This window comes from Kiloniellales bacterium (assembly GCA_030066685.1).
GTDB lineage: Bacteria > Pseudomonadota > Alphaproteobacteria > Kiloniellales > JAKSBE01 > JAKSBE01.
Map to the genome: position 1 here is coordinate 1 of JASJBF010000002.1, position 57,091 is coordinate 57,091.

Here is a 57,091-nt window from a genome sequence, read left to right on the forward strand (position 1 = left end):
CCCGCGTGGGCTGAAACATTCGGCTCGCTATGCGATTTCGGTGGCGGCAACAGCCTAGCGCACTTCCCGATCAGACGCGTTCGCGTCTGGCCGGGAGTAGTGCGCTAATACCTTGAAGTTCGGGCATTATCCGACCAGATGGATCGCAGAGCGATTCCATCTGATCGGATAATGCCCTAGATCGCCGGATCCCCACGTGACGACTTGAGAGCCATGCCCGATTTGCGCCAGCTGGCGGACCGGATCCCCCACCCGGGTTGGGGTCACTTGACCAAATGCGCTTTCACGCTAGACTGCATTCTATCTTTTCATATTGATAAGAAACTTATCAGTGCCTACGGAACACACAGTTCTGCTCATATCGACGGACGAGGATCTGCAGGCCCGGACCGCGGAGGCCTTGGGCGTCGACCCGGACTATCGGCTGATCATTTGTCGCGGCGAGCAGGAGGCGATGGCACGTCTCAACGAGTTGCAAGCGCATCTTGTCTTTTGCGATGCCGACTTGATTTCGGACGAGACGTCGAATGTGCTGGTCAATGCCCGTATTTCGCATCCTCACGTGGCCCGCGTGCTGCTGGGTTCGCCGGAAGCGGCCGGGAAATGCGCCGAGATTGCCCGGCGAGCCGCAACCTACCTTTACGTGTTGAATCCGGTGTCCCAGGACCAGATTCGGCTCCTGGCCAAGCGCGCTCTCGAGCTCAGCGAGCTTTCTCGACGCCACCGCGTCTTGTCGCGCGAGCTGAAGATCTCGATGGACGATGACATCTTCGTCGAGAGCGAGGAGTTCTCCGTCAAGGGCGGCTGGTCGCAGTTCGAGAAGCTGGTCTATGTCAGCGCCAAGATGGCGGAGCTTTGTGCGGAGGCAAAGCAGGCCGCCCAGACCGAGTTGCCGGTGCTGATCCAGGGCGAGACCGGTACGGGCAAGGAGCTGCTGGCGCGTGCGATCCACTTCAATTCGACCCGCCTGAACTCGCCGATGCACGTGCAGAACTGCGGTGGCATGTCCGACGACACCCTGCACTCGGAGCTCTTCGGCCATGTTCGCGGCGCCTTTACCGGCGCGGTCGCCGACCGCCTCGGCCTGTTCCGCGCGGCGGACGGCGGCACGGTGTTTCTCGACGAGATCTCTGAGATCTCGCCCAGCTTCCAGGTCAGCCTGTTGCGCTTCCTTCAAGAAGGCGAGGTCAAGCCCCTCGGTTCGGACCGGCTGTACCACGCCGATGTCCGTGTGATCGTCGCCAGCAACCGGCCCCTATATCAATTGGTCGAGCGCGGTGAGTTCCGCCGCGATCTCTACTATCGTCTGAAGGGCTTCGAGCTGCACATTCCGGCGTTGCGCGAGCGGCCCGAGGACGTGCCGCCGCTGACCCAGTTCTTCATCGAAAAGTACGCAGGCGTCGTGGGCCGGCGAGTCGTCGGCATCACCAAGGAGGCCTTGGAGAAGCTCGAGGCCTACGACTATCCGGGCAACGTGCGTGAGCTGGAGACCGAGATCCGCCGCATGGTGGCGATCGCAGAGCAGGGTGGCTACATCGCCGCGCGCCACCTTTCGCCGGTCTTCGAGAGGGTCGACACCCGCAAGGACGCCCAGCCGGGCTTCGTGACCGAGGGCGCCAGCCTGAAGGCGATGGTCGAGAACCTCGAAAAACAGGTCGTCGCCTCCTCACTGCAGCGCAACCACTGGAACCAGAGCAAGGCGGCGGACGAGCTGGGGCTGTCCCGGGTCGGCCTGGCCAACAAGATCAAGCGCTATGGCCTTCAGGACGCTTGAGCCGCCCCGCACCGGAGCGCCGGGGTGAGCGACGACTCCGGCCGCGTGATGCGCTTCCCGCAGTCCCGGGTGCCGGGCAGCGGCAAGCGACGTTCGGTCAAGGACCTGGGCCTGACCAAGCTCGCCCGCCTGATCGATCCGACCGGACGCGGGGCCAGCGGGCACTGGTGCAGCCGCTGCGAAGGCGTCTGGTACGGCTACGTCTCGGAGGCCGAATGCCCGGTCTGCGGCAATCGCCAAGGGTGACCGCCGGTAGCCGCAAAGTAGGTTTACAGGGCTGCAAGCAAACTTACTTTACAGATGACCTGCGCCGGCCGCGTTCTCTCCAGGTGGCCGCACCGTAATCGACTGTTCCGATTGCGAAGTTTTTTTCCAGAGTGATTGGCACACCGCTTGCTTAAGAGGCGCGGAAGGACCCGCGACGGTCTCGGGGCCGCGATCCGCGCGCTGGTGCCGGAGGCGGCGAAGCAAGGGAGGTAACGAATGGCCAATCTGTTATGGCTCCAGGGCGGCGCCTGTTCCGGCAACACCATGTCATTCCTCAACGCCGAGGAACCCAGCGCCTGCGACCTGGTGACCGACTTCGGCATCAACGTCCTGTGGCAGCCCTCGCTTGGGCTCGAGCTTGGCGACAACGTCAAGGCGATCCTGGAGAAGTGCATCTCGGGGGAGATCCAGCTCGACATCTTCGTCTTCGAGGGCACGGTGGTGAACGCGCCGGACGGCACCGGCGAATGGAACCGCTTCTGCGGCCGGCCGATGAAGGAGTGGGTCAAGGAGCTTTCCACGGCGGCGCAGTTCGTCGTGGCGATCGGCGACTGCGCGACCTGGGGCGGCATCCCGGCGACCGCGCCGAACCCCTCGGAAAGCCAGGGCCTGCAGTTCCTCAAGCGCAACCACGGTGGCGCGCTGGGTGCCGGCTTCACCTCCAAGGCCGGGCTGCCGGTGATCAACATCCCGGGCTGCCCGGCGCATCCGGACTGGGTCACCCAGATTCTCGTGGCGGTGGCCACGGGCCGCGCCGGCGACTTGGAGCTCGACGATTTCCAGCGGCCCAAGACCTTCTTCTCCAGCTTCACCCAGACCGGCTGCACCCGGAACATGCACTTCGCCTACAAGGTCTCGGCGACCGCCTTCGGCCAGCGCAAGGGCTGCCTGTTCTACGACCTGGGCTGCCGCGGTCCCATGACCCATAGCCCCTGCAACCGCATCCTCTGGAACCGGGTGTCGTCCAAGACGCGGGCCGGCATGCCCTGCCTCGGCTGCACCGAACCGGAGTTTCCCTTCTTCGACCTCGCGCCCGGCACGGTCTTCAAGACCCAGACCATGATGGGCGTGCCCAAGGACCTGCCCGAGGGCGTCGACAAGAAGGGCTACGTGAAGCTCACCGCCGCCGCCAAGGGCGCCGCCCCGGCCTGGGCGGAAGAAGACATCTTCGTCGTCTGATCACGGCGAAAAAGGGAGGACAACAGCCATGTCAGCCGTTCAAACGCTCGACATCTCGCCGGTTGGCCGCGTCGAGGGCGACCTCGACGTTCGCGTCGACATCCAGGACGGCGTGGTCACCAATGCCTGGACCCACGCCGAGCTCTTCCGGGGCTTCGAGGTCATCCTGCGCGACAAGGACCCGCAGGCCGGCCTCGTCGTCACGCCGCGCGCGTGCGGCATCTGCGGCGCCTCGCACCTGACCTGTGCGGCCTGGGCGCTGGACACTGCCTGGGGCACGACGGTGCCGCGCAACGCGATCCTGGCGCGCAACCTGGGGCAGATCGTCGAATCGATCCAGTCGCTGCCGCGCCACCACTACGGCCTCTTCATGATCGACTTCACCAACAAGAACTATGCCGCCAGCCAGTTCTTCGAGGACGCCGTCAAGCGCTATGCGCCCTTCACCGGGACCTCCTACGAGGCCGGAGTCACCATCTCGGGCCGGCCGGTGGAGATCTATGCCTTGCTCGGTGGGCAGTGGCCGCATTCCTCTTACATGGTGCCCGGCGGGGTGATGTGTGCCCCGACGCTGACCGACGTGACCCGCGCCTGGTCAATCCTGGAGCACTTCCGGCGCAACTGGGTCGAGCCGCTCTGGCTCGGCTGCGCCATGGAGCGCTACGAGGAGATCCAGTCCTACGACGACTTCATGAGCTGGCTCGACGAGCGCCCCGAGCACGCCAACTCGGATCTCGGTCTCTACTGGCGCATGGGCATGGACATCGGCCTTCAGAACTTCGGCCGCGGCCATGGCAAGTTCATCTCCTGGGGCTACCTGCCACACGAGGACAAGTATCAGAACCCGACCATCGAGGGCCGTCAGGCCGCGGTGATCATGAAGTCGGGCGTCTATGACGGCGCCAGCGACAGCCACAAGCTGATGGACCAGGCCTTCGCCCGCGAGGACATGACCCACGCCTGGTACGACGAGACCGGCGAAAGCCATCCCTTCGACCGGGTGACCAACCCGGTCGGCAAGAACCCGGTCGACGTCGACGGCAAGTACTCCTGGTGCACCGCCGTGCGCCACGCCGAGAACGGCCGCCTCGAGGCCGGCCCGCTGGCCCGGCAGCTGGTCGCCGGCGGCGCCCACGGCGAGGACTGGCAGCACAGCGATCCGCTGGTCCTCGACATGTACCGCAAGATGGGCGGCCCCTCGATCCTGCTCCGTCACTTCGCCCGCATGCACGAGCTCTGCAAGCTCTACCGCCAGGCCGAGCGCATCCTGCGCGAGTTCAAGCTCGCCGACGAGTGGTACATCAAGCCGACCGAGAAGGACGGCCAGGGCTGGGGCGCCACCGAGGCGATCCGCGGCGCGCTCTGCCACTGGATCGACGTGCGGGACGGCAAGATCAAGAACTACCAAATCATCGCGCCGACCACCTGGAACGTCGGCCCCCGCGCGTCGGACGGCGAACGCGGGCCGATCGAGGAAGCCCTGATCGGCACCCCGATCAAGGATTCCAGCGATCCGGTCGAGGTCGGTCACGTCTGCCGCTCTTACGACTCCTGCCTGGTCTGCACGGTCCACGCTCACGATGCCAAGTCGGGCAAGGAACTGGCCCGTTTCCGCACGGCGTGATGAAATCGGTTTGACGGGGGGTGGTCCGCCACCCCCCGTTTGCCGAAGAAAACGATAAGAAGAAACGTCCTGGGGAGAGAGCGATGGCCGAGGTTGCCGACAAGGATCCCGTGGTCGCCGAGCGGGAGGACTACGTCACGCGCTACGGCGTGGCGCCCTCGGAGGCCGATCACGCGACCTTGCTACGGATGATCGAAGACCTCATGACCGAAGGGCTGAAGACCGAGGTCGAGCCCTTTCCCGAGACCGACAGGGAATTCGCCGGAATCCTGGACGAGCTCCGCCACCTCGACGCGGATCAGCTGCGTGCCAAACTTGTGGTCAGCGGCTGGCTGCTCCAGCCCTACGGCGAGGACGAGATGCGCTGCCAGGAATGCATGTACTTCCTGGTCCACAAGCGCTGGTGCGACCTGCCCGAGCTGAGCCTGCCGGCCGAGCCGGATTGGTGGTGCCGGCTCTGGCGGATCTGAGGACGCCGAGATGACCGAGGCCGGCACCACTGCCGAAGACGAGGCCCTGCGGGACGAGATCGCGGCCAAGCTGAAATCCGGGCTCGAGACGGAAGTCTGGCCGCGGGCCGAGACCTCAGAGATGGTCAATGAGGTCGTGGCGCGCCTGCGCAGGGAGGCCGGCGAGGACCTGACCGCCAAGCTTGTGATCGCCGGCGTCACCGGCCACCCAATCGAGGCGGACGACATCGAGCAGCCCTGTGAGACCTGCATGTACTACCTGGTGCACCGCGGTTTCTGCGAGCTGCCGGAGCTGATGATCCCGGTGGCGCCGGAGTGGTCCTGCCGGCTCTGGCGGATATGACCCTGGCGGTCATCGGCTGCGGCAATCCCAACCGCCGGGACGACGGGGTCGGTCCGGAGGTCATCGCCCGGCTGCGGCGCCAGGCCTTGCCGGAGGGCGTCGCGCTCTACGACGCCGGAACCGACGGCATGGGGGTGATGTACCGGGCCCGCGGCGCCTCGCATCTGATCATCGTCGACGCCCGGTCTCCCGAGAGCGCGCCCGGGGCGATCTACGACGTTCCGGGCGAGATCCTCGAGGCCCCGCCGCCCCGGAGCCTGAACCTCCACGACTTCCGCTGGGACCACGCGCTCTTCGCCGGGCGCAAGATCTACGGCGAGGCTTTCCCGGCGCAGGTGAAGGTCTTCCTGGTCGAGGCCGGCTCCCTGGACCTCGGACTGGGGTTGACCGAGGCCGTCGAGGCCGCTGCCGAGGCGGTCGCCGCCCGGATCGCGGCCTTGTCGAAGGCCTACGCCGCGGGAGACTGGACCGGAGGTCCTTCGGCATGACCGCCCGGGTCGACGTGCGCCAAGGCTCGGTCTACCTCTCGGCCGAGGTCTACGAGACCTACTTCGCCGGTGTCCGCGCGGTGATCGTTCTGATCCGGGACGGCAGCCTGCAGGTTCTCCCCGTGCGCCAGATGGCGGCCGGCGGCTGCCTGCTGAAGATCCGCAATGCGGCCGGGGACCGGGTCGCCGCGGCGCCCGATGTCTTCCAGGCCAAGGGTCTCGCCGAATGGTGTGGGGTAGGCCTGAACGCCCGCTGGTCCTCGGAGCAGAGCGCCCTGGTGATCGATCTGCCAGCCGAAACAACTGCAAACTAACTTTGCATCTTGAAAAATTAGTAGACAGGTTTCTGTAAGCAGGCTTTACTAACTGCAAAGAAACTTGCGTGGCGTGAATTGACTCGCCCGCGTCTTTGGGAGAGATCACGCATGGCCGCGCGCAGCCGAACCGAGGATCAGGTCAAGGCCGCCCTCCGGGCCGTCGAGGAGGCCGAGGCCTCGGCCCAGGAAAAGGCGGAGATGCTGATGGAGATCGCCATGGGGCTGCAGACCAGGCCTCGGGCGGTCGAGGACCTCGAGGCGGCCGTCGGGCTTTACCGGACCGCGCTCGATCTCTGCCCCGCCGATCTCGGCCTGCTCGCCGCCCGAATCCGTGCCCGCCTGGGCACGGCCTTGATGGCAATCCCCGCCGAGGATCCGGGGACGCTGGAGCAGGCGCGCGACACCTTCCAAGCCGCGCTCGAAGTCCTGGACACCGAGGGGCTGGGCGAAGAGATCGCCGAGGCCGAGATGAACCTCGGCCTGGCGATCCAGAACCTGGCGGGTCTCGGCCGGGCCCGGATCCAGGACGCGATCTCCGCCTATCAGCGGGCGCTCAGGACTTTCGACAAAGGGCGCCATCCCAAGGAGTTCGCGATCCTGCAGAACAACCTCGCGACCGCCTTCCTCTCGATCCCCTTCACCGACGAGGCCTCCAAACTGCGCGAGGCCCTGGCGGTGCAGGCCTTCGAGGAGGGCCTGTCGGTGGTCAATCTGGTCGACCATCCCTCGGAGTACGCGATGCTCCAGAACAACCTGGGCAACGCGCTGCAGTACGTCTCTTCCAGCCACCGGATCGAGAACGGCTTTCGCGCGCTCGATGCCTACGACGAGGCGCTCAAGGTGCGGACCTGCCGCGACACGCCGGGGGCCTACGCCAACACGGTGGCGAACAAGGCCAACTGCCTGGCGAACCTGCCGGACGACCCGGCCCGGCCGGAGGCCGGAAACCTGGCGAATTCAGCCGCGGCGCTCGCGCTCTATCGCGAGGCCACGGCGATTTTCGAGTCCCTGGGCGAGCGCGACAAGGTCGCCAACGTCACGGCCGCCATCGCAGAGATCGAGGCGGCCTTCGGGCCGAAAGCGGGCCAGATCAACGGCTCCGCCTGAACCCACGGCCAATTCAACAAGAGGGTGAACATGGGAATCCTGCTTTTCGTCATCAGTCTCATCGTCGGCATCGCCGCGGCCATGGCGGCGGGCGCCGGCTCCGGCATGCGCATCGGCGGCGAGGCGCTCGGCAACGAGCTCGCGGCCTACATGGGCTCGCTCTATGGCCTGCTCGCCGGTGGGACCGGGGTTGCGCTGGGTCTCGTCGTACTCCTGCTGATCTGAGGAGGCTCGCATGCTCAGCACAGCCGTCGACTCCGCGAAGCTCCTCTTCGCCGGAAAGCTCTTCAAGGACAACGTCAAGGCCCTGCGGCAGCTCGCCATCGGCGCCGGTGCCGGCGCGGTGACGGTGGTCGTTGTCGGACTGTTTGCCCCGATTTGGGTCGCCGCCATCGTCGGGGGCGCGGTCAGCGGCGGTCTGCAGCCGATCCTGTTCAAAGACCTCAAGTACGCCTGACGCCATGCCGGAGGGGACCCGCAATCCCGGGACCGTTGTCGAAGAGGAGCGCGGTCTCGCGGCGCTCCTGAACGACCTCGCGGCCCTGGAAGCCCTGGCGGAGGGCTGGCCAGCGGAGCAGCGCAACGCTGCGGCCGCCCGCGCCGAGGCGGTCGAGGCCCTGAACGCGGCGGCCTTTCGGCGCCTGATCCGCAGCCTCAAGACGGTGCCCGGCATGGCCGAGGCGCTGCGCGAAGCCGCGGCGGACGAGCTGGTCTATGCCGTGCTGCGTCGGCATGGAATCCTCAAGCCCTCGCTCTTCGAGCGGGTCGAGGCGGCCCTCAATACGATCCGCCCGATGCTCGCCGGCCACGGCGGCGATGTCGAACTGGTCGCCGTGGAGCCGCCGGTCGCCGAGGTCCGCTTCCTCGGCGCTTGCGACGGCTGCCCGGCGTCGGCGCTGACTTTTTACGGCGGCGTCAAGCAGGCGATCCAAGACCAGGTGCCCGAGATCCGAGAGGTCAGGCAGGTCAAGGGGCTCGAGGGCGGCGGCGCGGAGGCCGTCCATTTCTCCTCGCCCTTCGCCGACTACCTCGCGGGCGACTGGATCCGGGCCGGTGAGCTTGCGGAGCTGCCCGAGGGCGAGACCCGTGTCCTGGAGCTCGGCGGCCATTCGGTCCTGCTGTCGCGCTTCGGCGACCGGGTGACGTGCTTCGAGAACGCCTGCGCCCACATGGGCATGGCGATGGACGGCGGCGAGATCCAGGCCGGGCTGATCACCTGTCCCTACCACGGCTTCCAGTACTCCCTGGAAAGCGGCGAATGCCTGACCGCGCCGGAGGTCCAGCTCCAGCCTCACGGCGTGCGCGTCGTCGGTGACCGCATCGACGTGCGACTGACGAGGTGAGGTGATGCGGGTTGCGCTTTCGCCGGCTTTCGAAGCGGTCAAGGCGCCCGGGACCGCGACCCCCGGCGCAGCCTTGCTCGACCCGTCCGGTCCCGGCGCGATTCTCGGCTGGACGGCGGACGCGCTCGCCGCGCCGATTGCGCCCGCGCAGAGCACGCTCTTCGGCCCGCGCGGCCTCTGCCTGCATCCCGACGGCTCCTTCTGGGTGGCGGACAGCGGACACCACCGCCTGCTCGGCTGGCGCCGGGTGCCAGAGGCCGACAACGCGCCTGCCGAGATCGTGATCGGCCAGCCCGACTTCACCCGTGAGGGGCGCAACGCCAAGGGCTCGGCGGGGCCGGCGACCCTCAACGTCCCGACGGGGGTCTGCGCCTGGGGCAGGGGCCTGGCCCTGGCCGACGCCTGGAACCACCGCGTGCTCCTGTGGCGCGAGACGCCCGCCGAGTCCGGTCAGCCGGCCGACATCGTCCTGGGCCAGGCCGAGCCGACGGCCGTCCGGGCGAACCGCGGCGCAGATCGGCCGACCGCGGCCACCTTGCACTGGCCCTACGGTCTCGCCGAGATCGATGGCCGGCTGGTCGTGGCCGACACCGGCAACCGCCGCGTCCTGGTCTGGGAGAACCCGGAGCGCAACGCGCAGCCGGCGGACCGCGTCCTGGGCCAGCTTGACTTCGAGACCCGCGACGAGAACGCCGGCAGCGAGGTCGGGCCGGTCGGCATGCGCTGGCCCCACGGCATCGCATCGTGGCAGGGTCGACTTGCGATCTCGGATGCCGGCAACAACCGGATCATGCTGTGGGACGGCCTCCCGTCGCGTCCGGGCGCAGCCTGCGATCAAGTCCTGGGCCAGGCCAACTTCGCCGCCTGCGATCACAACATGGCCGCCTACTACCCCTGCGCCGCGGCCCTCAACATGCCCTATGCGGTCGCGGCCGCGGGCGACCTCCTGATCGCCGCCGACACCGCTAACTCGCGGCTTCTCGGCTGGTCCGAGCTCGCCACGGCGGCGCCGGCCGAGCGGCTGACCGGCCAGCCGGACTTCGCCTCCAAGGGCGACAACGGCTGGGGCCTGCCCGCGCGCGATACCCTCTGCTGGCCCTACGGACTTTCGGTCAAGGGACGCCGCGTCGCCGTCGCCGACAGCGGCAACAACCGCGTCCTGCTCTGGGATCTGGCGCATGAAGGGTGAAGCCATCACGGTGCGCGGCCAGGTCCAGGGCGTCGGCTTCCGCCCGACTGTCTGGCGCATCGCGACCGAGCTGGGCCTCGCCGGCGACGTGCGCAACACCGGCGACGGGGTCGAGATCCGGCTCTGGGGGGCGGGGCTGGAGCGCTTCGCCGAGCGCCTCAAGTCGGAGGTTCCCGTCCTGGCGCGGATCGACCGGATCGAACGGGCGCCCCTCGACGATCCGCCGCCGCAGGGCTTCGAGATCGCCGCCTCGGTCGGCGGCCCCATGCGCGCCTCGGTCGCCCCGGACGTGACGGTTTGTGCCGACTGCCTGGCCGAGGTCCGCGATCCCTTCGCTCGGCGTTATCGCTATCCCTTCGCGAACTGCACCAACTGCGGGCCGCGGTTTTCCATCGTCGAGGCCGCCCCCTATGACCGCGATCAGACCACGATGCGGGGCTTTGCGCTCTGCCCGGGGTGTCGCGGCGAGTACGAGGACCCGGCCGACCGCCGCTTCCACGCCCAACCGATCGCCTGCCACGCCTGCGGGCCGCGCGCCTGGATCGAGCATCTCGGCGGCGGCGTGGTGAACCACGAGGCCTTCTCCATGCTCGACGACGTCGATGCCGCCGGCGGCATGCTGATGATGGGCCACATCGTCGCGATCAAGGGCATCGGCGGCTTCCACCTGGCCTGCGACGCGACCAGGGCCGAGGTGGTGGCCCGCCTGCGCGCCCGCAAGCGCCGGCGCGGCAAGGCCTTCGCGCTGATGGCCCGGGATGTCGCGGTGATCCGGCGCTACTGTGCGGTCTCCGAGGAAGAGGAAGCCTTGCTGCGCAGCCCGGCGGCGCCAATCGTCCTTCTGGAGGCCTCGGGCGCGCCCTTGCCCGGGGCCGTGGCGCCCGGCCTCGATCGCCTCGGCTTCATGCTGCCCTACACGCCGCTGCATCACCTGATGCTGCGCCGCATGACCCGGCCGGTGGTCATGACCAGCGGCAACATTTCCGGCCGGCCGCAATGCGTCACCAACGCGCAGGCCCGGGATCAGCTCGGCGAGGTGGCCGACTTCGCCCTGATGCACGACCGCGAGATCGCCAACCGGATCGACGACTCGGTCCTGCGCTTCGACCTCGGCCGGCCGCGGCTCCTGCGCCGGGCCCGGGGCTATGCGCCGACGCCCATTCCGCTGCCGGAGGGTTTCGACGATGACGCGCAGGTCCTGGCCCTCGGCGGCGAGCTGAAGAACACCTTTTGCCTGATCAAGGAGGGCCAAGCGGTCCTGAGCCAGCACATGGGCGACCTGGAGGACGCGACGACGGCCGAAGACGTCGCCCACAACCTCGCGCTCTACCGCCAGGTCTACGAGCATGCGCCGGATCTGATCGCGGTCGATCGACATCCCGACTACCTCTCGACCAAGCGCGGGCAGGAGATGGCGGCGCAGGCCGGTCTGCCGCTGGTCGAGGTGCAGCATCACCATGCCCACGCCGCGGCCTGCCTGGCCGAGAACGGCCGGCCGCTGGACGCGGCACCGGTGCTCGGCGTCGTTCTCGACGGCCTCGGCTTCGGTGCCGACGGGACGGTCTGGGGCGGCGAGTTCCTGGCCTGCGACTACCGCGGTTTTCGGCGCCTGGCCTGCCTCAAGCCGGTGGCGCTTCCGGGCGGGGCCGCCGCTGTCCGCGAGCCCTGGCGCAACGCCTACGCCCACCTCATGGCCGAGATGGGCTGGGCCGAGTTTGCGATGAACTTCGGCCACCTCGAAGTTTTTGCCCGGCTCGAAGCGGCGCCGCGCAAGGCCCTCGACGCGATGATCGCCAAGGGCTTGAACTCGCCACTGTCCTCCTCCTGCGGCCGGCTCTTCGACGCCGCGGCCGCGCTCTGCGGTCTCGCCTGGGAGACCCAGGCCTACGAAGGCGAAGCCGCGATGCGCCTGGAGGCGGCGCTGGATCCCGACGCCCTCGGCGAGTCGGAGGAGATGGCCTATCCCTTCGCGATCCCGCTGCTCGGCGGCAAAGGTTTGCCTTACATCGAGCCTCTGGCGGTCTGGCGCGCTTTGCTCGGCGACCTGCACCTCGGGACGCCGCTCGGCGTGATCTCGGCCCGTTTTCACCGCGGCCTGGCCAAGGCGATCGTGGCCATGGCGCTGCGCGTGGGGGGCGAGGATCGCAGCTTTTCGACCGTTGCCCTCAGCGGCGGCTGCTTCCAGAACGCGACGCTTTTCGCCCTGGTCCACGAGGGCCTCGTGGCCCAGGGCTTCGAGGTGCTGAGTCACGAGAAGGTGCCGGCGAACGACGGCGGCCTGGCGCTCGGCCAGGCGGTGGTCGCGCTGGCAACCGAACAAAGAACTTCAGGAGAGAGCCATGTGCCTGGGGATCCCGGGGCGGGTCGTCGAGATCAGTGACCCCGAAAAGAAGCTCGGCCTGGTCGAGGTCGGCGGCGTCCGGCGCCAGGTCAACCTGGCCTGCATCGTGACCGAAGACCATCCCGTCGAGGCCTGCGTCGGCGACTGGGTGCTGGTGCACGTCGGCTTCGCCATGAGCCGGATCGACGAGGCGCAGGCGGCCGAGACCCTGGAGATCCTGACCCAGCTCGGCGAAGTGCAAGAGGAGCTCGCGGCCATGCGGGCCTCCGGAAAGGCATGAGACCATGACCGGAACCTTGGAGAGCCTCTATCCCTTCCTGCACGGCCGGAAGCAGGACCAAGCGGCCGTCCGGGCCGGCCTGCTGGAGTCCCTGCGGCAGAAGGCCGAGCACTCGGTCGAGACCAAGCGCCGCTTTTTCGACGACAACGCCGAATCGCTGGTCGCGGTCGCCCGCGCCGTCGCCACGGTCTACAGCAAGCAGGGCCGCCTCTTCACCATGGGCAACGGCGGCTCCTCCTGCGACGCCGCACACATCGCGGTCGAGTTCCAGCATCCGGTGACCGCCGGCCGTCCGGCGCTGCCAGCCGTGAACCTGACCGCCGACGCGGCGGTCATGACGGCGCTCGGCAACGACCTGGGCTTCGAGCACGTCTACCTGCGCCAGATCGTCGCCCACGGCCGGCCAGGCGACGGCCTGATCGGGGTCTCGACCAGCGGCAACTCCGGCAACCTCATGGCCGCCTTCGACAAGGCCAAGGAGATCGGTCTGACGACCATCGGCCTGGCCGGCATGGAGGGTGGCGAGATGGCGCGCAGCCCGAGCCTGGACCATTGCCTGGTGGTGCGCACGGACAGCATCCACCGCATCCAGGAATGCCACGTCGCGATCTATCACATCCTCTGGGACCTCGTGCACACCCTGCTGGCCGACGATCGCGGCGGCCTCGCGTCAGAGGCGGAGGAGACGAGCCGATGAAGTACGTCGACGAGTTCCGCGATCCGGCCAAGGCCAGGGTTCTGTTCCGCGAGATCGAGGACCTGGTCGGCCGGATCGAGCTCTGCCAGAGCCGGCCTCTGCGGATCATGGAGGTCTGCGGCGGGCACACCCATTCGATCTTCCGCTACGGCCTCGAGGCCATGCTGCCGAAGCAGATCGAGCTGATCCACGGACCGGGCTGCCCGGTCTGCGTCCTGCCCATGGGCCGGGTCGACGATTGCGTCGCACTGGCCGAGCAACCGGACGTGATCTTCACCACCTTCGGTGATGCCATGCGGGTGCCGGGCTCGAAGAAGAGCCTGATGCAGGCCAAGGCCGAAGGGGCCGACGTCCGCATGGTCTACTCGCCCCTCGACGCCCTGCAGCTCGCCCGCGACAACCCGGATCGCGAAGTGGTCTTTTTCGGCCTGGGCTTCGAGACGACCATGCCAAGCACGGCCCTGACGGTGCTCCAGGCCGAGGCCGAGGGCATCGCGAACTTCTCGCTTTTCTGCAACCACATCACCATCATCCCGACGATCAAGGCGATCCTCGATTCGCCGGACCTGCGGATCGACGGCTTCCTCGGGCCCGGACACGTCTCCATGGTGATCGGCAACCGTCCCTACGCCTTCATCGCCGAGCGCTACCGGCGGCCGGTGGTCATCGCCGGCTTCGAGCCGCTCGACATCCTGCAGTCGATCTGGATGGTGCTGAAGCAGTTCGACGAGGGCCGCTGCGAGATCGAGAACCAGTACGACCGGATCGTGCCCGGCGCGGGCAACGACCAGGCCCTGGCGGCGGTCGGCGAGGTCTTCGAGCTGCGCGAGTACTTCGAATGGCGCGGCCTGGGCTCGATCGACCATTCCGGCGTGCGCATCCGCGAGGCCTATGCGCGCTTCGATGCCGAGCGCAGATTCGCGGTGCCGCAGCTCAAGATCGCCGATCCCAAGTCCTGCCAGTGCGGCGAGGTCCTGAAGGGTGTGATCAAGCCCTGGCAGTGCAAGGTCTTCGGCAAGGCCTGCACGCCGGAAACCCCGATGGGCGCCCTGATGGTCTCGAGCGAGGGCGCCTGCGCCGCCTACTACAATTACGGCCGCCTCGACCTCGCCGCGCTGGCCGCGCAAAAGGAAGAGGCGCTGCCGCGATGAACATGCCCCTCTCCAAGGGCGACGTGCCCGGGTCGCCGCGCCGCCGCGCCCGGGTCAGCCTGCCGAAGGTCACCCTGGCCCATGGCAGCGGCGGCAAGGCCATGCGCGATTTGATCGACGACGTCTTCCTCGGCGCCTTCGACAACCCGGCGCTGGCGCCGCTGGAGGACCAGGCCCGCTTCGACCTGGCATCCCTGCAGGCCCAGGGCGACCGCCTAGCCTTCACGACCGACGGCTACGTCGTCGATCCCTTGACCTTTCCCGGCGGCGACATCGGCAAGCTGGCGGTCTGCGGCACGGTCAACGACCTGGCGGTCAGCGGCGCCCGACCGCTCTACCTCAGCTGCGGCATGATTATCGAAGAGGGCTTTCCGGTCGAGGACCTGCGGCGCATCGCCGCCTCGATGCGCGCCGCCGCCGATGAGGCCGGCGTCGCCATCGTGACCGGCGATACCAAGGTCGTTCACAAGGGCGCGGCGGACAAGCTCTTCATCAATACGGCCGGGGTCGGCGTGATTCCCGCCGGCTGCGAGATCGCCGCCGAGCGGGCCCGGCCCGGCGACCTCGTCCTGGTCAACGGCCTGCTGGGGGACCACGGCGCGGCCATCCTCGACGCCCGCGGCGACTTGGCGCTGGACTCGTCGATCGAGAGCGACTGCGCGCCGCTGAACGGCCTGATCGACGCGATCCTGGCCGCCTGTTCGGAGGTGCACTGCCTGCGTGATGCGACCCGCGGCGGCGTGGCGACCGTGCTCAACGAGTTCGCCCAGGCCGCCGCTGTCGCGATCGAGATCGAGGAGGCCGCCCTGCCGTTGCGCGAGGAGGTCAAGGGCTTCTGCGAGATCCTCGGCCTCGATCCGCTCTATCTGGCGAATGAAGGCAAGCTGGTCATGGTCCTGCCGGAGGACCAGGCGGCGGCGGCACTTGCCGCGATGCGCGCCCACCCGGCCGGACGGCAGGCGGCCGTGATCGGCCGCGTGCTTTCGGAACCTGAAGGAGCCGTCGTCATGAAGACGCTATTCGGCGGTGCGCGGGTGGTCGACATGCTGGTCGGCGACCAGCTGCCGCGAATCTGCTGAAGGGGTGAGGGTGTGGAAGGATTTCTGGCGCTCGGACTTCTGATCGGCATGCAGCACGCGCTTGAAGCCGACCACCTCGCGGCGGTCGGCACCATGGCGGCCGGCCAAGACGGAAGCAAAGGCCGCCTTGCCTTGCGCGGCGCGGTCTGGGGGCTGGGCCATACCGTCACGCTCTTCGCAATCTGCACGGCCGTGATCCTCTTGGGGATGAGCCTGACCGAACGGATGGCCGCGACGCTCGAGTTCGGGGTTGGCGTGATGCTGGTGTTTCTCGGTCTCGATGTCCTGCGCCGGATGCGTTCGCAGCGGATTCATTTTCACGCTCACGAACACGACGGCGGCCGCCCGCATATCCATGCCCACAGCCATCTGGGCGCAACCGCCCCCCACGGCCAGGACCCGCACGAGCACCGCCATCCCGAAGGTTTCCTGCTGCGGGCTCTGGTGATCGGCCTCGTCCATGGCGCTGCCGGCTCGGCCGGGCTGCTGGCGCTGGCCGTCGCCGCGACCCGGGACCCCTGGTCGGCCCTCGGCTACGTTGCAGTCTTCGGCCTCGGCTCGATTCTTGGCATGGCGGCGCTCTCTTTCGTCGCCGCCTGGCCCCTTAGGGCTGCGGAGCGCCACGCCAAGTGGCTGCACGGCGGCCTGTCGCTCGGCGCCGCGATGCTCGCCGTCGGTATCGGCTTCGACGTCATGGCTGAAACGGCGGCCAGGGCCTGGGGAGGCATTTGATGCACGAGCTCGGCCTGACTCGGAACGTCGTTGCGATCGTCGCGGAGCACGCCGCTGGGCGAAAGGTGCGACGCGTCCGGCTCGCCATCGGGCCGCTGGCCTGCGTCGAGCGACGGGCCTTGAGCTTCTGCTTCGACATCGTGGCCGAAGGGACGCCGCTGGCAGGCGCCGCGCTCGAGTTCCTCGATGCCGAGGGCGATACCTTTCTGATCAAGGATTTCGAACTGGAGGAGGCGGCCTGATGTGCGGAACCTGCGGATGCTCCGATCCGTCCAATGTCGTGACGCTGACCGATCCGGAGAGCGGCGCGCAATCCCAGTTGCGCCAGAACGCAATCGTCGGAAAGGATGGGGGCGACCCTCACCATCATCATGACCATGGTCACGATCATGGTCACGATCATGGCCATGGGCAGGCACACCATGACCACGACAAACCCCACGTGCACGGCCCGAACGGCGAGGTAATCTCGCTGGAACAAGCCGTGCTGGCCAAGAACGACCGGATCGCGGCGCGCAACCGGGGTTGGTTCGAAGGCCGCGGCGTGCTGGCGATCAACCTTGTCAGCTCCCCGGGTGCCGGAAAGACGACCCTCCTGGAGCAGACCATCCGCGAACTCGCCGGTCGGGCCGAGATCGCCGTCATCGAGGGCGATCAGATGACCGCCAACGATGCCGAGCGCATTCGCGCGGCGGGCGCCAAGGCGATCCAAATCAACACCGGCGCCGGCTGCCACCTGGAGGCCGATATGGTCGCCGAGGCGGTTCAGAAGCTGGATCCTCGTCCCGGCTCGATCCTGGTGATCGAGAACGTCGGCAACCTGGTCTGTCCCGCCATGTTCGACCTTGGCGAGCGCATGAAGGTCGCCGTGGTCTCGACCACCGAGGGCGAGGACAAGCCGCTCAAGTACCCGCACATGTTCCGCGCCGCGGAGGTCGTGTTGATCAACAAGATCGACTTGGCGCCCTATGTCGACTTCGACGAAGCGCGCTGTGTCGGGAACATCAAGGCGGTGAACCCGGAGGCGGTCCTCTTTACGCTTTCCGCGCGAACCGGCGCAGGCCTGGCGGAATGGCTGGACTTTCTGATCGGCCGCCAGAGCGAAGCCTCAAACCGTGAAAGCGGTTAATACCAAGGAGCGCTGATTTCGACCTACATTTGCCTCCGACCGAAATGCTCGAGTTTCCGGGAGGGGCGATCCGGTGGCCATGGGCCGGGTCTCTCCGGCTGCCTCAGGACGCTTTGGAGGAAAGATCGAGCGCCCGGCGCAAGAGGTCAGGCCGTCGCCTGCCCCTGGCCGGCGACATCCAAGCCTTGGCCTCCGCTCGTGCGGCCCGTCGGAGTCCGCGCCGTCCGCCTCAGATCCTTGCGCAGGTGCTTGACGCTGTAGCCGTTGAAAAGGTGGCCGAGCAGCCCGCGGTCGAGATCAGAGGTGCCGAAGACCAGTCAGCAATAGGAAATCTCAGGTTCATATTGCGCTCCATCATGATCGATTGATCGTGATGGGCGCGGTGGTGGCGTCTGATCGTGTTCACCAAGGAGCAGTGACGCACAAAGGCATTCTCTTCGATGTGACAGCAAAAATGCATGAACTCGTAGATCAGGTACATGGCGGTCGTCGTCGAGATGATCAGCCAGCCGACATTGGCTGAGATTACCCAGCCGGCAAGAATCGCAGGCAGAGCCGACAACAGGATGAAGACCACCAGCGCATAGGGTGGGAAGAAGGTGACCCGCCAGTCCCTGGACCCCGCAAAGCGCATCTCTTCGGCGGTGAAGAATTGATGGTGTGTCAGCGTATGGCGCGTATAGATCGCCTTGAGCGCGCGCTGACGAAGCGGCCGGTGCATGACGTGCGAGAGACTGTCCGATTAGCTGTGTAAGCGAGTGATGTGCTTCCTCCTTCCAGGATTGAAGCACATCACTCGCTTACACAGCTAATCGGACAGTCTCCTTTTCGAGGCCTGCTCGGACGAGCCCGACATGGAATACGCCATGGTCGATGCCACCATCGTCAAGGTCCACCGCCATGGTCAGGGCGCAAAAGGGGGACTCAGAGCCAGGCCATAGGCCGCTCTAAGGGCGGCATGACGACCAAGATCCTCGCGCTGACCGACGCGCTCGGCAACCTGGTGCGCTTCGTGCCGCTGCCCGGCCACCGCTTCGATACGGTCCGCGTGCCGCCGCTCATCGACGGCCTCAGCTTTGAGGCGCTGATCGCCGACCAGGCTTTCGACAGCGACGCCATCCTCGCCGATCTGAACGAGCGTGGCGCCAAGATCGTCATTGCTCAGCATCAGCGCCGAACCAGAAAGCTACCGATCGACGCGGAGATGTACAAATGGCGTCACCTGATCGAGAACTTCTTCTGCAAGCTCAAAGAGTTCAAGCGTATCGCCATGCGCGCCGACAAGACCGACCAGAGCTTCAACGCCTTCATCTACCTCGCAGCTGCGGTCATAAACTCACGATGAATCTCAACAGACCCTAGAGCACGATGATATGAGGTTGAACCAACCTCATATCTGAATCGTGCTCTAACCTGCTGAAATAGAGCGGGATTCAGATTTGAAGTCCAATCGACTTCAAATCATCCCGCTCTAGGTGTTTAGTCCCGGCATTTGATGGATCGGGTTGAGCCTGAATCTTTCCGGCTCTTTTGTCCAGACGTTGCAGATGTATTCGTAGGGCGTGAGGCCTTTGAGGGTCTTGAGGCGCCGGGCGAAGCTGTATGCGGAGATGAAGTCGTCGAGATGGTTTCGAAGCTGGTCGTGGCTGTCGTAGTGGTAGCGCTTGACGGTCGCGTCCTTGATCGTGCGGTTCATCCGTTCGACCTGACCGTTGGTCCAAGGATGGTTCGGCTTGGTCAGCCGATGCTCGATGCCGTGGCACCGGCAGGCCCGATCGAAGGGATGGCCGCGCAGCATCGCAGTTGGCCCTTTGCGGTTCTTCGGTAGGTCGGCGAACTGGATGCCCTTATCGGTTAGCACAGTGTGGATGAGGTAGGGCACGGCATCGACCAGGGCGTCGAGGAAGGCTGTTGCCGTCTTGGTGTTGGCGCGCTCGACGAGTTGCACGAAGGCGAACTTCGAGGTCCGGTCGATGGCAATGAAGAGGTAGAGCTTGCCTTCGGCGCTTCGCACTTCGGCGATGTCGATGTGGAAGTAGCCGATCGGATAGCGCTTGAAGGCCTTCTTTGCCGGCTTGTCGCCCTCGACCTCGGGCAGACGGCTGATGCCATGGCGCAGGAGGCAGCGGTGCAAGGACGAGCGGGTGAGCCCTGGGATCGTCTCCTGTAGGGCATAGAGACAGTCATCGAGCGGCAGCAGCGTGTGCCGGCCAAAGGCCACGATGACCGCCTCCTCCTCGAGCGACAGGACCGTCGAACGCGGCGCCTTCGGGTCCGTCGGCCGATCCTTGACCGACTTGCGTTTCTTCCACTTGGAGACGGTCTTCGGGTCGATCCGGTAGCGCCTGGCCAGAACCCTTAGGCTCTCTTAACTATCTTGTATTGCTCGACGCACCGTCTCTGTCGTCGTCGCGCTGCCGTGTAGAACTTGTCCCATAGTGCATCCTTCCAAGCCTGAAATAAGAATGCACCATCAAATGCCGGGACTAAACACTTAGGGCAACTTGGGGGCAAGGTCACAGATTAACGGCATGGCTTTTCGGACGCTACATGGCTGCCAAAGGCTGGCTACTTCCCTTCGTCAAACAATAGTCCTGTTGAACAGATTGGAATCAGCTGCGCGAAAAAGCCCAACGTACCAACCCAGGCGCCCAATAGGCGAGGTGGCGCGCGATTCTTTGTTTCGCTCCCAACGTGACGTCAGTGCCGGTTGCGAGCGCCTTGACCACTGCCTCTGCAACCTCTTCGGCCGTGCGTTTTGGCGGTTGTTGGCGCCGGCGCATGGCATCGCTGTAGCATTCTGGTGCTTTCGTCTGCCCGGAGGCGACAAGCCCCGGCGAAATCAGGGCGATCTCGATATTGGTGGAAGCGGTTTCCGCCTTGAGGCTCTGCATGATGCGCTCAAGGCCGGCTTTAGCGGCGCTATAAGCGGCGAAACCTGCCAGACCGAGAAGGGCATGGCCGGAGGTAATGGCGACGATCCGTCCCATTTCCGACTGGCGCATGGCAGGAAGCAAGGCGCCGCAAAGGGCAATGAAGGCGCTGGTATTAAGCGCAATGGCATTGTGGACGGCTTTTGCCGGCAGGTCGGCGATGTATCCCCGGGGCGCCGTGCCGGCGCAATGCACAAGAACACCGGGTGTGCCGTCACAAGCCGCGGCAATCTCTTCGGTCAGCGCGGCAATGCCTTCCGTGTCCGTCAGATCGTAGGCGACGATCTTTCTCACTGCGTCCGAGCATACATTGTTGCATTCTTTCTGGGTCTCGATGAGACGGCCTTCATCTCGACCCAGCAGGATCAGGCGGTATTTTTCTCGGGCAAGCGCCACCGATACCGCTTTGCCGATGCCTGAGTTCGCGCCCGTTACCAACGCGAGGTCGGGGCGGGCGGGGAGGGAAACGCGTGTCATTCCATCGGCTGATTCGCCGTTGGCCGGCATCACTTGACCTCGAAAATGCGGCGCGCCTGATCGGTCATAAAACGAAGCTCCGGGTCGACCTTTTCCTTCATTTCCCAGAACTTTGTCCACCCCGGATACATGGCCTTGAAATAGCGCGCCGGCAGCCGGTCATCCTTGGCGAGATAAACAAGCCCGCCGAGATCGAGAACGCGATCGTAAATCGCTTCGAGGCGGCGGTTCAGCTCGTCGTCGCGGAACCGGCGGCGCAGAATGTCGATGGAAAAGGAATAGCCGTCCTGGGCGAAGCTGACCGGCCGATCATTGCCGCGTCGCCGCTTCAGGCCGGCCATCATCGAGGCGATGCCCTGCTCCTGACAAAGGCGTAATACGCCCTGAAACGCCTCATGTCCGGCCTCGCGTGGAATCAGCGGCTGGCAGGTCACCAGCCCCTCGGGAAGATAGACGTAGTTGACGTTGGGGATCATGTTGTGGATGTAGATATAACTTGAGAAAAAGCGGTCGAATGTCGAGCCATTACCATACATGGCGCGGCCAAGCAGGTAGTGAGCCAGATTGACCCAGCGTACGATGGCCGGGCGGAATATGGGTTTCATCGCCGACCAGAAATAGCTGCTTTCAATGACCCCGAACATCTTGGTGTTTGTGGTGAACATCCGGTCGACGTTGATGCCGGTCAGGTCATAAGGCTTGTCGGACCAATGGGCTGTGGTCATGAAGCCGCGGCCCACAGAATTGCCGGGGGCAAAGGTATCCATCCATCCGATGGCGTAGTCAAATCCCCCTTCCTCCTCGTTATCGAGGATGTTCAGGGAGTCGAGCACCGTATGCGTGGAGGTTTTGGTGACCGTCAGGAAGGAGGACGGTACTTTCAGCAGTTGCAGCTTCACTTCGACGACGATGCCGAACAATCCCATGCCGCCGATCACCAGGTCGAACAGCGCCTTGTCGCTGTCTTCGTCAACCTCCAGCACCGTGTCATCGGCGGTCAGCAGCTTGAAGGCGCGGACGTGATCGCCGAAGCTGCCATTGCGCACGCCGTCCTTGCCGTGGATATCAAAGGAAAGCGCCCCGGCAAGCGTGACATCGAGACCGCCGGGTGCGCAGGGCACAACCCAACCCTTCGGCATGCTAAAGCGCAGCGCATCTGCGAATGTGACTCCCGGCTCGACAACGATGAGGCCGGTTTCCTCGTCAAAGTCAAGAATCCGGTTGAACTTCTGAAGATCGATGGTGATCTCACCATTATTGAGGCAGGCATCCGCATGGCTGCAGGCATGACCACGCGGCGCGATCGTCATGCCCTTGTCGGTCGCGATTTCGAGGACTTTTTGACAATCCTCCAGCGAAGCGGCCTCGGCGGTCAGGCTACGCGTACGGCATGTTCCTCCCCAGGCAGTGAGTTCGCGCTCTTCCAGCCTCATGATCAGGGCTCATCGCTTCAGGGCGGTCCGCCAGTATTCATCAATCGCTTGAGTGGCTTATTTCAGCCCGGCCGGGCATGGTCCCGATCCACGGCAGGACCTTGTCCTCGACATCCGAGCGGGCCCAGCGGTGGAAGTGGACACCTTCTACAAACGGCTCGTTTTTCAGTGCGCGATAAAGCCGGAGGAGGTCGACCACGTTTCGGGCGATCTTCTTCAGCATGAAATCCCTGGCGGGGCGCTTTTCCGAATAGACAACCGGCAATTCGGCGACGCGCAGTCCACAGCGCACCGATCGGATCGTGAGTTCGGAATCGTACTGGCCGCGGGAGATCACACAGCGCTTGTCTATTGGCAGAATGGCTTCGCGGCGAAGCAGTTTGCAGCCATGGGTATCAGCACCGATATACTCGGTCAAGAGGCTGAGCATGGCGTTCAGTCCCCATGTCAGAAAGCGCCTATAGGGGCTCTGGCCATTCAAGACAGGATTGAGCCGCTTGGAGCCAATGATGAGATCGTAATGCTCCCGCGCCCGCCAGGCCCATGTCAGGAAAGGCACATCGTTCTCGTCAATCGGCATGATGAAGACATAAGGCGCTTCGGAGGCTCTGAGGCCGGCACGCATGGCTTTGCCGATATTCGGTTCCTCCAGCCTGATCGGCTGCGTCAGGGGCCAGCGTTCCTTGATCTCCTGAATGATCTGCGGCGTGCGGTCCGTGCTGCCATTGTCGACCAATATAGCATTCCAGCGGTCCGGGCCGACTTCTTCGTCCAACACCAAAGCCAGCTCTTCGACCTTTTCATATAAGATTTCCTGTTCATTCTTTAGCGGCACGACAATCGAGAGCTGAAGTGCTTGCATCATGGAGAGCGGGTCCGTCTCGTCGTTGACTTTGTCGTTGGGCGATGTCCCGGTTTCTGTTGAAAAGTGAAAGGCAGGCATCGTCGGGACATGAAGCTATGCGGCCTCTTTGACGGTGTCGAGGGTGGATTTGGCTTTGGCGTTTTGCATGCTTTCCTCTGGGGCATTTTCGAGCGGCGGGAGCTGGCGGTAGGCCCTGAAGCGAGGAAAGCTCTTCTGGGCCTCCAGCAAGCCGGTCGGTCCATCTGAGCGCCATCTCGGCGTTGCACCAGTGCTTGACGTTGCCGCCGACGCTTCGCAGGGTGGTCACCGCGTTCTCGATGGCACTGGTGCAGACAAGGGCCCGCCGGAGCTCGTGCGGCAGGCCGAAGCGGATCACGGTGAGGATTTCGTCGAGCCCTTCCAGTATCGATCCCGACACGTCGGGCGCGTCGTGCTCGAAACGCCGGGCCAGGTTTTGCAGGAGCCGCTCGGCCTTCTCGGCGTCCTGCTGGTCCCCAGCCTGGTGCAGCGGCTTCTTGACGCCGGCGTGGAGATGCCCGTCCAGGCGGTCTGTGATGTTGCGGCCCTTGTGCATTTGGCAGCGCCAGATGGCGGCGGCTATCCCGAAGGTGTGGCGGATTGCCTTGGACTGCGCCCGCGCGCCGTCGACGATGGACAGCCGGGGGACTCCGGGCTCTAGGCCGCGTTCGATCAGGTTATCGATGAGGCTCAGTCCCCACGAGCGAACAGAGACGACGGCATCCTGCGCCCTGGCCCAGAGGGTTCAAGTCGGCAACCCCCTCGGATGCCGAAAACTATCAAATCTTTCAGATGCATATGGCCCCAAACCAGCCAAACGGTGGGACACCAGCAATTTTTGACAGATGTCCTGCCCAATAATATATAGATCGCTCGATAGGTGCTGATCAGTGTCCAGTCACGGGAAAATCGTATGAGAGTTCTGATCCTTGGGGGTGATGGGTTTTGCGGTTGGCCGACATCGTTGCACCTGAGCCGGCAAGGACACGACGTCGTCATCGCCGACAACATGTCGAGGCGCAAGATCGATATCGAACTCGAGGTGGATTCCCTTACGCCGATCCAGCCCATGTCGGTCCGGTTGCAGGCTTGGCGAGAAGTTTCGAATGGGTTGATCGACTTTGTTTCAATCGATCTGGCGGAGAACTACCACCGCTTGTTGACACTCCTAAAAGAGTTTCAACCTGACGCGGTCGTTCATTTTGCCGAACAGCGCGCCGCGCCCTATTCGATGAAGAGCGCCTGGCACAAGCGCTACACCGTCGACAACAACACAAGTGTCACCAACAACCTGCTGGCGGCCATCGTCGAAGCTGGTGTCGATACCCACGTTGTGCACCTTGGTACGATGGGCGTTTACGGTTACGGGACGGTTGGCGTTCCGATCCCTGAAGGCTATCTGGCCGTCAAGCTCACCACACCTAACGGCGAAGATGTGGAGAAAGACATTCTCTACCCCGCCAATCCGGGCAGCATTTACCATCTAACCAAGACGATGGATCAGCTGATGTTTGCCTATTACAACAAGAACGACGGCATCCGCGTCACCGATCTGCATCAGGGCATCGTCTGGGGCACGCATACACACGAAACTGCGCTCGACGAGCGTTTAATGAACCGCTTCGACTATGACGGCGATTACGGCACGGTACTCAACAGATTTCTCATGCAGGCCGCGGTCGGCTATCCCCTGACCGTGCACGGAACGGGCGGTCAGACGCGGGCCTTTATCCATATTCGCGATACAGTTCGCTGCATCCAGCTGGCGATCGAAAACCCGCCGGCGGCGGGCGACAGGGTGCGCATTTTCAATCAGATGACGGAAACGCACCGGGTGCGCGACCTGGCAAAGCTGGTCTCTGAAATGACCGGTGCGCCGATCAATTACGTTCCCACTCCGCGCGTGGAAGCGGATGAGAACGAGTTGATGGTCGAAGGGGCCGGGTTGATCGAGCTCGGCCTTCGTCCAACGCGGCTGGAAACCGGGCTTTTGCACGAAGTCAGCGAGATCGCGACGAAGTACGCACACCGCTGCGACAAGAGCCGCATACCCTGCGTTTCCTATTGGAACGAAACCGTCGCCAAGCGTGCGAAAGAAGCGGCAGATGAAGTTCGTGAAGGGCAGGGTCGAGAGTCTTTGCAGTAGTGCGCCGGGATCACAGCATCGATCCTGTTTCGGGCGGCATACGAGGGAAAGAGGTAGTGTCAGCTATTTCCGAACAAACGATAGAATACGATGGTGCTGTCGAAAAAAAACCTCGCAAAGTCAGTCTGAAACTCGTTCTTTTCAAAATTGCCATAACCGTAGGCCTGCTTCTGTTCCTTTTCAATAAAGTCGGGCTGGAGGGTGTGGCCGTCTACCTGAAAACCGCCGATCCAGTTGTTATCGGTCTTGCCGGTATTCTTCTTCTCACCCAGGTCGTCAGTTCAACGTTGGCGTGGTCGGTTTGCCTCCGGTTCTGCTGGGGGCCGGTAAGCCGGCTGAAACTGCTGCGCATCACCGCCATCGGCCTGCTCTTCAACCAGGTCCTGCCGGCATCAATTGGCGGCATCGCGAGCCGCACCATCATGCTGACGCGTGACGGCGTGAAGCTGAATGCGTCCCTGGCCTCGATCTTTCTTGAGCGGTTTACCAACCTTCTGTCGCTGGCCGTTCTGGGCGCGCTCGGCTTTTTGTTGGCCTTTCATGCGTTGTCGAAAGACGCGGCCTTCAACACCATGGTCAATGGCGGTATCGCAGTCGTTTTGCTGACGATGGTTTTCGGCTTCCTGCGCATGAGCAAGATCATCAACTCGCTTCCCGATGCGGGCATCCTGTCAAAGGTGAAGCGGGCCTTGCGAAAAATCCGGGATTTCACTCAGGACAGAAGGTCGTTCATCGCCGCCATGGCGTTCGGCTTCTGGTGGAACCTGGCGTCCGTCGTGGCGATGTATTTTTTCGCCGCGGCCGCCATTGTCGATGTCGCCTTTGTGCCCTTTGTTTCGATCGCGGCCATTTGCGTGATGTTCGCGGCCATCCCCATTTCGGTTTCCGGCTGGGGGGTTCGCGAGAGCGTCATGGTCGCCCTTATGCCGTTTGCCGGGATCACGCAGGAGCAGGCGTTTGCCATCTCCATCGTCTTTGGTGGCGTGCTCGTGCTCACCCGGCTTCCGGCCCTCATATTGCTTTGGCTTCCCAAAGATAAGAAATGAGGCTCCTCGAGGTTCCAAATGGAATCGGTTGAGTTCGTGAGGATCCGGTCGCATACCTCTGCGGTGGCGGGAACCGGCGCTGGAGGGATGGACGATGGAGGCCGGCGACGTGCTTGCTGCGCTTGGGTTGGGGATTGCGCCGCCGTGGCGGCTGATCGGCCGGCGTCTCGAAGCCGGTACGCGGCCGAACGAACTGCAGATGGAGGTTGCCGCCGATCGCGGCGCGCGGTTTGCCTGCCCGGAGCGCGACAGGCTGTGCGCGGCCCATGATTCCGCCCGGTTCACCTGGCGGCACCTGAATTCCTTCCAACATCATTGCTACATGACCGCCTTCATCCGCCGTGCCCATAACTGCCTCGCCGGCGAAGCCGTCTTGACGCCCGTCGCAAAGGCGCTCGAAACCTTCGAAAAGAATCTCCCACGCTGGACATCAACCCATAACATCGCTCGCATCGAGGGCCTCAACGGCCTGTTCCAGGCCGCCCGCGCCAGGGCCCGCGGATACCGAAACACCCACATCTTCACCACCATGATCTACCTCGTCGGCGCGCCACTCGGCGACACCTTCAAATCCACCTGAGACGTCGAAGATCCAAGAATGATCCACTCAGCTAACTGGATGCGAGGTTTTCGGCGCTTAAGCGAACGGCCCGGAGACTGGTGGCGTGAAAACGCGGACATGGCCGCGGTATGCCTTCACCTGCTGTTCGCGCTCTTCCTGTTTTCGCCCTTTTTTCTGGCGGGCGGCATATTGGTCGGCAGCACCGACAGCCTGACCGTGAAGCTGCCCATGCTGTTTGCCGGACGGGATGACTTCTGGTCGGGCAGCATTTCTTTTTGGGACCGCTTTACGAACGCTGGCTCGAGCGTTGCCCTGTGCAGCACCTGTCCAGGCATTTACGCGCCCGAGAACTGGATTTACTACCTGCTTCCCCCCGCCTGGGGGCCCTCGGCAATGACGCTGATCTATACGCTGAAATATGCGTTGGTCGGCATCGCCAGCTATTTCCTGTTGATCGAAGAAGTCAGGTCGCGCCGTTGGGCGCTCTTCGGTTCGGTGATGCTGGTCCTGAGCGGACGGGCGATCTGGGCGGTGACGACCCATGAAAATCTGACGGCTCTGCTTGCCGTGCTGATCGCGCTCTATCTGTTCTGGACGGCACATCGCCGGTCGTTGGGGATGACGGCCCTCCTATTGACCGTTGATCTGATTATTCTTGCCATGTCGCCGACGGCCAATGCGGCAGCCTACTGGTTCCTGGTGATCACGGTCTTCTTCCTCTATCGGATTGCAACCCAGAAGACACGGATTCCAAGCGCTACCTTGTTTTTGTTGGCGGCGAGCCTGTCGCTGCCGGTCGTTGCGTTCTTTCTGGCCCGCCTACTTCCCTTGCTCATGGACCTCCAGCATCTTTCGCAAACCGGATTTCAGAAGATTCGGTGGATCGATGAAACGCGGCTGGCGCTGCGCCTCTTTGTTCCAGAGGCTTTGGGCGTTCATTATTCGGCGTCGCGAACAATCACTACTCTTTTTCAACAAGGAGACATGAGTATCGATGGCGATTCACGGGATTATTACGGATGGACCGTTCTTTTGTTGATATTTTTTCTTTTGGTCCTGCGCACAAATACCATCACAAAAAGACTTGTTTTTCTCGTGATTTTCGTAGCTATCGCAGTAGCACTTAACTATTATCTGGAACCTTTTGAAACCTTGGCGCGGTTTGTTCTGGGGCCGCTTTTTCACCCCTCGTCCATCGATCATTTCATGACGCTCGGGGTGGTTTTTCTGGCCGCCCATGCCGGAGTCATCGTGACCCGCCAAATCCGCTCCAGAGTGTCCCCCTTTTGGAATTTTTCACTCCTTCTGGTCGCTCTGTTCGTCATTCTTTATGTGTTCTGCATCTGGGTTATGGTCTGGTACCTCCAGCATGGTCTTGGCGAAGCCGTCATCATAACCCTGCCTTCTCTTGCAGCCTCTGCAGTGCTGATCACATTGGCCTATCGCTTCCGGACATTTGTTTTTCGGTGGTGGTGGATTTTCCCATTCATCCTGGCCGGCATAACCCTGCCGATTGCCTGGATCTTGAACGGGCTATCGAATCAAGGATATCACTTTCCAGATCATACGGTCGTTCTCGGCACCAGCTGGCTGGGGCTCGCGGCGATTATCCTGTGGCTGTTCAGCATGTCGGAGAAAGAGCATCCGATCAGGGCCAAGAAACGGTCCAACACTGCCCTGGGACTGGCCGCCATCGCCGTTGTTTTCCTGATCATTCCCTGGCGCCAGGATATCGGCGTTTCTTACGACCTATGGACGGCGGGCCGGATTGCCCTTGTTGGTGTGGCCAAGTTTGTTTCTGTCCTCATCGTCGGGGTTGCGGTCACGGTCTTTTACATCAAGCGGCGGATCTCGGCTCGCTCGTTCTGGATGCTCTTGCTGGCTTTGCTTGTCACGGAACAGCTGGTCGCCCTGAAGGTCCACAGCTTTCGCGTGATGAACCCGTTCAGCTTCGCCGACGCCAGACTCTATACGCCGCGGCCTCCTGTCAAAGGCATCGGGGGGGAACTGCTCCAAATGGATCTGGCGCGCTATCGAGTTGACGGGGTTGCCCAGCTAACGGGCATGCCGATCGTTGCGCAGCTCTATGGCACGGCGGAGCCGCTGACCAATTTCGCCCGCCTCTACAAGCTGCCCTCAACCAGCGGAATCAAGCAGACCATTTCGAATCGCTTCCTGAAATTGGCGGACACGCTCGAGCCGGGTCTCACCCGGCACGGGGCCCGCTGGTACGTGGGGACGCGGCCCAAGGGCCAGCGCTTTCTCGATCTGACCGGCGTAAAGTATGTTCAGGATCCTGAGTCCGGAGCGGTCATTGAGCGGCCGACGGCTCTCGCCCGTTTCATGTCTTTCGAAAATTGGGAGACGTTGTCGGTTGAAGAGGCGTTGAGACTGATCAGCAGTCCCGAGTTTGCGCCCCAAAATTTGGCGATCGTCAGCCGCATGCCAGCCGAATTGGAGAGCATCAATCTATCGTCCAGGCTCAATGCGTCTTTCGGCATTGAAGCTCTTGAGGATCCGGTGCGCGCTTGGTACTCCGATCCCGAGGTGGCATTGCCTCAATGGATCGCACTCACCTATTCCCGACCCATCAGAATGAACAGGATCACGCTGGCCGCCCAGGCTGTCGGCGCCTCCGGGGACGAACATCTGCGCGCGCCCAAGGATTTCGTGCTCCAGGGCAGTCTCGACGGGGAGCAATGGCGCGATATCGTTACGGCGGAGGGGTGGCAATTTGGCAAGAACCGGGAACCGCGTTCTTTGAGCTTCAACAATGAAATGGAGTATCGGCATTACCGCCTTATGATCCTTAACAATGGGAATGGAGGCGGGCTGGTGACTGTCAATAGGTTTACCCTCGACTATCAGCCCGCGCCGCTCAACCCGTCTGAATCCTCAGCATCTGTCCTCGACTATCAGGAGGAACTGGGGGACAGGATTACCGTGGAAGTCAACGCAGAGAAGCCTCGCCTCGTTCTGTTCAACGATACCTATCACCCGGGTTGGAAGGCGTGGGTGGACGGTGTTCCCGCTCGGCTCGAAAACGTGAACTACGCCTTTATGGGCGTACAGGTGCCAAAGGGCGCAAAGCGGCTCACGCTTTCGTTCGAGCCCGTCTGGCGCGGCTGGATCGGCTGGTTGTTTTCATTGGCCACGGTGCTGGCCGTAACCGTCGTTGCGCTGTGGACATTTGCCCTCCCGCGTCTTGCGTCATTGAGCGTGGGGAAAATAACACCCATGACATTCAAATCGACAGCGCATAGCCGCAAAATTGCCGGTGTATTGGTGGCCGTCATGTTGGCGGTCGGTCTGCTGCGTATTCTGGTCGTCCCCCTGGGATGAGCGGAGCTCGTGAAATAAACAGTTGGATCAGGAACCGGTATGCTGGACAGGTTGAAAACGAGACTCAAAGTGTGGGTCAAACGCGATATTCGGATATATGCGTTCGTTCGTCACAAGCTGATGCGGCTACCTTTTTTCCTGCCGCAGGATATCGACTACTACGCGCTGACGGTGTTGTCCCTGGGCGATGGTCCGATCCTCGACATCGGCGCTAATGACGGGATCTCGGCCCGCTCGATCAACAAGCTGGTGCCAGGTCATCCCATCGTATCGATCGAGCCCAATTCCGTCTACCGGCCGGTCTTCGAAGAGCTGCAGCGAAAGCTTCCCGCTTTTCGCTTCGAAATGATCGCAGCAGGCGATGAGGAGGGGGAGATCGAACTGTACACGCCGATCTACCGCGGGGTTCCGATCACAGCCTATGCCAGTCATGACCCCGATGTCGCGACCGCCAATCTCAAACATGCCATGGTCCATATCACCGATTTCGACAAGCATCTGACCTTCCGCTGCGTCAAGGTTCCCGTTCGCACGATTGACTCGCTCGCCCTAAATCCGTCATTCGTCAAGATCGATATCGAAGGCTTCGAGCATCTGGTGTTGCGCGGCATGAAGGAGACGTTGGCGCGGGCCCTGCCGGTCGTCATGATCGAGCATAATCCGCACAATTTCGAAAAAAATCAGGAGATTTTGAGCCAGTTCGACTACCGCCCTTCGGTATTCGATTATGAGCGGCGCTCCTTCAAGTGCTATGACGGCGGCTCTCCGCTGAATATTTTCTTCCTGCCGCCGAGTGTGGCCTCCTCGAAAAGCTGGACCGAATCGAGTGAGAAAAGCCCGAAGGGATTGGTTTGAGATGAGGAGGGTTTTTCCAGATGAAGAAGTCGACGTTTTCGGAGCAGCAGATCACGTTCATTCTGCGGCGTGTCAACGGCGGAGAAATAGGGGGCGACAGCATCGACAACCGGAACGAAGTGGAATGGGAGAGCTGTCCTTCCGGGGGCTCTGTGTCATCCAGTAGGATCAATTATGCCGCAGCCTGGAATAGTGTCTGCCGATAAGGGTGCTTGCGGGCCAAGGACTTGGTTACTCATGCGGCGGCATCGAAAGGCCGAACACCTCCTTGGCGGAACAAAGAAAGAACTTTGACCGGTAGGTTCCGGTAGTTGCGAGCGCCAGATTTGAACCTGTTCTTTTTGAGCGAATGTGACGGCGAGTTGCGGTCGGTTGAGGATGCAGACTGGAATTGCGGTCGCGAATCTCGATCGATGGCCAAGCCATGCCAAGGGTCAGAAGGCCTTCAGGACAAAGCGCTCTCTACGTCCCGGTTGGACCTCTGAGCTTGCTGCAAAGACCGGAAAAGGATCAGTCCGGGACCGTCTTCCGTTGGCTCGCCATCTGTGGGCTCTCGGTTGGCGATCAGAGATTCGGAAGGCAAGCGTCTCGTATTCCATCTTCGATAGCGCTAGCTCGGAAGCGCATGGACACCCTCATTCGACGACCGTGAACCGTCAGTCGGTGATCTTGGCACTTCAAAGACCTTGGGGCCGGCCGGGCCGGTAGCAGTGGCCTTAGCCGTTGAGACTCCTCGGCCTTTTCTGAACTTTTCCCGGCGAAGTTGGGGCAGATGCGGCAACACGGTCGATATCCTTGCCCTTTGCTTTCGACATGTCAGCCGTCATGATCCGCTTGGCGCAAGAAGCCATGCCATCGAATCTATAGGATCCGAACTTGGTCGAAAGCAGTGATAAGTCGGCGCTGACCGGGATCGGGCGCGCATCGGCCGCGGGCTCAGCACTCTTGAGCCGGCTCGATCAGGCTGTGGATCGCTATCCCGGCGCCCTGGCGCGCGCCGCGCAATACATTGTCGAGAATCCGGAGAAGGTGGTCTTTCAATCCTTGGCAGAGCTGAGCGATTACTCCGAAGTTGGTCAGGCAAGTGTCATGCGACTCTGTCAGAAACTTGGATTCGACGGCTTCACGGACTTCAAGCTCGCCTTGTCCGCCGATCTTGCTCTGCGGGACACCCGAAGCCCGGGATCCGAGGGCAAACTCGACCCCTTAAGCCGGATCGCCGGGCTGCTTTGTGGGTCCATTAACGAGACCCGTGCGCTCTTGGAGGAACCTCGGCTTCGGAGAGTTGCAAATCGCCTGACCGCCTCCATTCGCATCGACCTTTTTGGTGCAGGCGTCTCGGGCATTATCGGTGAGTTGATCAGCTATCGCCTGCTTCGCCTCGGTTATCATGCGACCGCGATGCGTGACCCTGTGCTGGCCCACGAGGTCTCCAGCGGACTTGGCCCCGAGGCCGCGGTGATCGCCGTGTCGCAGTCAGGCACGACACCGGACACGGTGAAGTTTCTGAAGCACGCCCGAGATGCCGGCGCCTTCACGGTCGCCTTGACCTGCCACCCCAAGAGCGCGCTCGCCAGGGCCGCCAGTGAAACCTTGGTCATGGCGCGCCTCCACGAACCGACCTACGGTAGCCCCATAACCGATGTTCCACGGTCGGTGCTCGTCGCCGAGGCCCTTGCTTTGGCCCTCTCCAAACGGCCCGACGGTGAGTGAAATCGTTCGGATCGACCGGAGAAATACTCCAAATACATTGCCATATATATGAAACGATGCTCCACTATCCTCTCGACCGAACGGCGGGGAAGTTGGTCCATGCACGGCGCAGCGGTTTCGCTCCGGGGTCTTCACAAGCATTACGACTCGACCCGGGTTCTAGCGGCAATCGATCTGGATTTCCAACCAGGTGAATTCCTGACCCTGCTCGGGCTGTCCGGCTGCGGAAAATCGACGCTCTTGCGATTGATCGCCGGCTTCGAAGCGCAGTTGGCGGGCAGCATCGAGATCGCGGGACGCCCCGTAGATGACCTGAGGCCCAAGGACCGCGGACTGTCGATGGTTTTCAGAACTATGCGCTCTACCCGCATATGACCGTATTCGACAATATCGCAATGCCTCTGATCATGCGGCAGCTCTCTTTTACGCGGCGCTTTCCCGGGCTCGGCCGAGCGGTGTCCGGTGCAAGGGCAAAGCGCTCCGAGGTCGAACGCAAGGTCCGCGCTGTCGCGGAGCTCCTGGAGATCGATGACCTCCTGTCACGCCGCCCGAGGCAGCTCTCCGGCGGCCAGCGCCAGCGAGTTGCGCTGGCCCGCGCGATCGTGCCCGAGCCATCCGTGTTCCTGATGGATGAGCCTCTCTCGAACCTCGATGCTCGTTTGCGCCTTCAGATGCGCCAAGGACTGACGGATCTGCATAGAAAGCTGTGCATCACCTTTGTCTACGTCACCCATGACCAGGTCGAGGCGATGACTATGTCCGCGCGGGTGGCGGTGATGATGGATGGCGTCTTGCTGCAGGTCGGAACGCCCTTGGAGATCTAAGCCCGTCCTCTCGATCTTCGGGTCGCGCGCTTCACCGGCAGCCATCCGATCAACGTCTTTGAGGTAGGGGCCGGCTCGCGTGGTGTGCGGACGCTGTTTGGAAAGACCTTGCCGAAGGAGGTGAGTCCCTCCGCCACAGCGCCAACCACCGTAGCAATCCGGCCTGGGGATCTGCTGCTGCAGCGCTTGCAGACTGCCGGCTGCAAGGAACCCGTCTTCGAGGCCCGCATCGCCAAGGTGGAGGACCATGGGGCCGACCTTGTGATCCCTCTTCGCTTAGAGGCCGACCCGCATACCCCCGTCGCGCTCCGCATTGGGGCGTCCCATCGTGATGAGATTGCGAGCCTGGCCGGCGGTCTTTGTCGGATCGTCGCACCGATCGAGCGGATGCATTTCTTCGATGGAAGCGGCCGGCGAATTGAGTGCGACACGGGCTCGGTACTGCCGCTGCCGGCAATCGGGCTCAGCGCATGACGGCGCTCGGCGCAGACTCTTCTGACACGCCCGCGTCCCGGGCTTTGCGCCCGGCTGGACGGCCCCATGCGAGGACGTTCTCGCTCTTCGCTTACGCCTTCGTCGCGCCGGCCGGTCTGCTCCTTCTCGCGCTGATTCTGCTCCCTTTGATCAGCGTGCTGATCCTCAGCGCTACCGATTACATTCTAGCAGAGATCCGCCTCTCGTTTGTCGGGCTGAAAAACTATCAGAAGCTCTTGGCAGATGCCGGGGCGCGGCGCGCCCTCGGGAACACGCTCGTCTACGTCGGCATCGTCATGCCGGTCTCGGTCGCGCTCGGCCTCCTGTTGGCCCTGCTGTTGCATCGGCGAGGCCGCAGCCGTCGCTTCTACGAGGTCGTCTTCTTTCTACCCGTGACCAGCACCATGGTCGCGATGGCGGTGGTCTGGCAGTACCTATTGCATGGACGTATTGGTCCGATCAATGCGGTCCTTGCCGGAATTGGCTTCCCGCGCCTGGATTTTCTTACCGATCCCGAGATCGCCCTCTACGCTCTGGCCGCTATCGGTGTCTGGCAGTTGACCGGCTTCACTATGGTTTTGTTCCTCGCCGGTCTGACCGCAATTCCTAATGAGGTCTATGAGGCGGCGGCGCTCGACGGCGCCGACCGCGGCTTCGAACGCTTCTGGCGTATCTCCTGGCCGCTTCTGGCGCCGACGACCTTGTTCGTTGTCGTCATCACCTCGATCACGGCCTTCCAGGTCTTCGACACCGTCGCCGTGCTGACCCAAGGCGGCCTGATCTAAGCGAGGATCTGGCTCATCTGGGTTGATCTTTATGCAGCCGAGTGAGCGTGCTGCAAACGCCTAAGTTTCATGGTTCTCCCTTTAGTGTTTTCCCGCTCGAGCAGGATGGTCTGGCCGCGTCCGAAGTAGACGTCGGCGGGGGTGAGATTGCCGAGGCTTTCGTGATAGCGACGGTGGTTGTGGTGGGCGACAAGGGCATCGATCTGGGCTTCGAGGCCTCCGGGCAGGAAGTAGTTTTCCAGGAGGATCCTGTTCTTCAGCGTCTGATGCCAACGCTCGATCTTGCCTTGCGTCTGGGGATGGTTCGGGGCACCGCGAATGTGGCCGATGCCGTGGTCGCTGAGCCAGTCTGCTAGCTCGCCCGCAATGTAACTCGAACCGTTATCCGACAGAAGCCGCGGCCGATGCGCAATAGTCGCGTTGCTGAGCCCAGAGCCTCCAGTGCCAGCTCCAGCGTGTCGGTCACGTCGTCCGTCTTCATGGTGGTACAGAGCTCCCAGGCGATGACGTATCGTGAGAAGTCGTCGAGGATGGTCGAGAGGTAGAACCAGCCCCAGCCGATGACCTTCAGATAACTGAAGTCGGTCTGCCAGAGCTGGTTCGGCGCGGTCGTCTTGTCTGTGAACTCATCGCTTGCCTTGATCACCGCGAAGGCCGGACTGGTGATGAGATCATGGGCCTTGAGCAGCCTGTAGACACTGGCCTCTGAGACGAAGTAGCCCTGCTCGTCGGTAAAGGTGATGGCGAGCTCCCGCGGGCTGAGTCCGGGCTGCTCGAGCGCAAGCTCGATCACCTGCTTGCGCACGTCGTCCGGAACCCGGTTCCAGACGCGGCCCGATCCACCTCTTCTGTCTTTCAGGCCCTTCTCGCCGAAGCGCTGGTAGAGATCATACCAACGGTAAAAGGTTGGGCGTGATACGCCGATCTTCTCCAGCGTGCGTTTCACGGGCAGGTGGGATTACTCGACCAGCCGGATGATCTCGAGCGTCTCGGATGCGGCATATCTCATTCTTGGTCGTCCCCATCCGCGATTACGCTTTTTTGAGGAGGCGGTTTTCCAGGGTGAGGTCGGCCACGACTTCCTTGGGGTCACGCATCTCCCGGCGCAGGTTCGTGACCTCACCGGAAGTGGCCTGACGCTCGGTATCGCCGGTGAGCCGGCGCCTGCCGGCTTCAAGGAGCTCCTTCGACCAGCTGTAGTAGAGGCCCTGCGCGATCCCCTTACGCCGGCACAGCGCCGCAATGGAATACTCCCCGCGGAGGCCCTCCAGAACGATCCTGATCTTCTCTTCAGCGGAGTACTTGCGCCGAGTCCTGCGGCGAATGTCTTTGACGTGCTTCTCGGCCGTCTCCTGCGGCCCGGATTTCTGTCTCATCTTGGCTACCTCGATGGGCTACGATGAGCCAGAAACCCTCCCTTAGCAAAACACCTCAATCTGTCTCATGGTCGCTGACGGTGGACATATGGCTCCTGTGCCTAGCTGCCGATATATTCATGTTGTGATCATCTTGTGCTAAACGTCAAAGTGGGGGCGCCACATGAAGAAATCCGAACACGCGACTGGCGAGCCGCAGGTTTTTGCCTTCATAATTTTGTTGTCTTAACTCTTTTGTTTGGGGATGGTCCTTCTACATTGAGTCCTGCTTGTTTCGCGGCCGGTTTTGCAGAATTCTCCTGCCAAAGACTTGACTCTGTCTTGCGCGTCCCAAACAGGCTGGGCCGCCGATGCCAGGCCGTGAAAAACCCCTTCCTGAGTGCTTTCCTAACGGGGAGTCCGGCCGGGTCGGCCGAGGCTCGATTGGCCGTCGGGGCGCCGATCACGCCGGCGTGTGGGCCGGTAGCGCCGTGGCTCGCTTTGGGCCGCTCGAACGATCCGCCGGTTCCGGCGTCCTCAGCCCTTATCCGCCCGGGATCGCGAGAAGGAGAACGGCGAAGCTTGCCGATAGACTTCGCCGGGCCGCAGCCTGGCGATCGTTGACCAGGGACGGTTCGGCGCAACCGGCCAGACTGGCCTGCCACTTGGAACCGCGGGGCGCTTTCCCAACCTCGATCATGTCGTTGACGTAGATGACGATCAGGTCGCCGAATGTCCGGGCCACGGCTGCCCGCTTCGTGACGAGCTCTTCGCCACGGTCGAAGCGCCGTTCGACCTCGAGGGCCCAGGACTCGGCATCCTTCTTGCGACGGAAGGTGTCCACGGCATACCTTCCCTTGCGCCGCACTTGGCCGCGCCACTTACCGGAGAGGGCTTTGTAAAGGTCGCCATGTCGTGTGCGCCATGTATGCACAGGCACGACGTGGCGGTGTGAATCCTCGAGAGGTGGAATGGGGAATCAGCGGCCCTGGCAAGGGATTTGCGGTATGAGCCCGGTTGGCGCAAGCCTCGTTCCCAAAGGGGATTATCCAATGCCTTCCCACGGATTGAGAAGCGGGATACCCGTTTGCTCGAAGTGCCCGACGTTGCGCGTCGCAAGAGCGGCGCCCCGTGCCCTCGCGATCGCCGCGATCTGGCCGTCGAGGATCGGAAGACCGACGCCGGCGGACCTGGCGGTCGCCATGAGGCGGCCGTACTCGACGGCGGCCGTCAGGTCGAAAGGAACGACGCGCCCTTCGAATTGACTTACGACCCGCCCGATCAGGTCACCGCTCACCCGTTTGCGCCGGCCTTCCGGCAAGATCGACCAGCCGTAGTAGAGCTCGGCTGCCACGATCGCTGGGAGATAGAGGTCTTCAGCCGCCTGGGTGTTAAGCCATTGCACGACCGCGGGATCGGGGTTGGGCTTCAGCGGTTCCGAAACGACATTGGTGTCGAGCAGAATCACAGCGCGATCGGTTCATGCGGCCTGCGGTCACGGACGTCCGGCAGCTCAAGCCCGGGACGCGAAAGCTCGACCAGCAGATCGCCCAGCGGCTTGCCCCCCGCCGGATGTGGCGCCACGGCCGATCGGAGGATCTGCCGGACTTCCTCCTCCATCGAGCGCTCGTGGCGGGCCGCCCGCTGCCGCAGCAGGCGTTTGGTCTCGTCGTCGATGTTCCGGATCGTTAGCGTGGCCACGATATCGCCTCTTGTGACAGCATTGAATGGGCTGACAGCAACGCTGTCGTTCTATTCCGTTGAAGTTGCTTTTGCAAGATCGGCCGCCTGCCGGTCGAGTTTGCCGTGGCACGACACGAAATGCGATGTCGTTGCTCCGCTATGGGGCGTCTGTGTGCTCGTCTTCGGGCAGGGGGAGGTCGGCGGCACGGGCAAGCCGGCCGCTGGAGCTGTCGAACAAACGGACCACGCGGTCTTCGGCCAAGGATTCCGGTCGCCATTGGAAATCCTCGTGTTGCTGAAGGAACTCGGCCGCGCCGCAGCCGGGTACCAGGCACTCCCGCTTTCCCTTGGGACAGCGATTGAACTGGCAGAGCCGACCGCGATAGCGGTTCGTGCCGGGATCGAGGATGAAGGCGTCGAGCTGATGGGATGCGACTCCGATCCCGGTCTCCTCCAAGAGCTGCCGCAGGGCCCGGTCCTTGGCACGGCGGAAGCCATTGAGATCGCTTAGATCCGTGAGCCAGACAGCCAGGTCCACGTCCTTGCAATCGTGCCACAGCGCGATCCTCTCCCGGCGGTAGGGAGAGAAGCGAGGAATCTCCTTCCATGGCATCACCGCCAGCGAGCCGATCAGCGCCAAGGCCGCGACCTCCGGGCGGTCCCGCCAGGCCATGGTCACGGTGTCGGCCGCCCGGCGAAAGTGCCCGTACTGACGAAGCAGCAGACTATTCTGCTCCGCAATGCCGGCTGGCGAGAGGGCCCGTTCGTCCTCCCGCCGCTCCCATTCCTCGATATCGGTCTCGTCCCAGTCGTCCTCGGCGTCGCCCATGCCGTGTGTCCCGCAATAAGTGTTTCGCTCGAGCCGGCCCAACCCCCTGTTCCCCAACCCTTCCGATCGAGCATCTTCATCAGGTTGCGCTTGCGCCTGTGCGTCGCCCGCACCTCGGTCAGGTAGGGCCGGAAGCCGGCTGCCGCGCCGGACCGGTCCAGGAGTGTCTTGATCCGTTCCAGGAAGCCGACGGCCTCCTGGTACACCCTGTCGCCCGTGTCGCGGAGTAGGGCGGCGACGCGGGTCTTGTAGATCCGCACGGCGTCCTCCGGGTGGCTCCGCTCCCGGGTCTTTGCCAGCTTAAGCCAGAGGCCTTCGGCGCAGCCGCCGGCCTGGGCCTCGCGCCAGGCGGTGGCCGGATCGCCCTCGGCCAGAAAGATCTCGACAAGCAGAGAATGATCCCGTGATGGCGCACGCGCCCAGAGCTGCGGACCCGGCGGCTCCGCCTCCCCGTCGGCGATACGCTCACGGATCAGGGCCAGGGCCTTGTTGCGCCAGCCGGGCCACATCCCGGCGCGTCCGCCGTGCCGTTTCAGCTGAAGGTAGGTCTCCAGACAGGGATACTCCGCAAACGCCTCCCAGATAAGCGCCATGGCCTCGTCGTGGCGTCCCCGTGCCTGGTAGGCGTCGGCGATGAACGTGCGGATCCGTTCGTCCCGCTGCCTGCCCGGGAAGGCCCGCCAGCCTCGTTCCGCCCAGTCGAGGGCTCCGTCCGCGTCTCCCCGGTCCCGATAGAGCTCGGCGATCTGAAGGAAGGCGTAAGGCGACGAGAGGTCGCGGGACTTAACGGCGATCAAGCCGTCGAAATCCTCCGACGCCCGTGCTAGGGCTTCCATGATCGAGGTGATCCGGAACCGTCGGCCGTACCGATTCAGATCCTCATCGCCTGGAGCCAGGGCCGGAATTGTCGCCCAGTCCGCCTCGGCCAGCCGGCGATAGGCCGCGAGCCCAGTCTCGCCCAGCAGGTCGGCGTAGACGAGAGCCGCTCCGTGGAAGATGTCGTAGTCCGAGTCCATCTCCGCGTCGAACAGCCGCTCCGCCAGATCCACGGGGTCGGGCCGCGCGACCCGACAGGCTTCCAGATGCAGCTCCTGCAGCCGCTGGAGCAGGCCGCCCATATAGCCGTCGGAGTCATCGACGTGTTCGAGGCTCTCCTCAATCGCGTCCAGCCCGTATTCGGCCAGCCCGATGACGCTCTCCGCCTGTCCGCCTTGCAGCAGGTCCTCCAGGGATTCGATGACCTCCTCGATGCCGCCAGCATAGTCGTAGGCCCCATGGTAGTGAACGTAGTCGTCTACCTCGAGGGCGGCGTCGAGCGTCTCCTTCCAAACCGATGGGTCCGCGCCTCCCGGCCGCGCCTGGGCGGCCCGAAGCGTGAGCTTGCGGTAGAGGCGCTCGTCCTCGTCCGCCTGCTCGAGGAGCAGTGACACGAGCGTCTCCTTGTCCAGCTCCAGCAGGTAGCCCCGCACACCCCCGTCGGATGGGATCGATGGGTCCTGGATGCCCGCGCTGGTCTCGCCGCTGGCATACCACGCGAGACCGGCGGCTACGCAATGCTTGCAGAATCCGCCCTCATATCCGATCGGGCAGGTGCAGTGGTGGCCGAGTTCTCCGTCCTCTACCCAGAGATGCACCCGATAGCGGCGTGTGCCCTGGACCGTCGCCTTGATGCCGCTGTCGTCGGGGCGGAGCGACGTCACCGCGCCATCGGCAAAATAGGCCTCGCCGCGGTCGAAGTAACGCTCCCCGGCCAGCCGGCGCAGCAGCCTCGGCGTGACGACGCCGATCCAGGTGTCCGCGTTCGTGGCCAACGTGCGTTCCGCTCCTCCGTCTTCTGTGGCTCTTGTCTTTCCCGCCGCTCTCCGCGTGGCCGGCGGCGAGGGCCTGGCTGACGCCTCGTTGGGCCGCTCGACCGTCACGGTGCACTCTGCGCGCGGTGGAAACGCCGCCTTCAGCGGTACCACCTCCATGAGGTCTTTTGAAGTGTCTTCGCGACCGGTTTCCGCGCGACCGGAAAAGCGTCTATAACCTGCGCCAACCGATTATTTTCAGGGCCGTATCGTGACGTTCCGTGTAAACCGCAGACTTTCCGTTGCCCCTATGATGGACTGGACGGACCGGCACTGCCGCTACCTGCTGCGGCTGATCAGCCGGCGCGTGCTGCTCTACACCGAGATGGTGCCGATGGGAGCCGTGCTGCACGGCGACCGGGCGCGCTTTCTCGGCTTCGACCCGGCGGAGCATCCTTTGGCGCTGCAGCTTGGCGGGGCCGAGCCGGAGAACCTGGCCGCCTGCGCGCGCCTGGCCGAGGCCCAGGGCTACGACGAGGTCAACCTCAACGTCGGCTGCCCCAGCGACCGGGTCCAGCAGGCGCGCTTCGGCGCCTGCCTCATGGCCGAGCCGGACCTGGTCGCCCGCTGCATCGCCGCGATGCGGGACGCGGTCAAAATTCCGGTCACGGTGAAGTCTCGGATCGGCATCGACGATCAGGACGGCTACGCCGACCTGCTGCGCTTCGTCGACAGCGTGGCGGCGGCCGGCTGCCGCAGCTTCACGGTGCACGCCCGCAAGGCCTGGCTTCAGGGCCTTAGCCCGAAGCAGAACCGCGAGATCCCACCGCTGCATTACGACCGGGTCTATCGCCTCAAGGCCGAGCGGCCGGAGCAGGAGATCGTCATCAACGGCGGGATCCGGAGCCTGGACGAGGCCGAGGCCCATCTGGCGCGGGTCGACGGAGTCATGATCGGCCGCGCCGCCTATCAGGACCCCTACCTCCTGGCCGAGGCCGACCGCCGGCTCTTCGGCGAGCGTGGCCCGGCGGTCGAGCGGGCGGCGGTGGTCGAGGCGATGATTGTCTACGCCCGCCGTGAGACCGCGCGGGGGGTGCCGGTCAAGTGCATCACGCGGCACATGCTTGGCCTGTTCAACGGCCTGCCGGGCGCCCGGGCCTGGCGCCGCAGCCTGAGCGAATCCGCGCATCGGCCCGGCGCCGGCGCCGAGGTGATCGCCTTGGCCTTCGACGCGTTCATGGCCCGGCAGGTGCGGTCGAGCGCCGCGTGATCGGAAATCTCAGGAATTTTAGACAAATAAAATGAAAATATAAACCGATATAAAAGACAGTCTTGTTATAATATTGGCAATAATTATTCTATATCGCTTGTTCTATGGATTATGGGGGAGTGATATGAGAGCTTGTGTCCTTGGGATTTGCGCCCTTCTGCTGGCCACGCCGGTCCTCGCACAGCGGTCCAGCCAAGCCCTCGGGCCCGAGCTCTCCGGAGAAGACTGGGCGGAGTGCTTCGCCGTCTTCACGGGCATGGCGACCATCCTGCTGGCCCACGCCGGCCCGGTGCCGGCCCGGGGCGTTGGGGAGGGTGCTGCGAGCCCGGCCGATCACTTCCTCGCCCTGAGCGAGGCGGCCGCGCAGCGCTGGCTGGACAGCCAGGCAGCCGGCCAGGACCAGGATCGCCTCATGGACGGCCTCGAGCGTGCCGTCAACCGGGCGATCAGGTCCGCGGCGGCCCGGAGCGACTTCACGGCCTACCTGCAGAGGACCTCCGACCGCTGCATCGCCGCCGTCGGCAGCTGAAGCCGCTGGCCGAAAGAAGGTAGGGCGTGAGGCGGCCCGTGCCACAACCACCCCACGCCCCGTGACCGCCCGAAGGCGGATCCTGTCGTCCCGGTCACTTCAGATGCCAAGTCCCTTCCGGCTGAAAGGCGTGAAACACGAAGGCGAAGGTCACGTCGTAAGGGACGTCGGCCAGGCCCGACTCGCTTTTACGCTGCACCACCACGTTGCCGACGTCGCGGCCTTCGGCGATGTTCGCGCTGTCCAGGGCCGAGCTCTGCCCGGGCTCCCAGGTCAGCACGAGGTCGCCGCTTTCGATCCGGCCCTTGTCGCGCAGCAGCGGCAGGCTCCAGGCCTGGGCGCCGACCGCGACCACGCGGGTCATGGGCGCAATGTCCTTGGGATAGTCGCCGCGGTAGAGGAAGGGCGTCTGCGACCGGTCGTAGCCGCGATAGGGATTGACCCCGTAGGCCCGGCGGACGTCGCCGCTGGGCACCAGGACCTTGCCGTCGGCGTGACGCGCCGCGAACTTCTCCCAGGCCTCCAGGCGCGCCGGAATCGCCTTTAGCCGGCTGCCGGTCAGCTCGCCGACGATGGCCTCGCCGAGGAACTGCTGCCACCAGCTCTCGGTGTTGCGGTCGTACATCACCATGTCGGATTTGCGCAGCTTGCCGGTTACCCCGAACTCCAGGACCCGGTCGTCGAGGCGGCGGTCGAAGACCACCGCCGAGTTGCATAGCGGGCAATAGGTGACGGCAACCGGCAGGCCGCCGACCTCGTCGTTGACGATCTCGTGCCAGGTCAGGACCCGCAGCGGATAGGCGCGGGCGTCGCCCTCGACGGCGAAGCCGATCACCGGTTCCTGGGGCGCGAGCTCCCCGCGCGCCTGCATCTCGGCGACCGAGACGAAGCGCGGCTCGTCGATCGAGGGAATGCCGTCCTTGCCCGGGCCGCCTGAGATGATCTCCTCCAGCGGCACGCTGTGCAGCGAGAAATCGGTCCGCGGCCAGGCCGCCTGCCAGGGATTCGCCGGCGCTGCGACCGGCAGTGCCAGGACCAAAAGGATCGCAGCCGGCAAAACCGGCCCGAAAGACCGCAGTCCGGCAATGAGGCGCTTGCGCAGGTTCATGTTGGCCCAGCTTGGCGCGGCCAGGGCGTCACGGGCCAATCACAAGGCCTTGAGTCTCTTCACAACCGCTTGATCGGCCGAGGCCCTTATGGGTTAGGCGTCTCAGGCGTTCTCGCCCTGGAGGGCACGGCGGACCCGCTCCGTGACCTCTTCGGTGGTCGCATCGCCGCCCAGGTCCGGGGTCAGGACGCCCGCCGCCAGGGTCTGCTCGACCGCGGTCATCAGGGCGCGGGCGGGGCCGGACTGGCCGAGGTGCTCAAGCAGGAGGGCCGCCGACCAGAAGGCGCCGACCGGGTTGGCGACCCCCTTGCCGGCAATGTCGAAGCCGGCGCCGTGGATCGGCTCGAACATCGAGGGAAAGGCACCCTCGGGGTTGAGGTTGGCGGTCGGCGCGATGCCAAGGCTGCCGGACAGCGCCGCCGCGAGATCGCTCAGGATGTCGGCGTGGAGGTTCGAGGCGACCACCACGTCAAGGCTCGCCGGCTTGAGGACCATTCTCGTGGTCATGGCGTCGACCAGGACCTTTTCGGTCGTGACCTCGGGGTAGTCGGCGGCCAGCTCGGCGAAGACCTCGTCCCAGAGCACCATGCCGTGGCGCTGGGCATTGGACTTGGTGACCAGGGTCAGGTGCCTGCGCCGGCGGCTGCGGGCCAGCTCGAAGGCGACTTTCTGGACCCGCCGTATGCCGCCGCGGGTGAAGACCGCGGTCTCGACCGCCAGCTCCTCGGGCAGGCCGCGATGGACCCGGCCGCCGGCCCCGGCGTACTCGCCCTCGGTGTTCTCGCGGACGATGATCCAGTCGATGTCGCCGCCGGCGACTCCGGCCAGCGGGCTCTTGACGCCGGGCAGGATCCGGGCCGGCCGCAGGTTGGCGTACTGATCGAAGCCCTGGCAGATGGCGAGGCGCAGGCCCCAGAGGGTGACGTCGTCAGGGACCTCGGGATCGCCGACGGCGCCGAAGTAGATTGCGTCGAAGCCCTTGAGGGTCTCCAGCGCGTCCTCGGGCATCATCCGGCCATGCTCGCGGTAGTAGTCGGAGCCCCAGGGGAAGCTCTCGACCTGCAGCTCGAGCTCCGGCTCGCGGGCCGCCAGGGCCTCGAGGATGCGCAGGCCGGCACCCAGCACTTCGGCGCCGATCCCGTCGCCCGGGATGGCTGCGATACGGTATTCGGGCAAGAGAACCTCTCCCTCTTGGACCGGCCGAGCCGCCGGCCCGGGCATCTGTCCCCCGCGGTGGACCCGCCAGCGCCTAACATGGGGCGAGCGCCCCGGAGTCGTCAACGGCGCTGCGCGCTGCGGCTCCGGTTCCTGCGGGCAGGTCTGACAAACCTTTGAATTTACGACAAAAAAGAAGAAAAGACTCCAAGATACAAAGGCTTAAGAAATGGCGCGTTAGCCTTAGCGAGGCCTGCGGAAACGCGGGCGAGGTGGGAGTTCGGTTAAGGCCTGGATCGGGCAGATGACGGAAGAGAACCGCAAGGCGGCAGTTCTGGTCACCGGGGCCGGCGGCTTCGTCGGCCACCATGTCTGCCGCTTCCTGGCGCGCCGGGGCTATGCCGTCCGCGGTGCCCTGCGGGCCCGCCCGCCCTACGCCGAGGAGGGGGTGGACTACGTTGCCATCGGCGATATCGACGACCACACCGACTGGGGGAGCGCTCTCGACGGCGTCGACATCGTGGTCCATGCCGCCGGGACCACCGAGGACTTCACCGAACCTTCGGGCCGCTGGCTGGTGGCCCACAACCAGATCAACGTGGCCGGCACGGCCTCTCTCGCCCAGGCGGCGGTGGACCGCGGCGTCAAGCGCCTGATCTTCCTCAGCTCGGTCGGCGTGCGCGCCGCCGAGCGCGACGAGGATCCAACCGGCTTCGAGACCAGCAAGTACGAGGCCGAGCAGATTCTGCGCAAGACCGTGGCCACGGCCCCGATCGAGCTCGTGGTCCTGCGCCTGCCGCCGCTTTATGGCCCAGAGAAGCAGGGCGCCCTGCGCGCTATGGCCGAGGCGATCCTGCGCGACCGGCCGCTGCCGCTTGCCAGCGTGCAGAACCAGATGAGCCTGCTCTTCGTCGGTAACCTGGTCAGCGCGATCGAGGCCTGTCTCGAAAACCCGGCGGCTGGCGACCACACCTTCTCGATCAGTGACGGCGAGGCGGTCTCGACCCCGGAATTGGTCGAGCGACTGGCCGAGGCCATGCAGCGCGAGCTCGACCTCTGGCCCTGCCCGACCTCGCTTCTGGGCCTGCTCGCCGGCTTCGCCGGCTGCGGCAAGATCGTCCGGGCCCTGACCAGGGACGTGGTCTTTGACGACCAGGAGATCGTCCGAGACCTGGGCTGGCAGCCGCCGATCGAGGTCGACACCGCGCTCCTGGCCACGGTCCGCTCCTGGGATCTCGAGGCGGCGGCGCAGCAGGCGCCGGCGCGCCGGCCGGGCCTGCGCGGCCGGCTGACCGATGCCGTCTTTGACCTCGGGGAGCGGATCGTCCGTATGCTTCGCAGCCGTCGGGACTCCCGCGACACGCGGGAAGCTCATTCCACCTGACGGCCAGCGTCCCTGTTGAAGTGCCGCCGTTGGGCCTTTCCAGTTCCGGCGTTTCATTTGACAACCAGCCTAGGCCGAAGGCTCAATACCTGAGGCTCGGCGCGCAATGCCGCTGCGCCGCCCCAAAACGAGAAGAAAAAGACCTGTAGGCTGGGAGATGACCATGAAACGCCACAATATTCGGCCCTTTTCGCGTCGTGCCTTCCTGGCGGGCAGCGGTGCGGTCGCGGCCGGCCTGACCTTTGCGCCCCGCTTCGGCTTGAGCGCTGAGGAGCCGAAGCTCAACTTCTATAACTGGGACACTTACATCGGCGAGGACACGCTGGACGATTTCAAGGACGCCAGCGGCATCGAGGTCAAGATGGACCTCTTCGCCGACAACGACGAGCTCTTCGCCAAGCTCAAGGAAGGCAATCCCGGCTACGACGTCATCGTGCCCACCAACGACTACGTCGAGCGGATGATCACGGCCGACATGCTGGTGCCCCTGGACCATGGCAAGATCCCCAATTTCAAGACCAACGTGGATCCAGCCTTCCAGGACGCCCAGTTCGATCCGGGCCGCAAGTATTCCATGCCCTACATGTGGGGCACCCAGGGCATCGGCTATCGCAAGTCCAAGGTCTCGGCCGTGCCGGACAGCTGGAAAGTGCTGCTGGATTCCGACGAATACTCCGGCCGGATCGCGCTTCTGAGCGAAGCCCGGGTGGTGTTCGGCGTGGCGCTGAAGTACCTGGGCTTTCCCTACAACTCGACCAGCGCGCAAGAGATCGCCAAGGCCGAGGCCGTGCTGATCAAGCAGAAGCCGCACATCAAGACCTTCGCCGAGGACAACGGCCAGGACCTGCTGTTGTCCGGCGAGGTCGACCTGACCATGGAATGGAACGGCGACATCCTGCAGGTCATGGAGGAGGACGACGACATTTCCTATGTCGTGCCGAAGGAAGGCAGCTTGGTCTGGGAGGACACCCTTTGCGTGCCCAAGGGTGCACCGCATCCCGGGAACGCTCACGCCTTCATCAACTACCTTCTGGATGCCGAGGCCGGGGCGGCGATCGCCGACTTCATCCAATACGCCACGCCGAACAAGGCCGCCAAGGCCCTGCTGCCGGCCGAGTACACGGAGAACCCGGCGATCTTCCCGAGCGACGAGACCCTCGCCAATTGCGAGGCCTCGCTCTATCTCGGCGAAGAAGCGCAGCGGATCTACGACGAGGCCTGGACCCGGGTCCTGGCCGCCTGACGTCGGCAAGGTGACGCGGCCCCGCCCCGGCGGGGCCGCTTCCGGATCCGGGGCGCGGGGCAGAGGGCGAAAGACGGGGCGGGCATGGAAAGCTGGCGGCGAAATCCCCTGGTCTTCTGGGTGATCAACCTGCCGCCGAGCCTGTGGCTGCTGCTGTTCTTCCTCATCCCCCTGGGCCTGATCTGGGTCTTCTCCTTCGGTGAGAAGCGCGGCGTCGTCGATATCGAGATCACTTGGACCCTGGCCAACTACCTGCGGGCGCTGGACCCGCTCTACCTGCAGATCTTTGCCAAGTCCCTCTGGTTCACGGCGATCACCACCTTGCTCTGCCTGGCGATCGGCTTTCCTATCGCCTTCGGTATTTCCTTCGCGCCGGCGAAGTGGAAGCCCTGGCTGCTGCTGGCGATCATCCTGCCCTTCTGGACCAACCTGCTGATCCGAACCTATGCCCTCATTGCCGTGCTTCGCACCCGCGGCTACGTCAACTTCACCCTGGAGTGGTTCTGGGAGCAGGGCAATTGGCTGCTCGCGCTGCTCGGCCTCGGCCAGTATCAGCTCCTGGGCGCCGACTTCGAGGCCCTGCCTCTGCTCTACAACAACTTCGCGGTGGTCTTCGGGCTGGTCTATGTCCACCTGCCCTTCACCGTGCTGCCGCTCTACGCGGCCCTGGAGCGCATGGACCCCTCCTACATCGAGGCGAGCCTGGACCTCGGCGCCGGCCAGTTTCGGACCTTCTTCACCGTCGTTGTGCCCCTGGCCAAGGCCGGGATCATCTCGGCGGTCATCATCACCTTCATCCCGGCGCTGGGCTCCTTCCTCACTCCAGACTTGCTGGGCGGCACCGACAGCCAGATGATCGCCAACGTGATCGAGCGCCAGTTCAAGTCGGCCAACGACTGGCCCTTTGGCGCGGCGCTGTCCTTCATCCTGATGTACGCGACCTTCTTCGCGCTGGCTCTGCGCGCCGTGCTGGCCAAGGGCCGCTCGTCGATGGAGGCGGCCTGATGACCGCGACCGCGGCCTCTCCGCCCGCCGCCGCCCGGCCGCGCCGGCGCTGGCGCCGCGAGGCCATCGGGCCGCTGGACTACAGCCGGCGGCTCTGGCTGCGCCTGACCTTCCTCGCCGCCCTGGTCTTCCTCTACGCGCCGATCATCACGCTGATCGTTTTCAGCTTCAACAACAGCCGGCGGAACATCGTCTGGCGCGGCTTCACCCTGAAGTACTACGAGAGGGCGCTGGGCAACGACGGGCTGATCGAGGCCTTCGTCAACTCGCTGACCATCGCCCTGCTGTCCACGGCGGCCAGCGTGATCCTCGGCGCCATGGTGGCGGTGCTGCTCTGGCGCTTCCGCTTTCCCGGCAAGGCGCCGCTGGAGGGCGCCATGGCCCTGCCGATCGTGATCCCGGAGATCTGCATGGGCGTCGCCATGCTGGCCTTCTTCGCGCGCATCGGCTGGCCGAGCGACCTGGTCTGGCCCTTCAACCTGGGCAGCATCATCATCGCCCACATCTCCTTCAGCTTCCCCTTCGTTGCCATGGTCGTGCGCGCGCGTCTGGCCAACTTCAACCGGGAGCTGGAAGAGGCGGCCAAGGACCTGGGCGCGAGCGAGTGGGAGACCTTCCGCGACGTCCTGATTCCCTTCATGCGGCCGGGCCTGGTCGCAGGGGGCCTGCTGGCCTTTACCCTCTCGCTCGACGACTTCGTCATCACTTTCTTCACCTCGGGGCCGGACACCGTAACCTTCCCGGTCAAGGTCTATTCCATGGTGCGCTTCTCGGTGACGCCGGAGGTCAACGCGGCCTCGACCGTGCTGATCGTGATCACCCTGTTCCTGACTGCCCTGGCAATGTGGCTGCAGAACCGCAGCGGGCAGAAGGCGGCGGAACTCGGATAAGCGAGGACAAGACATGACAGAGGCCGGGGGCGGAAAGCCGATCATCTCGATCCGCGAGGTCAGCAAGATCTTCGGCGGCCAGGTGACCGCGGTCGACGACGTCAGCCTGGACATCTACGAAGGCGAGTTCTTCGCCCTGCTCGGGCCCTCGGGCTGCGGCAAGACGACCCTGCTGCGGATGCTGGCCGGGTTCGAAATCCCGAGCCTTGGCCAAGTTCTGCTCGACGATCGGGACCTTACCGGCGTGCCGCCCAACAAGCGGCCGATCAACATGGTTTTCCAGTCCTACGCGGTCTTTCCGCACATGAGTGTCTTCGACAACGTCGCCTACGGCCTCAAGATCACCGGTGTCGACAAGGCCGAGATCGCCACCCGGGTCGACGAGGCCCTGGAGCTTGTCAAGCTGGGCGGCTTCGGCGGGCGCCGGCCGGACCAGCTCTCCGGCGGCCAGCGTCAGCGGGTCGCCTTGGCGCGCGCCCTGGTCAAGCGGCCGCGGGTCCTGCTGCTCGACGAGCCGCTATCGGCGCTGGACGCCAAGCTGCGCGAGGCCATGCAGCTGGAGCTGGTGCGGTTGCGCGAGACCGTCGGCATCACCTTCGTGATCGTGACACATGACCAGAGCGAGGCGCTATCGATGGCCAACCGCATTGCCGTGATGGAGTCCGGCAAGGTGCGTCAGATCGCCAGCCCGGCGGAGCTCTACGAGTATCCGAACTGCCGTTTCGTCGCCGATTTCATAGGCAAGATGAACCTCTTCGAGGGCCGGGTCTCGGGTCTTGCGGGCAATCAGATCACGGTCCAGGTCGAGGGTCTGGGCGAGGTCACCCTGCCTGCGGTCGACGGCGCCGAAGGTGAGGTTGGGATCGCCGTGCGGCCCGAGAAGCTGCGCCTGGACGTGGATGACCCGGGCCCGGGCCGCATCGCCTTCCGCGGCCGGGTGACCGAAGTCGCCTATTATGGCGACGCCAGCAATGTCTTCATCACCGACGCCGGGGGACGAGCGGTCTCCGCCAACATCCAGAACGAGGCGAGGCGCACCGCGCCACAGGTGGTAGTCGGTGACGACCTATGGTGCTCCTGGGATCCGCGGGACACGCTGATCCTGACCGGCTAATCCCGCGGCGACGCTCAGCGCTGGAACAGTGGGCTCAGCAAGCGCACGATGGGGCCGGTGAAGCGCAGTGGCGCATCGGTCACCGCCAGGCAGACGCAATCCTCGCCCGGATCGGCGATCGGCCTGTGCTGAACGGCCGGATCGGCGATGGCGACGTCGCCGCGCAGGAAGTGCCCGGTATGGTCGCTGAAGCCCCCGGTGAGCACGAGGGTATATTCGGAGCCGTGGTGGCTGTGCTCGGGGATCGCCGTCTTCGGCCTGATTCGCATCAGGCGCGTCTTGAAATCGGTGCTTTCTGGCAGCAGGCTTGCTTCCGCAATCCCGCCCCTCTGGTGCCAATCGATACTCTCCAAAGACCCGGCCACGTAATCACGCAGCGGACGCGGCAGCCGCAGGTCCTCATTTGTGGCCGGCAGAGGGGGCGGTGTCGACGGCGGCGCTTCGGGCGTATCCAGTCTGTCGAGAACCTGAACGAGGCTATCGCTGTTCAGCATCGCTAGCGCTTGGCCGTCCAGTTCGTCACCGCCCAGCATCTCGTAGGCGGCCACTTCCTGACGGCACTGTGGGCAGAGCGCCAAGTGTGTGGCCACGAGCAGCGCCAGGGGTTCGTTCATGCTGCCGGCCGCATAGCTGAGCAGCATCTCTTCCGAGGGATGATGGTGCGGCATCACCGCAGGTCCTCCAAGCTACGACGCAGTTTCGCGACCGCCAGCCGGATCCGCGACTTGACTGTGCCAAGCGGCAAACCCAGTTCGGTGGCAATCGCGTCGTGTGTTTTATCTTCGAAAAATGACATTCGCAGCAGGCTCGCTTGCTCCTCGGGCACCTCGCTGATCGCTTTTTGGATCGCCGTGCGCCATTCACTCGCCGACAGCGCCTCAGACGGATCCTCGTCACGATCCGGCACGAGGGCCGGGTCGTTGGGATCGAGTTCCGGACGCCGTTCCCGTCGGATAGCGTCAATACGCTTGTTGCGGGTGATCGTGAAAATCCAAGTGCTGGCCCGCGCCTTTCGATAATCGAACTGCTCGGCGCGACGCCACACGGTCAACATGACCTCCTGCATCAAATCATCGGCCTCGCTATCACCGACGCCAAGACGTCGCAAATAGCTTTTGACCCGAGGGCCGAAATGCTCGAACAAGCGCACAAACGCCTTGCGATCGCGATGGACCGCGACGTCTATCAGAAGTCCGCTCAGCTCATCCGGGACGGCGCGCGAAGCAACTGTGGCATTTGAACCCATCCCATTATCTAAGGTCATCATGGCCACGCCGACAAGCGGCGTGCGAGCTAATGACCGAACAGAATCGACCCCTGTCACCATAAAGCCTCCATTTGGTAGCTGTACGGGCCTGCCGGCAGGCCGGATCACCTCAATTTCACCCCGTCCAGGACCCTGTGATCCGCCGCCAAGTACCTGACGTAACGACCTTCAATGCGCTCAACGAGGGCTCTTCACGCCTTCACACCAGCATTTAACCATGCGGCCGAAGCCTCTCGGTCGCTGTCTGGGGACCCCGGCAGGAGATAGTTAACGCATGAAGATCGCCATCGTCGGCAGCGGCATCGCCGGTCTCGGCGCTGCCTGGGCCCTGAACAGGCAGCATGAGATCACCCTCTTCGAAGCGGAGGGCAGCCTCGGAGGCCATGCCAACACGGTTGAAGTCCCCGACGGCAACCGTCGGGTTGCGGTCGATACGGGGTTCATCGTCTACAACGAGCAGACCTACCCGAAACTGACCCGTCTGTTCCGAGAGCTCGACGTTCCCACTGAGGCGAGCGAAATGTCCTTCTCGGTGTCTCTCGGCCGGGGCCGCTTCGAATACAAAGGCGATCTGCCCGGCCTGCTCGCCCAGCCCAGCAACCTGGGCCGTCCGCGGTTCTGGCGCATGCTCCGCGACGTCGCCCGCTTCTACCGCGAGGCGCCGGCGCTGCTAAAGGGAGAGCCCGACAACACCTTGAGCTTGGAGACCTACCTCGAGGCCGAGCGCTATTCCGACGATTTCATCAACGACCACCTGCTGCCGATGGGCGCCGCGATCTGGTCGACCTCCCTGTCCGACATGCGCGCCTTCCCGGTGCGGACCTTCGTCCAATTCTGCCAGAACCACGGCCTGCTGCTCTACACCGGTCGGCCACAGTGGATGACGGTAACGGGCGGCAGCCGCGAGTACGTGCGCCGCCTGAGCCGGAGCTTTCGGGACCGGATCCGCCTGAACCAAGCCGTGATTTCCTGCCGGCGCACGCCGGTCGGCGTCTTCGTGACCACGGAAGCCGGCGGCGAGGAGCGCTTTGATCAACTGGTGCTGGCTTGCCACAGCGATCAGGCCCTGCGAATCCTGGGCCCAGACGCGACATGGCAGGAGGCCGAGACGCTTGCCGCGCTCGGATATGAGGACAACTTGGCGGTGCTGCACCAGGATCCCGATCTCATGCCGCGCCGCCGCGCTGCCTGGGCCAGCTGGAACTACATGGGCGGCGAGGTCGAGGCGCAGGGGCGCAAGGTTTCGGTCACCTACTGGATGAACCGTCTGCAGAACCTTGAGACGAGCGAGCCGCTGCTGCTCAGCCTCAACCCGATCCACCGGCCCCAGTCTGACAAGATTTTGGCCAGCTTCAGCTACGCTCATCCCCAGTTCGACCAGGCCGCTCTGGAGGCCCAGTCGGGTCTCTACCGGATCCAGGGTCAGCGGCAGACCTGGTTCTGCGGCGCCTACTGCGGCTACGGGTTTCACGAGGACGGCCTGGAGGCTGGATTCAAGGTCGCCGCCGAGCTGGGCGCAGCCGTGCCCTGGGCGGAGGAGGTCGGCGCTTCGAGCCCCGCCTGGCGCGCCGTGCAGCCCGTGCTGGCTCTTGAGGCGGCGGAGTAGGCGGCGGCCATGCCCGTTCCGGCCCTAAGGTCCCGGATCTACTTCGGTCGGGTCATGCACAAGCGGCTGCGGCCGTTCACGCATCGCTTCGACTACCGGGTTTATGCCTTTCTCTTCGACCTCGACGAGCTCGAGCGGCTCGACCGGGACCTGCCGTTGTTCTCCCACAACCGTCCGAACGTCTTCAGCCTGCGCGACCGAGACCACGGTCCACGGGACGGCAGTCCGCTGCGGCCCTGGGCCGAGCGGCTCTGCGCCGAGGCCGGGATCGAGCTGTGCGGCGGCCGGGTCCAGCTGCTCTGCCTGCCGCGTCTCTTCGGCTATGCCTTCAACCCGCTGTCCCTCTGGTTCTGCCACGGCGAAGAGGGAGAACTGCGCGCGGTGATCTACGAAGTGCGGAACACCTTCGGCGAGCAACACAGCTACGTCATCCCCCTGGCCGCGCCCGCGGTCGCGGACGAGGGCTTCGACCAGGCCTGCGAGAAGGGCTTCTATGTCTCGCCCTTCATTCCCATGGCCGCCGCCTACCGCTTTCGCCTGCGCCCTCCCGGACGGCGTCTCGCCGTGCTGATCCGTCAGGCCGTCAAGGAGGGCGAGATTCTGCTCGCGACCTGGACCGGCCGCAGCGCCCGCCTGGGCCCGAGCGCCCTGTCGCGCGCCCTGTTGCTCTATCCTCTCCTCACCTTCAAGATTACGCTCGCTATCCATTGGCAGGCGCTGTGGCTGTGGGGGAAGGGCGCGCGCTATCACCGGCGTCCCCAGCCACCGGAGGAACCGGTCTCCCTCGAAATGCCCGCTCCGCAGCTGCCGGCCGAGTAGAGGGGAACAGGGGAGATGGAGATACCAGCCAAACCGACCGTGCGCGTCGGCGCGGCCCACTTTGGTTTGATGTTCAGGGTCCTCGACCGGACCCGCTTCGGACACATCAGGGTGGTCCTGCCGGACGGCAGCGAGCACGACTTCGTGGGCGAGGAGCCGGGGCCGCGCGCCGAGATCGAATTCCGCAACCACAGGGTCCTCCGGCGCATGTTGACCAACGGCAGCAACGGCTTTGCCGAAGGCTACCTGGCCGGCGAGTTTGAGACACCCGACCTGGCGGCGCTCTTGGAGCTTGGGGCCCGCAACGAGACTGCCTGGGGCAACTTCCTCACCAGAACCTCGATGCTCGCCGGCCTGCACCGCCTGGTGCATGTCTTGCGGCCGAATTCCAGGCGCGGCGCGCGGCGGAACATTTCGCAGCACTACGACCTGGGCAACAGCTTCTATTCCGCCTGGCTGGACCGCAGCTTGACCTACTCTTCAGCGGTGTTCGACAAGGCCGACCAGCCGCTGGAGGCGGCGCAACGCAACAAGTACGCTAACCTCGCCGCGCTAGGCGGGCTGAAGCCCGGCGATCATGTCCTGGAGATCGGCTGCGGCTGGGGCGGCTTTGCGCTCCACGCCGCCAAGAGCTTGGGGTGCCGGGTCACCGGGCTGACCATTTCGCGAGAGCAGTACGAGCATGCCAGGGCGCGGGTCGCCAGCGAGGGCCTGCAGGATCGGGTCGAGATCCGCCTCCAGGACTATCGCGATACCCAGGGCGTCTTCGACCGCGTGGTGTCGATCGAGATGTTCGAGGCGGTGGGCGAGCGCTATTGGGATCCCTTCTTTCGAAAGCTGAACGAGGTGCTCAGGCCCGGCGGCACCGCCGCATTACAGGTGATCACCATCGCCGAGGACGTCTGGCCGAACTATAGGCGCAGCGCCGACTTCATCCAGCGCTACATCTTTCCCGGCGGCGTCCTGCCGCCGCGCCGGGCCCTGATCGAACGGGCCCAGAGCGCCGGGCTCGCCTGGCTAACCGACAGCGGCTACGGCACGCACTACGCGCGCACCCTGGCCCTGTGGCATCAGCGCTTTTGCGAGGCCTGGCCGGAGATCGGCCGGCTCGGTTTCGACGAGCGCTTCCGGCGGATGTGGCGTTACTACCTGGCCTACTGCGAGGCCGGTTTCCGCAGCGGCCGGATCGACGTCCTGCAGATGGCCCTGCGCCGGCCCTGAAGATGCCGGTGGCGAAGACGATGAAGGAGACGGCACATGGAGCGTGGGGCGGCGTCCTCGCTGCTACGGCTGACGGCCTACGGCCTGCCAGGCCTGCCGATGGCTGCGCTGCTGCTGCCGCTCTACGTCTACCTGCCGACCTTCTACGCGGCTGACCTTGGGCTCGGCTTCGCGGCCGTCGCCGCGGTCCTGACGACCACGCGGATCTGGGACGTCCTCACGGATCCGCTGATCGGGTCCCTGTCGGACCGCACCCGGAGCCGTTTCGGCCGGCGCCGGCCCTGGATGCTGGCCGGCGCGCCCCTGCTGCTGATCAGCGCTTATTTCCTCTTCCTGCCCGCCCCGGGCGCAGGTTGGCCCTACCTGTTGCTCTGGGTCGCCGTGCTGACCCTGGGCGGCACGATGGTGCTGCTGCCCTACAGCGCCTGGGGCGCTGAGCTCACCAAGGACTATCACGGACGCAGCCGGGTCTCGGCCGCGCGCGAGGTCTTCGTCGTGGTCGGCACGATCCTGGCTGCCGCCTTGCCGGCGGCCTTCGGCGAGGACCGGGGCCGAGCCCTGGAGATGCTGTTCTGGATCCTGCTGGTGTCCCTGCCGATTGCCCTGGCGCTGGCATTGACGCTGGTGCCGGAGCCTGCCCCGAAGTCCGCCGAGGCCCTGCCGTGGCGCCGCAGCCTGGGCTTGCTGCGTTCCAACGGGCCCTTCCGGCGCCTGATCCTGGCCTATTTCCTCAACGGGATCGCCAACGGCCTTCCGGCGACGCTGTTCCTGCTCTTCGCCGAGTTCGGCCTGGACGCCAAGGCGAGCAGCGGCGCCTTCCTGCTGACCTACTTCCTCTGCGGCATCCTCTCGGTCCCGCTATGGCTCAGGCTGACCCGGCCCTTCGACAAGCACCGGGTCTGGATCGGCGCCATGCTCATGGCCTGCGCGGTCTTCGTCTGCGTACCGCTGCTCGGGCCCGGCGACGGGTCCTGGTTCTTCCTGGTCTGCGTGCTCACCGGCCTGGCCCTGGGGGCGGACCTCGTGCTGCCGCCCTCGATGCAGGCCGACGTCATCGACCTCGACCGCCTGCGCAGCGGGCGGGAGCGGGCCGGGCTCTATTTCGCGATCTGGGGCATGGGCACCAAGCTGGCCCTGGCGCTGGCAGTCGGGATCGCCTTCCCGCTGCTTGAGTTCTTCGGCTTCCAGGCGGTGGCCGGCGGCGGCGGCGAACTGCCCCTCTTCGCCTTGGCGGCGCTCTACAGCCTGGCTCCTGTGGCCTTCAAGCTGGCCAGCATTTCCCTGATGCGTGGCTATCCCATTACCGCCGTGCGGCACGACCGCCTTCGCCGACGGATCGAGGCCCGGCAGGCATCCAAACCCGGTTCCCTCGCGTAAAAGAGCCAATGACGAAGAGCACGTTGATTTGCTTGGCCTTAACCCTGATCTTGACCGGATGCGGTAGTATGAAACCTGAGGACTTTGCGGGACGTGAGCCGAAGCTCCTGCTGGAGGAATATTTCCCCGGCAAGACCCGGGCCCATGGCCTCTTTGTCGATCGCTTCGGTGATCTGCGCCGGCAGTTCGTTGTCGATATCGACGGCACCTGGGACGGCGAGACTCTTATCTTGAAAGAGGATTTCCTCTACGACGATGGCGAGACCCAGCAACGAATCTGGATGATCCGCAAGACAGGTCCGCACAGCTACGAGGGCCAAGCCGAGGACGTGATCGGGCCCGCGGAGGGTAGAGCCTACGGCAATGCGCTAAACTGGCGCTACCAGCTCGCGCTCAAGGTCGGAGAGTCGACCTGGAACGTCACTTTCGACGACTGGATGTTCCTGCAGGACGACGACGTGAT

54 protein-coding genes and 5 pseudogenes (1 of these 59 cut by a window edge) are annotated in these 57,091 nt (G+C 64.3%); 43 read left to right on the forward strand and 16 right to left on the reverse strand.

All coding sequences use genetic code 11. The annotated features are described in order from the left end of the window. Positions 1–331 precede the first annotated feature (331 nt). The 18 genes from QNJ30_02045 to hypE all read left to right on the forward strand — a co-directional run bounded on the left by QNJ30_02045 (position 332) and on the right by hypE (position 15,649). Positions 332–1,774 (forward strand): sigma-54 dependent transcriptional regulator, encoded by a 1,443-nt coding sequence (locus QNJ30_02045; GenBank protein MDJ0942217.1) that lies wholly within the window; start codon positions 332–334, stop codon positions 1,772–1,774. Positions 1,775–1,798: 24 nt separating this feature from the next. After that, positions 1,799–2,020 carry a hypothetical protein gene (locus QNJ30_02050; GenBank protein MDJ0942218.1) on the forward strand — a complete coding sequence of 74 codons (222 nt, stop codon included), beginning with the start codon at positions 1,799–1,801 and terminating at the stop codon, positions 2,018–2,020. A gap of 237 nt (positions 2,021–2,257) precedes the next feature. Then, entirely contained in the window at positions 2,258–3,220 is a 963-nt protein-coding gene (locus QNJ30_02055; protein ID MDJ0942219.1) for a HupU protein, read from the forward strand. 28 nt (positions 3,221–3,248) lie between these two features. Next, complete coding sequence (locus QNJ30_02060) at positions 3,249–4,844, forward strand: nickel-dependent hydrogenase large subunit (protein ID MDJ0942220.1); 1,596 nt, start codon at positions 3,249–3,251, stop codon at positions 4,842–4,844. A gap of 83 nt (positions 4,845–4,927) precedes the next feature. Next, a complete protein-coding gene (locus QNJ30_02065) occupies positions 4,928–5,314 on the forward strand; it encodes a hypothetical protein (protein MDJ0942221.1) in 387 nt (128 codons plus the stop codon). 10 nt (positions 5,315–5,324) lie between these two features. Beyond that, positions 5,325–5,657, forward strand: a complete 333-nt coding sequence (locus QNJ30_02070) for a hypothetical protein (protein MDJ0942222.1) — start codon at positions 5,325–5,327, stop codon at positions 5,655–5,657. Further along, a complete protein-coding gene (locus QNJ30_02075) occupies positions 5,630–6,145 on the forward strand; it encodes a hydrogenase maturation protease (protein MDJ0942223.1) in 516 nt (171 codons plus the stop codon). The genes QNJ30_02070 and QNJ30_02075 overlap by 28 nt, the downstream gene beginning before the upstream one ends. Continuing rightward, positions 6,142–6,459, forward strand: a complete 318-nt coding sequence (locus tag QNJ30_02080) for a hypothetical protein (GenBank protein ID MDJ0942224.1) — start codon at positions 6,142–6,144, stop codon at positions 6,457–6,459. Before QNJ30_02075 ends, QNJ30_02080 begins: the two co-directional genes overlap by 4 nt. Positions 6,460–6,570: 111 nt before the next feature. After that, on the forward strand, positions 6,571–7,569 hold the full coding sequence (locus QNJ30_02085; GenBank protein ID MDJ0942225.1) for a hypothetical protein: 999 nt from the start codon (positions 6,571–6,573) through the stop codon (positions 7,567–7,569). A gap of 30 nt (positions 7,570–7,599) precedes the next feature. Further along, positions 7,600–7,794 (forward strand): hypothetical protein, encoded by a 195-nt coding sequence (locus tag QNJ30_02090; GenBank protein ID MDJ0942226.1) that lies wholly within the window; start codon positions 7,600–7,602, stop codon positions 7,792–7,794. A gap of 10 nt (positions 7,795–7,804) precedes the next feature. Continuing rightward, positions 7,805–8,026 carry a hypothetical protein gene (locus QNJ30_02095; protein MDJ0942227.1) on the forward strand — a complete coding sequence of 74 codons (222 nt, stop codon included), beginning with the start codon at positions 7,805–7,807 and terminating at the stop codon, positions 8,024–8,026. A gap of 4 nt (positions 8,027–8,030) precedes the next feature. After that, entirely contained in the window at positions 8,031–8,912 is an 882-nt protein-coding gene (locus tag QNJ30_02100; GenBank protein ID MDJ0942228.1) for a NifU family protein, read from the forward strand. A gap of 4 nt (positions 8,913–8,916) precedes the next feature. Continuing rightward, a complete protein-coding gene (locus QNJ30_02105; GenBank protein ID MDJ0942229.1) occupies positions 8,917–10,101 on the forward strand; it encodes a hypothetical protein in 1,185 nt (394 codons plus the stop codon). Then, positions 10,091–12,481 carry a carbamoyltransferase HypF gene (gene hypF / locus QNJ30_02110; GenBank protein MDJ0942230.1) on the forward strand — a complete coding sequence of 797 codons (2,391 nt, stop codon included), beginning with the start codon at positions 10,091–10,093 and terminating at the stop codon, positions 12,479–12,481. Before QNJ30_02105 ends, hypF begins: the two co-directional genes overlap by 11 nt. Next, positions 12,441–12,722: a HypC/HybG/HupF family hydrogenase formation chaperone gene (locus QNJ30_02115; GenBank protein MDJ0942231.1), complete on the forward strand. Its 282-nt coding sequence runs from the start codon at positions 12,441–12,443 to the stop codon at positions 12,720–12,722. The genes hypF and QNJ30_02115 overlap by 41 nt, the downstream gene beginning before the upstream one ends. A 4-nt stretch (positions 12,723–12,726) precedes the next feature. Further along, positions 12,727–13,419 carry an SIS domain-containing protein gene (locus QNJ30_02120; protein ID MDJ0942232.1) on the forward strand — a complete coding sequence of 231 codons (693 nt, stop codon included), beginning with the start codon at positions 12,727–12,729 and terminating at the stop codon, positions 13,417–13,419. After that, the gene (gene hypD / locus QNJ30_02125; GenBank protein MDJ0942233.1) at positions 13,416–14,570 is read left to right on the forward strand and encodes a hydrogenase formation protein HypD; all 1,155 of its coding nucleotides are present in this window, start codon (positions 13,416–13,418) and stop codon (positions 14,568–14,570) included. Before QNJ30_02120 ends, hypD begins: the two co-directional genes overlap by 4 nt. Beyond that, positions 14,567–15,649: a hydrogenase expression/formation protein HypE gene (gene hypE, locus QNJ30_02130; protein MDJ0942234.1), complete on the forward strand. Its 1,083-nt coding sequence runs from the start codon at positions 14,567–14,569 to the stop codon at positions 15,647–15,649. Before hypD ends, hypE begins: the two co-directional genes overlap by 4 nt. Here the strand turns inward: hypE and QNJ30_02135 are convergent. Next, positions 15,587–16,111, reverse strand: a complete 525-nt coding sequence (locus QNJ30_02135; GenBank protein MDJ0942235.1) for a hypothetical protein — start codon at positions 16,109–16,111, stop codon at positions 15,587–15,589. The genes hypE and QNJ30_02135 overlap by 63 nt on opposite strands. Here QNJ30_02135 and QNJ30_02140 point away from each other — a divergent pair. From QNJ30_02140 to hypB, 3 genes are read left to right on the forward strand one after another with little or no spacing between them, the layout of a single operon-like run. Next, positions 16,094–16,381 (forward strand): hypothetical protein, encoded by a 288-nt coding sequence (locus QNJ30_02140; protein MDJ0942236.1) that lies wholly within the window; start codon positions 16,094–16,096, stop codon positions 16,379–16,381. The two genes, QNJ30_02135 and QNJ30_02140, sit on opposite strands and share 18 nt — an antisense overlap. Continuing rightward, on the forward strand, positions 16,381–16,623 hold the full coding sequence (locus QNJ30_02145; GenBank protein MDJ0942237.1) for a hydrogenase maturation nickel metallochaperone HypA: 243 nt from the start codon (positions 16,381–16,383) through the stop codon (positions 16,621–16,623). Before QNJ30_02140 ends, QNJ30_02145 begins: the two co-directional genes overlap by 1 nt. Positions 16,624–16,661: 38 nt before the next feature. Further along, positions 16,662–17,510, forward strand: coding sequence for a hydrogenase nickel incorporation protein HypB (hypB, locus tag QNJ30_02150; protein MDJ0942238.1), 849 nt, complete (start codon positions 16,662–16,664; stop codon positions 17,508–17,510). Positions 17,511–17,739: 229 nt separating this feature from the next. Here hypB and QNJ30_02155 read toward each other — a convergent pair whose 3' ends face one another. Next, entirely contained in the window at positions 17,740–18,231 is a 492-nt protein-coding gene (locus QNJ30_02155; protein ID MDJ0942239.1) for a hypothetical protein, read from the reverse strand. Between the two features lie 103 nt (positions 18,232–18,334). On the opposite strand from QNJ30_02155, the pseudogene QNJ30_02160 reads away from it, so the two are divergent. Beyond that, a pseudogene (locus tag QNJ30_02160) lies at positions 18,335–18,855 on the forward strand (IS5 family transposase). A 126-nt stretch (positions 18,856–18,981) separates the two neighbouring features. On the opposite strand, the pseudogene QNJ30_02165 reads toward QNJ30_02160, so the two are convergent. From QNJ30_02165 to QNJ30_02185, 5 genes and pseudogenes are all read right to left on the reverse strand, one after another. After that, positions 18,982–19,947: pseudogene (locus tag QNJ30_02165) on the reverse strand (IS481 family transposase). A gap of 175 nt (positions 19,948–20,122) precedes the next feature. Next, positions 20,123–20,950, reverse strand: a complete 828-nt coding sequence (locus tag QNJ30_02170) for an SDR family oxidoreductase (GenBank protein ID MDJ0942240.1) — start codon at positions 20,948–20,950, stop codon at positions 20,123–20,125. Further along, positions 20,950–22,353, reverse strand: a complete 1,404-nt coding sequence (locus QNJ30_02175) for an FAD-binding oxidoreductase (protein MDJ0942241.1) — start codon at positions 22,351–22,353, stop codon at positions 20,950–20,952. The genes QNJ30_02170 and QNJ30_02175 overlap by 1 nt, the downstream gene beginning before the upstream one ends. A gap of 40 nt (positions 22,354–22,393) precedes the next feature. Then, the gene (locus QNJ30_02180) at positions 22,394–23,218 is read right to left on the reverse strand and encodes a glycosyltransferase family 2 protein (GenBank protein MDJ0942242.1); all 825 of its coding nucleotides are present in this window, start codon (positions 23,216–23,218) and stop codon (positions 22,394–22,396) included. Positions 23,219–23,311: 93 nt separating this feature from the next. Further along, a pseudogene (locus QNJ30_02185) lies at positions 23,312–23,927 on the reverse strand (transposase). A 222-nt stretch (positions 23,928–24,149) separates the two neighbouring features. On the opposite strand from QNJ30_02185, the gene QNJ30_02190 reads away from it, so the two are divergent. The 9 genes and pseudogenes from QNJ30_02190 (at position 24,150) to QNJ30_02230 (ending at position 34,983) form a co-directional block, all read left to right on the forward strand. Beyond that, entirely contained in the window at positions 24,150–25,382 is a 1,233-nt protein-coding gene (locus QNJ30_02190; GenBank protein MDJ0942243.1) for an NAD-dependent epimerase/dehydratase family protein, read from the forward strand. Further along, entirely contained in the window at positions 25,382–26,428 is a 1,047-nt protein-coding gene (locus QNJ30_02195) for a lysylphosphatidylglycerol synthase transmembrane domain-containing protein (GenBank protein MDJ0942244.1), read from the forward strand. Before QNJ30_02190 ends, QNJ30_02195 begins: the two co-directional genes overlap by 1 nt. Before the next feature lie 94 nt (positions 26,429–26,522). Then, positions 26,523–27,008, forward strand: a complete 486-nt coding sequence (locus QNJ30_02200; GenBank protein MDJ0942245.1) for a transposase — start codon at positions 26,523–26,525, stop codon at positions 27,006–27,008. A gap of 18 nt (positions 27,009–27,026) precedes the next feature. Beyond that, positions 27,027–30,332 (forward strand): YfhO family protein, encoded by a 3,306-nt coding sequence (locus QNJ30_02205; GenBank protein MDJ0942246.1) that lies wholly within the window; start codon positions 27,027–27,029, stop codon positions 30,330–30,332. A 39-nt stretch (positions 30,333–30,371) separates the two neighbouring features. Beyond that, positions 30,372–31,187 carry an FkbM family methyltransferase gene (locus QNJ30_02210; GenBank protein ID MDJ0942247.1) on the forward strand — a complete coding sequence of 272 codons (816 nt, stop codon included), beginning with the start codon at positions 30,372–30,374 and terminating at the stop codon, positions 31,185–31,187. 876 nt (positions 31,188–32,063) lie between these two features. Then, a complete protein-coding gene (locus QNJ30_02215) occupies positions 32,064–32,900 on the forward strand; it encodes a MurR/RpiR family transcriptional regulator (protein ID MDJ0942248.1) in 837 nt (278 codons plus the stop codon). Positions 32,901–32,999: 99 nt separating this feature from the next. Beyond that, a pseudogene (locus tag QNJ30_02220) lies at positions 33,000–33,724 on the forward strand (ABC transporter ATP-binding protein). Positions 33,725–33,832: 108 nt separating this feature from the next. Further along, positions 33,833–34,198 carry a hypothetical protein gene (locus QNJ30_02225; protein MDJ0942249.1) on the forward strand — a complete coding sequence of 122 codons (366 nt, stop codon included), beginning with the start codon at positions 33,833–33,835 and terminating at the stop codon, positions 34,196–34,198. Beyond that, positions 34,195–34,983 carry a sugar ABC transporter permease gene (locus QNJ30_02230; protein MDJ0942250.1) on the forward strand — a complete coding sequence of 263 codons (789 nt, stop codon included), beginning with the start codon at positions 34,195–34,197 and terminating at the stop codon, positions 34,981–34,983. Before QNJ30_02225 ends, QNJ30_02230 begins: the two co-directional genes overlap by 4 nt. 29 nt (positions 34,984–35,012) lie before the next feature. Here QNJ30_02230 and QNJ30_02235 read toward each other — a convergent pair. The 5 genes and pseudogenes from QNJ30_02235 to QNJ30_02255 form a co-directional block, all read right to left on the reverse strand. Beyond that, positions 35,013–36,359, reverse strand: a pseudogene (locus tag QNJ30_02235) (IS3 family transposase). A 523-nt stretch (positions 36,360–36,882) separates the two neighbouring features. Continuing rightward, the gene (locus tag QNJ30_02240) at positions 36,883–37,182 is read right to left on the reverse strand and encodes a hypothetical protein (GenBank protein ID MDJ0942251.1); all 300 of its coding nucleotides are present in this window, start codon (positions 37,180–37,182) and stop codon (positions 36,883–36,885) included. Between the two features lie 201 nt (positions 37,183–37,383). Next, on the reverse strand, positions 37,384–37,806 hold the full coding sequence (locus QNJ30_02245) for a type II toxin-antitoxin system VapC family toxin (protein ID MDJ0942252.1): 423 nt from the start codon (positions 37,804–37,806) through the stop codon (positions 37,384–37,386). Then, positions 37,803–38,039 carry a plasmid stabilization protein gene (locus QNJ30_02250; GenBank protein MDJ0942253.1) on the reverse strand — a complete coding sequence of 79 codons (237 nt, stop codon included), beginning with the start codon at positions 38,037–38,039 and terminating at the stop codon, positions 37,803–37,805. The genes QNJ30_02245 and QNJ30_02250 overlap by 4 nt, the downstream gene beginning before the upstream one ends. Positions 38,040–38,696: 657 nt before the next feature. Next, positions 38,697–40,661, reverse strand: coding sequence for a hypothetical protein (locus QNJ30_02255; protein MDJ0942254.1), 1,965 nt, complete (start codon positions 40,659–40,661; stop codon positions 38,697–38,699). A 250-nt stretch (positions 40,662–40,911) separates the two neighbouring features. On the opposite strand from QNJ30_02255, the gene dusA reads away from it, so the two are divergent. Together dusA and QNJ30_02265 are read left to right on the forward strand one after the other, a co-directional pair. Then, complete coding sequence (gene dusA, locus QNJ30_02260) at positions 40,912–41,910, forward strand: tRNA dihydrouridine(20/20a) synthase DusA (protein MDJ0942255.1); 999 nt, start codon at positions 40,912–40,914, stop codon at positions 41,908–41,910. 124 nt (positions 41,911–42,034) lie between these two features. Then, positions 42,035–42,439 carry a hypothetical protein gene (locus tag QNJ30_02265; protein MDJ0942256.1) on the forward strand — a complete coding sequence of 135 codons (405 nt, stop codon included), beginning with the start codon at positions 42,035–42,037 and terminating at the stop codon, positions 42,437–42,439. 94 nt (positions 42,440–42,533) lie between these two features. Here QNJ30_02265 and QNJ30_02270 read toward each other — a convergent pair whose 3' ends face one another. Further along, complete coding sequence (locus QNJ30_02270) at positions 42,534–43,586, reverse strand: DUF3179 domain-containing protein (protein MDJ0942257.1); 1,053 nt, start codon at positions 43,584–43,586, stop codon at positions 42,534–42,536. A gap of 63 nt (positions 43,587–43,649) precedes the next feature. Then, entirely contained in the window at positions 43,650–44,723 is a 1,074-nt protein-coding gene (locus tag QNJ30_02275) for a tartrate dehydrogenase (protein MDJ0942258.1), read from the reverse strand. Positions 44,724–45,006: 283 nt separating this feature from the next. Between QNJ30_02275 and QNJ30_02280 the strand changes: the two genes are divergently transcribed. From QNJ30_02280 to QNJ30_02300, 5 genes are all read left to right on the forward strand, one after another. Next, positions 45,007–46,086 (forward strand): NAD-dependent epimerase/dehydratase family protein, encoded by a 1,080-nt coding sequence (locus tag QNJ30_02280; GenBank protein ID MDJ0942259.1) that lies wholly within the window; start codon positions 45,007–45,009, stop codon positions 46,084–46,086. A 163-nt stretch (positions 46,087–46,249) separates the two neighbouring features. Continuing rightward, on the forward strand, positions 46,250–47,329 hold the full coding sequence (locus QNJ30_02285) for a spermidine/putrescine ABC transporter substrate-binding protein (protein MDJ0942260.1): 1,080 nt from the start codon (positions 46,250–46,252) through the stop codon (positions 47,327–47,329). Between the two features lie 84 nt (positions 47,330–47,413). Continuing rightward, positions 47,414–48,334 (forward strand): ABC transporter permease, encoded by a 921-nt coding sequence (locus QNJ30_02290; protein ID MDJ0942261.1) that lies wholly within the window; start codon positions 47,414–47,416, stop codon positions 48,332–48,334. Continuing rightward, positions 48,334–49,224, forward strand: coding sequence for an ABC transporter permease (locus QNJ30_02295; protein ID MDJ0942262.1), 891 nt, complete (start codon positions 48,334–48,336; stop codon positions 49,222–49,224). Before QNJ30_02290 ends, QNJ30_02295 begins: the two co-directional genes overlap by 1 nt. A gap of 13 nt (positions 49,225–49,237) precedes the next feature. Continuing rightward, positions 49,238–50,338, forward strand: coding sequence for an ABC transporter ATP-binding protein (locus tag QNJ30_02300; protein MDJ0942263.1), 1,101 nt, complete (start codon positions 49,238–49,240; stop codon positions 50,336–50,338). Between the two features lie 14 nt (positions 50,339–50,352). Here the strand turns inward: QNJ30_02300 and QNJ30_02305 are convergent, their stop codons facing one another. After that, positions 50,353–51,006, reverse strand: coding sequence for a ChrR family anti-sigma-E factor (locus QNJ30_02305; protein MDJ0942264.1), 654 nt, complete (start codon positions 51,004–51,006; stop codon positions 50,353–50,355). Further along, positions 51,006–51,665 carry a sigma-70 family RNA polymerase sigma factor gene (locus QNJ30_02310; GenBank protein ID MDJ0942265.1) on the reverse strand — a complete coding sequence of 220 codons (660 nt, stop codon included), beginning with the start codon at positions 51,663–51,665 and terminating at the stop codon, positions 51,006–51,008. Before QNJ30_02310 ends, QNJ30_02305 begins: the two co-directional genes overlap by 1 nt. 214 nt (positions 51,666–51,879) lie before the next feature. Between QNJ30_02310 and QNJ30_02315 the strand changes: the two genes are divergently transcribed. The 5 genes in view from QNJ30_02315 to QNJ30_02335 are tightly spaced (at most 36 nt apart) and all read left to right on the forward strand, a layout consistent with a single transcriptional unit that may run on beyond the window. Next, entirely contained in the window at positions 51,880–53,211 is a 1,332-nt protein-coding gene (locus tag QNJ30_02315) for an FAD-dependent oxidoreductase (protein MDJ0942266.1), read from the forward strand. Positions 53,212–53,220: 9 nt separating this feature from the next. Continuing rightward, on the forward strand, positions 53,221–54,030 hold the full coding sequence (locus tag QNJ30_02320; protein MDJ0942267.1) for a DUF1365 domain-containing protein: 810 nt from the start codon (positions 53,221–53,223) through the stop codon (positions 54,028–54,030). Positions 54,031–54,045: 15 nt separating this feature from the next. Beyond that, positions 54,046–55,251: a cyclopropane-fatty-acyl-phospholipid synthase family protein gene (locus QNJ30_02325; protein ID MDJ0942268.1), complete on the forward strand. Its 1,206-nt coding sequence runs from the start codon at positions 54,046–54,048 to the stop codon at positions 55,249–55,251. A gap of 36 nt (positions 55,252–55,287) precedes the next feature. Next, the gene (locus QNJ30_02330) at positions 55,288–56,628 is read left to right on the forward strand and encodes an MFS transporter (GenBank protein ID MDJ0942269.1); all 1,341 of its coding nucleotides are present in this window, start codon (positions 55,288–55,290) and stop codon (positions 56,626–56,628) included. Between the two features lie 8 nt (positions 56,629–56,636). Then, positions 56,637–57,091 carry the 5' portion of a DUF3833 domain-containing protein gene (locus QNJ30_02335; GenBank protein MDJ0942270.1) on the forward strand. 124 nt of this gene lie beyond the right edge of the window, so the window shows 455 of its 579 coding nt (coding positions 1–455); the start codon lies at positions 56,637–56,639; its stop codon lies beyond the right edge, outside the window.

Coding starts and splice junctions, on each gene's coding strand:
- QNJ30_02055 (MDJ0942219.1), top strand. CDS start 2,258: ATGGCCAATCTGTTATGGCTCCAGGGCGGCGCCTGTTCCGGCAACACC.
- QNJ30_02060 (MDJ0942220.1), top strand. CDS start 3,249: ATGTCAGCCGTTCAAACGCTCGACATCTCGCCGGTTGGCCGCGTCGAG.
- QNJ30_02065 (MDJ0942221.1), top strand. CDS start 4,928: ATGGCCGAGGTTGCCGACAAGGATCCCGTGGTCGCCGAGCGGGAGGAC.
- QNJ30_02070 (MDJ0942222.1), top strand. CDS start 5,325: ATGACCGAGGCCGGCACCACTGCCGAAGACGAGGCCCTGCGGGACGAG.
- QNJ30_02080 (MDJ0942224.1), top strand. CDS start 6,142: ATGACCGCCCGGGTCGACGTGCGCCAAGGCTCGGTCTACCTCTCGGCC.
- QNJ30_02085 (MDJ0942225.1), top strand. CDS start 6,571: ATGGCCGCGCGCAGCCGAACCGAGGATCAGGTCAAGGCCGCCCTCCGG.
- QNJ30_02090 (MDJ0942226.1), top strand. CDS start 7,600: ATGGGAATCCTGCTTTTCGTCATCAGTCTCATCGTCGGCATCGCCGCG.
- QNJ30_02095 (MDJ0942227.1), top strand. CDS start 7,805: ATGCTCAGCACAGCCGTCGACTCCGCGAAGCTCCTCTTCGCCGGAAAG.
- QNJ30_02100 (MDJ0942228.1), top strand. CDS start 8,031: ATGCCGGAGGGGACCCGCAATCCCGGGACCGTTGTCGAAGAGGAGCGC.
- QNJ30_02105 (MDJ0942229.1), top strand. CDS start 8,917: ATGCGGGTTGCGCTTTCGCCGGCTTTCGAAGCGGTCAAGGCGCCCGGG.
- hypF (MDJ0942230.1), top strand. CDS start 10,091: ATGAAGGGTGAAGCCATCACGGTGCGCGGCCAGGTCCAGGGCGTCGGC.
- QNJ30_02115 (MDJ0942231.1), top strand. CDS start 12,441: ATGTGCCTGGGGATCCCGGGGCGGGTCGTCGAGATCAGTGACCCCGAA.
- QNJ30_02120 (MDJ0942232.1), top strand. CDS start 12,727: ATGACCGGAACCTTGGAGAGCCTCTATCCCTTCCTGCACGGCCGGAAG.
- hypD (MDJ0942233.1), top strand. CDS start 13,416: ATGAAGTACGTCGACGAGTTCCGCGATCCGGCCAAGGCCAGGGTTCTG.
- hypE (MDJ0942234.1), top strand. CDS start 14,567: ATGAACATGCCCCTCTCCAAGGGCGACGTGCCCGGGTCGCCGCGCCGC.
- QNJ30_02135 (MDJ0942235.1), bottom strand. CDS start 16,111: ATGGACGAGGCCGATCACCAGAGCCCGCAGCAGGAAACCTTCGGGATG.
- QNJ30_02145 (MDJ0942237.1), top strand. CDS start 16,381: ATGCACGAGCTCGGCCTGACTCGGAACGTCGTTGCGATCGTCGCGGAG.
- QNJ30_02155 (MDJ0942239.1), bottom strand. CDS start 18,231: ATGCACCGGCCGCTTCGTCAGCGCGCGCTCAAGGCGATCTATACGCGC.
- QNJ30_02170 (MDJ0942240.1), bottom strand. CDS start 20,950: ATGCCGGCCAACGGCGAATCAGCCGATGGAATGACACGCGTTTCCCTC.
- QNJ30_02175 (MDJ0942241.1), bottom strand. CDS start 22,353: ATGAGGCTGGAAGAGCGCGAACTCACTGCCTGGGGAGGAACATGCCGT.
- QNJ30_02180 (MDJ0942242.1), bottom strand. CDS start 23,218: ATGATGCAAGCACTTCAGCTCTCGATTGTCGTGCCGCTAAAGAATGAA.
- QNJ30_02190 (MDJ0942243.1), top strand. CDS start 24,150: ATGAGAGTTCTGATCCTTGGGGGTGATGGGTTTTGCGGTTGGCCGACA.
- QNJ30_02200 (MDJ0942245.1), top strand. CDS start 26,523: ATGGAGGCCGGCGACGTGCTTGCTGCGCTTGGGTTGGGGATTGCGCCG.
- QNJ30_02205 (MDJ0942246.1), top strand. CDS start 27,027: ATGATCCACTCAGCTAACTGGATGCGAGGTTTTCGGCGCTTAAGCGAA.
- QNJ30_02210 (MDJ0942247.1), top strand. CDS start 30,372: ATGCTGGACAGGTTGAAAACGAGACTCAAAGTGTGGGTCAAACGCGAT.
- QNJ30_02230 (MDJ0942250.1), top strand. CDS start 34,195: ATGACGGCGCTCGGCGCAGACTCTTCTGACACGCCCGCGTCCCGGGCT.
- QNJ30_02265 (MDJ0942256.1), top strand. CDS start 42,035: ATGAGAGCTTGTGTCCTTGGGATTTGCGCCCTTCTGCTGGCCACGCCG.
- QNJ30_02280 (MDJ0942259.1), top strand. CDS start 45,007: ATGACGGAAGAGAACCGCAAGGCGGCAGTTCTGGTCACCGGGGCCGGC.
- QNJ30_02285 (MDJ0942260.1), top strand. CDS start 46,250: ATGAAACGCCACAATATTCGGCCCTTTTCGCGTCGTGCCTTCCTGGCG.
- QNJ30_02290 (MDJ0942261.1), top strand. CDS start 47,414: ATGGAAAGCTGGCGGCGAAATCCCCTGGTCTTCTGGGTGATCAACCTG.
- QNJ30_02295 (MDJ0942262.1), top strand. CDS start 48,334: ATGACCGCGACCGCGGCCTCTCCGCCCGCCGCCGCCCGGCCGCGCCGG.
- QNJ30_02300 (MDJ0942263.1), top strand. CDS start 49,238: ATGACAGAGGCCGGGGGCGGAAAGCCGATCATCTCGATCCGCGAGGTC.
- QNJ30_02305 (MDJ0942264.1), bottom strand. CDS start 51,006: ATGCCGCACCATCATCCCTCGGAAGAGATGCTGCTCAGCTATGCGGCC.
- QNJ30_02310 (MDJ0942265.1), bottom strand. CDS start 51,665: ATGGTGACAGGGGTCGATTCTGTTCGGTCATTAGCTCGCACGCCGCTT.
- QNJ30_02315 (MDJ0942266.1), top strand. CDS start 51,880: ATGAAGATCGCCATCGTCGGCAGCGGCATCGCCGGTCTCGGCGCTGCC.
- QNJ30_02320 (MDJ0942267.1), top strand. CDS start 53,221: ATGCCCGTTCCGGCCCTAAGGTCCCGGATCTACTTCGGTCGGGTCATG.
- QNJ30_02325 (MDJ0942268.1), top strand. CDS start 54,046: ATGGAGATACCAGCCAAACCGACCGTGCGCGTCGGCGCGGCCCACTTT.
- QNJ30_02330 (MDJ0942269.1), top strand. CDS start 55,288: ATGGAGCGTGGGGCGGCGTCCTCGCTGCTACGGCTGACGGCCTACGGC.